This is a genomic window from Spirochaetota bacterium, assembly GCA_038043445.1.
Classification (GTDB): domain Bacteria; phylum Spirochaetota; class Brachyspiria; order Brachyspirales; family JACRPF01; genus JBBTBY01.
In genome coordinates, this window is record JBBTBY010000058.1 from 1 (window position 1) to 57,671 (window position 57,671).

Here is a 57,671-nt window from a genome sequence, read left to right on the forward strand (position 1 = left end):
TCGCCGACCGCATTGCGGTCATGAAGGACGGCAGGATCTCCGCCCTCGGCACGCCAAGCGAACTATACCGCACGCCGCCCGATCGGTTCTGCGCGGAATTCCTCGGTGAAGCGAACATACTCGATGCATCGGTAGTGACGGCGGATGCGAAGGCGATGACCGTATCCACCGGTGCGGGAACACTGTCTGCAGCGGCGCGTTCTTCTTATTCTGCGGGAGATGCCGTACACTGTCTTATTCGTCCCGAACATATACGGACGAACGACATCGGCGGTGCGAACCGCATCGACTGCGAGGTTATCGCGACGGCATTCAGCGGACCGACGATCACCGTTCATCTGCAGGCGGCAGCGCAGCGATTCAAAGCCGTGCTCATCAATCGCGATGCGTATGCCCTTACCGCAGGTATGCGCGCTTCCTTCTTCATACATCCGGACGATATTATTCTCCTCGCCGAAAAAAAAGAGCGGTGATATGAACAAGACACGCTACATCATCCTTATCCTGATAGCCGCTTTCCTCGGCGTATTCCTTTTGTGGCCGCTCGTTACCGTTTTTCAGAAAGCGTTCGTCGACGGCAAGGGATTCACGCTTTTCTACTTCGCAGAGCTTATCACGGTGTGGCCGCGCATGCGCGCCGTGTTCACGAGCGTAGAGATTGCGCTCCTCGTTACCGCATGTTCGATGCTGATATCCTTCCCGCTCGCATTCCTCGTTTCGCGGCGCTCGTTCATCGGGCGAAGCCTCGTGTCCGCTCTTGTGCTCATACCGATCATATTGCCGCCGTTCGTCGGCGCTGTGGGTATGAAGCTGATCTTCGCACGTTTCGGCGCACTCACGGCGCTCCTTATGAAGCTCAATATTGTGCAGGGGCCCATTGACTGGCTCGGCGCATTCCCGCTCTTGGGCGTTGTGCTCATGGAATCGCTGCACCTTTTCCCGATACTGTTTCTCAATATGACAGCGGCGTTCTCCACTATCGATCCTACGCTCGAGGAAAGCGCGGCGAACATGGGCGCCGGACCGCTTTCGGTGTTCCGCCGGGTCACGCTCCCGCTCGCAGCGCCGGGGCTTTTCGCGGGGACCATACTCGTCTTCATTTGGTCATTCACTGAGCTTGGGACTCCGCTCGTGTTCGGCATGCGCGGCGTTCTCCCGGTGATGATATACGACAGCGTAAGCGAGATAGGGACGAATCCGCTGGGATATGCGGAGGTCGTCGTGCTCCTCGCTGTTGCCATCGGCGGATTTTTATTGAGCAAGGCGGTCGCGGGGGGGACAGTCGATACGTTCGGGCGCATCAGCGTTTCGCGGAAGGAACAACCGCTTTCGCGCATCGGTACGGTCGCGGCATGGGCTTTTCTTGGTGTGATACTTATCATTGCGCTGCTTCCCCATATCAGCGTCGTCCTGCTGTCGATAAGTTCCCGTTGGTTCCTGACGGTAGTGCCGAGCGGGTTTACTTTTGACCATATCAGAACGGCGATGACATCACCCCTTGCCGTAAGCGCCATGAAGAACAGCTTCATGCTCTCCATCGCGGCAACGGCAGTGATCAGCATCATGGGATTTCTCATCGCGTGGCTCAATGTGCGTGCACGGGCGAAAGGCGCTGCAGTGATCGATGCGATAGCGATGATACCGCTTGCCGCGCCGGGCATTGTGCTTGCGTTCGGTTATCTCGGCAGTTTTTCCGGATGGAAGATCATCGACCCGCGGGTGAACCCGATGATACTGCTCGCGATAAGTTATGCGATACGGCGTCTGCCGTTCATGGTGCGCTCCGCGCATGCGGGGCTCTCGCAGACAAGCCGCACGTACGAGGAAGCCGCGGCCAATCTCGGTGCGCCTCCCTGGCGCGTGATACGCCGCGTGACGATACCGCTCATCTTCGCGAACCTTCTTGCGGGCGGCATACTCTGCTTCGCGTTCTCCATGCTCGAGGTGTCCGACAGCATGATACTCGCGCAATCGGAGCAGTACTATCCCATCACGAAAGCGATCTATGCGCTGAGCGACGGACTTGAGCACGGGGTGAATGTTGCTTCCGCGCTCGGCGTCTGGGCGATGGGGCTCCTCGCATCGGCGATGCTTCTGACGGCGGTGCTGCTCGGTAAGAAAATGGGACAGATGTTCCGTGCCGGTTAACGCGCGCGAAGGTATTTACTGAGAGGTTACAGCGTACAGGAAACACCCGCTATCGAATACCCGCCGGCCACCGCGGTGAGCAATATCCGCGCCCCGGGTTTGTACGAATATCCCTCCAAGTTCCCTTTGCGCAGGCGGTCGAGCGTTACGGGAATGCTCGCGCATGACATATTGCCGAGCGTGTTGATGACAGAGGGCATCTTCGTTTCGGGGATGGCCATTTTTTTCGCAAGCTCGCTCATGATGCGCCCGTTCGCCTGATGCGGTATGATGAAATCATAGTCGTTGAGCGTGCGATCTGACCGTGCTGCCGCAGCGGTAGCGGCGTCGAACATGGCGTTCACCGCATTGCGCTGTACGAGCGGACCGCCGCCCATGATAATTCGGCTTCCGCTCCGCATGGTGATATGCTCGGCTGAATATCTCGCCTGCGAGAATACGCCGTCGATGCCGGGCTTCTCCGAACGCGTGAGTATGCATGCCCCCGCTCCGTCACCGAAGAGTATCGCCGTTGTCGGATCGTCGAAGTCGAGAATGTTCGATATGAATTCCGATGACACCACGAGCACGGTGCGGTATATACCGGCGCGTATCTTCGCATACGCGTCGATGAGCGCATCAAGGAAGCCGCTGCAGGCAGTGTTGATGGTGATGCCCCCGGCCTTCGGGATGGAGAGCAGGTTCGTGAGCGTGCAGGCGGGGTTCGGTATGAGCGTACGAGCGGTGAACGTAGCGGCGATGACATAGTCGATCGCATCAGTGCCTATGACGGCATCCTTTATCGCTTCACGCGCGGCATGCGCCGCCATCGTTTCCACTTCAGCATATTCCGGGAGCGCATCGTCCGCCGTGATATGGCGGCGCGATACGATGCCGGTAACGCGCTCTACCCAGAGATCGAATAGTTCCGCTTCGCTCATTGACTCATACGGAATATCCCTTTTCTTACAGAATTCACGTATGCGTGCAATATCGACATTGCGTACGCGGGAATAGAGCTCGGCATTCGGTATGGCCTTTTTCGGAAGGAACGATCCCGTTCCGGCGATAGCGACATTGAACGTCATGCGTGCGCTTCCTTGTGAGGGTGAAGATGCCGAGATCCTGTCACCGTCAATGACTTCGTACACCGTGGCTCCTTGGTCCTGCCGTGATCTTCGGGTGCAATGGTAGCATGCGAAAGGCGATTGTACATAGTGTGAACACACTATTTTCGTGCAGCGGCAATAACTAGTTATAACATACTAGACCGTGCATGCTATGAAAGCAGGTTCATGAGGTCGACGCGGCTCTTCGCTTTCGTCTTCTGATATATGTTCGCAATGTGATTATTGACGGTGTTCGGCGAGATCGAAAGGAGATCGCTTATATTTTTGTTCGTCCGCCCCTCGATAAGGAGATCGATGATATCCTCTTCACGCTTGGTGATATGGTGCGCCTTGAGGAAATCATGGATGATGCGGCGGTTCTTCGGTTTTGAGAGATAATAGATGAGGTATATCACGAGCGTCAGATTCCACCACAGATGATAGAGCGGCATCGAGAGCATGCCGAAGGGGTAGCGCATCGTTTCAGCACCGAAGAGGTTATCGAAGAATGAATTGAGCACGATGAGCGGGAAGAACACCGCGGATAGCAGCATGAACACGCGCACCGCGTTCTTCGTCGTACGTTCCTGTATGTTCTTGAGCGAATGGAGACTGATGACGATGCAGAATATCACGTCGGCGAAGAATATGGCGTTGAGTATGCTGAAGAACACGATGTCGTAGTGCATGACAAGATAGAGCACCGTAAGCACGATATACACGGCGTCGACGGAGATAACGATGATGTTCTCACGCATGCCCCAGGGTCGATGTATCATATGGAACACGGTGAACGGGATGATGTAGATGAGGAACACCATGTTCGCGAACGATATGGCGGTGATGACCATAATGACGATATCGTTGACGTGAAAGAAGCTTATGTCGTTGTACAGGCGCAGCGCATAGAGGAACAGAAGGAATTGGATGGCCGATTGGAAAATGATGTAGTATTTGAACCAGCCGATGCGCTCGCGGATATAGAAGAGTATGGACAGGGCAATTGCGGAAAACCCGACGGCGAACGTGAGTATGTACAGAAGGAAAACGATATGTTTCATGCGCTGGACCGCGGTTTCAGGATGAATTCCATTTTCTATGAATTTAAGAATATGTCAAATCACTACCCGAGACTGTCGCGAAAATGCTATGTGCCCATAACGAAGAATAACGAACATCAAAATTTCATCAGAATCGATGAGAACAGCGGGTTGCAACCCGCTGTTCTCTATTTTCGCAGCAGCCACTACCCGCGATAGCTGCCCGGATATACCGCCTTCGGCTATTGACGATGCCGGACTATGAAATATACTGTCGCATATTCCTCTCAATGAAGGAGCATCCGTGAGTTACGAAGCGGTCATCGGACTTGAAGTACATGTGCAGCTGAACACGAAGTCAAAAATATTCTGCGGCTGCAGCACGGCATTCGGCGCCCCGCCGAACACGAACACCTGCCCTGTCTGTCAGGGGCACCCCGGCGTGCTCCCCGTCCTTAATGAAGCGGTGCTCACCAAAGCGATGAAAGCGGCGCTTGCGCTCGAGTGCGCGGTCGCGGAAGAGACGCGCTTTGACCGAAAGCATTATTTTTATCCCGACCTGCCCAAGGCGTATCAGATATCGCAGTTCGACCATCCTCTCTGCAAAAAAGGGAAAGTGCATATCAAGGTCGCCGAAGCCGACGGATCGTACGAGAAGGATATCGGCATTACGCGGATACATATGGAAGAGGATGCGGGCAAGCTTGTTCATTCGGAGGACGGCCGCCCGGTCAGTTTCGTTGACTTGAACCGTGCGGGTACACCGCTCATAGAGATCGTGAGCGAGCCGGACATGCACACGCCGGAAGAGGCGTATCACTATCTCACCGAATTGAAAAAGATACTGCTCTACATCGACGTGAGCGACTGTAATATGGAAGAAGGATCGCTGCGATGCGATGCGAACGTGTCCGTGCGCCCGAAAGGGGAAACGAAGCTCGGGACGAAAGCCGAGATAAAGAACATGAATTCATTCAAGAACGTGCGCGATGCGCTCACGTATGAGATAAAACGTCAGATAAAGGCCGTTGAAAAAGGCGAACGTATCGTACAGGAGACAAGGCTCTGGGATGCGAACAAGGGCGAGACACGTTCGATGCGCTCGAAGGAAGAAGCGCATGATTACCGCTACTTTCCCGACCCCGATCTCTCGCCGCAGACGATAACCGCATCGATGGTGGAAGCGGTGCGGACCACGCTCCCCGAGCTACCTCTGGCAAAGGCGGCGCGTTTTAAGAGCGCGTACGGTCTATCGGACGTTGATATCGGTGTGCTCACGGATGGTCGCGCCATGGCGGAATATTATGAGAACGCAGTGCACGCATACCCGAAGCAGCCGAAGAAGATCGCCAACTGGGTCATGGTGGAAGTGAACGCTATTCTCAACGAACGGGGAATAGCGGTAGGCGATCTCATCGTGAAGCCCGAGGACATCGGCGGCATCATTCGTCTCATTGATGAAGGCGTGATAAGCGGAAAAACAGCCAAGGATGTGTTCAGCGAAATGATAAAGACCGGCGAAACGCCGGGTGCCATTGTCGACCGCAAGGGACTTACGCAGGTAAGCGATACCGGCGCGCTTGAAGTCATTATTAGAAAGGTGATCACTGATAACCCGAACGTAGTCGAGGAATACAAAAGCGGAAAAGAGAAAAGTTTCGGCTTCCTTGTCGGCCAGGCGATGAAGGCGACGAAGGGACAGGGGAATCCGCAGACGATCAATGAGCTGTTGAAAAAGCTTCTCACATAGCGACCACCGCGAAAATCGAGAACAAGGGGACATGACCCCTTGTTCCCTTCGACAAAGTGCATGACATACAGATCGTATGAGTGTTGATGAAAATGACCGGTATTTTCGCGGAAATCTTCGTAAAGCAATTTGCGTTTTGATGTGAATAGCGATAGAATACCAAGCGAGTAGTAATTAATGGGCACGTTCACATTCACAGAAACTCCGCTTCCCGGGGCGTATATGATCGTTACAAAAGCGTTCGGCGATACGCGCGGAAGTTTCCGCATGACGTACGTTAAGGAAGATTTTGCGGTATGCGGAATAGCATCCGAGTATGTGCAGACGAATATCTCCGTATCAAAGCCGAAGCATACCATACGCGGCATGCATTTTCAGCTCGGCGATGCGGCACAGGATAAGCTAGTCCGCTGCCTCGTCGGATCGATACTCGATGTCATCATCGATATACGCCCGACCTCGGCTACGTACGGGAGAACGTTCTCGGTAACGCTCACCGATGCGAATGAAACGATGCTTTTTGTACCGAAGGGGTTCGCGCACGGCTTCTGCACTCTTGTCGATGATACGCAGGTGATGTATCAGGTGTCAGCGGCGTATACGCCTTCTGCCGAGGGCGGCATTCGATGGGACGATGCGGCGTTCGCCATCAACTGGCCGACGAAGACACCCATCCTGTCCGACAAGGATGCGAAATATCCCGATCACAAACTACGATAAGGAAGACGAATGGCAACAGTACTGGTCACCGGCGGCGCAGGGTTCATCGGAAGCAATTTCATACTGCATTATCTCAAAGCGCATCCCGGCGATATCGTCATCAACTATGATGCGCTTACGTATGCGGGGAATCTTGCCAACCTGAAGGCCGTTGAGCTTGAGAAGCGATACCGATTCGTAAAAGGCGATATCTGCGACGGTGCGCTCCTCACAAGGACCTTGACCGAGCACGCGGTAACGCATGTCGTTCACTTTGCGGCGGAGTCGCATGTCGATCGGAGCATAACGGGACCCGATACGTTCATACGCACGAACATCGAGGGGACGTTCCGTCTGCTCGAGGCCGTGCGCGCGTCGAAGGGCGTGGAAAAATTCCTGCATGTCTCCACGGACGAAGTATACGGCTCGCTCGGTGCGACGGGGTATTTCACGGAAACGACGCCGTATGCGCCCAACAGCCCGTACTCGGCGAGCAAGGCATCGAGCGATATGCTCGTGCGTGCGTACCATCACACCTACGGGATGAACGTGCTCACGACGAATTGCTCCAACAATTACGGGCCGTTCCAGTTCCCGGAGAAGCTCATACCGCTCATGATCATCAATGCGCTTGCCGGAAAGAAGCTCCCGGTGTACGGCGACGGGAAGAACGTGCGCGACTGGCTCTATGTGCTCGATCACTGCGAGGCGATCGATACGGTGCTCGCGAAGGGGATCATCGGCGAGACGTACAATATCGGCGGCAATAATGAGAAGATGAACATCGATATCGTGCGCACGGTGCTCTCGCTGCTCGGCAAGGGCGAGGATCTCATCGAGTACGTGAAGGACAGGCCTGGGCACGACAGACGGTATGCGATAGACGCATCGAAAATAAAGCGAGAACTCGGGTGGGCGCCGCGGTATACGTTCGATACGGGCATTCGCGAGACGGTCGAATGGTACCTTTCCAATAAAAGCTGGTGGGAAGGTATCGTGAGCGGCGAGTACCAGCGGTATTACGAACGGCAGTACACGCAACGATGATCGCTACCGGTGGGGGCAGCGCATGAATTTCACGTATCCGTTGACGATGGTGGAGATACTGGTGCCGGCGATCTGCACCGGGCTGTTATTCACCGGTATGTTCTTTTTTTCGTACATCTTCATCAATACCAGGTTCCGGCTGCAGCTGTCCTCCGCGATACTCGGTATCGTTGGGCTGGTGTTCGCGCTCGGCGAAACGACGGTGGTCGTCATGGGCGGCAAATACCATATCGCTTCCCCGGCGATGCGAATATACAGTATCGAGATACTGGCGACCATGTCGTTCCTTTTCGCTTTCCCCTATATGGCGATGCATTTTCTTACGCTGTCCAAGGCGTGGCATCGCGTCAATAAATTCATCCTGCTCATCGGAAGCATCATATTCGCCGGTTTTACCGTCATCGCCGTGTTCTTCCCGGACCTGTTCCTGTCGGTAACGAAACAGAGCAGTGAATCGGTGCAGATAGAATCCTATTTCGGGCGCGGTGTACGCGGGCCGCTCTATCAGGTGCGCGATCTTATCCTGAGCGTGCTCATGCTCTATGCGCTCGTCGTGTACATCGCCGAGATCGCCATGCATGGGATCAATCGAGCGGTTGCGGTACAGTTCTTCGGAGCGGTATTCATCATCTATTCCGCCGTGAACGATCTCTTGCAGGTGTATCTCGGCTACAATATCGACCTGTGGCCGCACATGAAATTCTCCCGTTTCGCCATCGGGGTGACGGTGTTCATCCTCACCATCATGTTAAGCAGCCTGAATCGTTTTGTGGATGCGCTCCTGAAGGCGAAGCGCGACGAGGAATCGCTCCTTACGCTCAATGGGCTTAACCAGAAGATAATCCTTTCCGCAAAAGAGAGCATCATGCTCTCCCAGAAGCAGGGAGAAACACTTACCGAAAGCATGCGATTGTCCGGATCGTCGCTCGAAGAGATGCGGCTGAACCTGTCCACCATCGAAGGGAGCGTTGCGCAGGAACTTGAGCATGTGCGCGAGAGCGACAGGCAGAACGCGACGCTCGGGCTCGGTGTGCACGGCATCATCGATGCTACGAGCGGCATACGCACGAAGAACACTGAATTCAAACGGCTCGTCGAGGAACAGGCATCGAGCATAACTGAAGTGAGCGCCGCTACCGAGGAGATATCCGCCAATACGGAGAGCGTGCGTGTCGTTGCGGAGAAAGCGAGCCGCTCCGCGCATGATCTCAATGCGCTCGCGAGCACGGGCAATTCGCTCATGGAGAACGCCGCGCTTGGCATGGAGAAGGTGAAGAGCGCCACGCAGTCGGTGCGTGAGTTCGTGAAAGTGATATCGACCATCGCGTCGCAGACGAACCTCCTCGCCATGAACGCGTCCATCGAGGCGTCGCATGCGGGGCAGTTCGGCAAGGGCTTTGCCGTTGTGGCGCAGGAGATACGAAAGCTCGCCGAGAACGCGAACGGGCAGGCGGGGCTGGCGAGAGAGGCGCTTAAGGGCATTGAGGAGAGCGTGAACGCAACGACCGGCTCGCTTGCAACGGCAACCGACCGGTTCTCCGGCATCGTCAGGGAAGCGCAGAACGTATCGACGGTGATAGCGGAAGTGTCCAACGCCATGCAGGAGCAGGCCACCGGCATCAATGAGATCATAAAATCGATGACGCTCGTTGCGAAGGTCGCCAATGATGTGACGAGCGGTTATGCGAACATCGATGAATTCATATCCGATGTGGTGAACAAGGCGACGAACGTGGAAACGGCGTCGCGGACGGTATCGACATCGCTCACGGAGCTTACGCTCCTGTCCGAATCCATAAAGAGGAGCATAGCGGAGATAACGCATGAGGCCGATGAGATAATGAACGCGATGCATGCGGTCAACGATCTCTCGGCGGAGGCGGCGCAGGGGCTTGTGAACCTGCGCGCGATAATAGACAGGACGGGACGCTAGCGCGCGGCGATTGCGATGATGCGCTCAACGATCGGTATGATGAGGATGATGACGCCGAGCACGGTGAGATTTATCGTGCAGAGGAGCACGGTGCCGGACATGATGTCCTTCACTATCTCGATGGTCTTATCGTACTGTTTTTTCACCATATGGTCGCAGATAAGTTCCATGGCGGTATTGATAAGTTCGCAGATCAGCATGAGCCCGATGGAAAAGACGAGCACTATCCATTTGCCCGGTGTAATGCCGGCGATGACGCCGAGCGCTATGGCGAGCGCCGCGATACCGAGCTCTATCTGAAGGCTGCGTTCGTTCTTCACGGCGAATAGAAGGCCCTTCATTGACCAGAAAAAGCTGTTGCTCAATTTTATGAACACCGATGTGTGCGAGCGTTTTTTCGAATAGATCTTATTTATCACGGCTTTGGTAGCCGTACCGCGGCGATTATTCACGAATTTAGTGCGCATCCGTCTCATGCGGACAGTATACTACATCGAAGAAGATTATCAATCACGGATATGAAACTGTTCGCATGCCATTTGCGAATTCGCAACAAGTTGCGCCGGCAGTAGCGAATTCGCAAGGTAACATTTTCAGATATTATGTTCAGCATCCGCAAAACCCGCATTGCATACAAATTCCTATGAATTCATATACATGTAAACGTTTACATTCTGGCATGGTAGTTGCATGCTAATAAAGGCAAAGTTTGATCTCAGGAGCTGCCATGAAATGCGAATGCTGCGGGAAACGTAAACGGCTCTTTTCAGCCAGGCGGTACACCTCAAGATTCCAATTGCTTTGCGGCAGTTGCCTCCTGGACATTATCTTCAAGTCGGCATCGAAAGACGATATCTACACCATTACCGATGATGAGGGCGTTCATGCACGTTGAAGAATGCGAGTGCTGCAAAAAGCTGACCTCGAAGCTGTACAACGTATCGCGGTACAGCGATCTGTATACCATGGTCTGCAGCGCTTGCTTCATCGAGATAATCAAACGTATCCCGAACGATCTGGAAAGAACGAGGGGGGCATAACGATGCGCGGATTATTCATGGGCATCCTCTACACGGTCTTCGGCGCCGCTGCGGTGAGCGCTTCGTTCATTCCCGACATACGCCTGCGTGTCGCCGTTATCGCCGCCATCGGCATTGCTGCCGGTGTGCCGGCAATAGCCGCTGCGGTGCATTGTGCGACACATGAAATGGCGTACCGCATGCTCATGAAAAAGAAAGAGGATATGGAAACATCGCTCAAGAAGAACATGTCCATCATCGCCGACAGCTACAGCGCCAAGATATCCGAGCTTTCCGTGCAATACACCGATGTCATCGGCGAGCATAAGGCGCGCATCGACGGGCTTACCGGGCTCATTGAACCCGTCGGCACCGTGCTTGCCGACAAGACGAAGGGATTGTCGGTGCTCATGAGCCAGCTCGATGCGGTCCGCGAACAGATTGAGACCACGGGCATGTCGCTCTCGAAGAATTTCATGGAGATAACCATGAAGGCCCGCGGGCAGGCGAAGGCCGCCGCACAGATAGCGGAGCGCTATGCGGTTTCCGGTGCGCTTGAGCAAGGCGACCTTACCGCGCTTGCCGGCGGTACCGAAGCCCTCGCGAAGGACACGAGCGCGGTGATCATCGCCATGCAGTACCACGATATCATACGCCAGCGCGTGGAGCATGTGCTCATGCCGCTCGCGGAGTTCAGCGCCGAGATCGATGCGCTCGCCGATTCCATGGGTGCGGTCGCGACCGGAAAAAGCGATCACATCGCACGATGGCTGTCGCGTTTCTATACGATGAAGGAAGAAAAAGAGATAATGCATAAGACACTTGCGTCACAGCAGGATTAAGGAGGAGCATATGGGAAAGCAGATACTGATCGTCGATGATTCGCCCTCGATGCGGCAGATGGTGACCTTCACGCTCGCCGAGGACGGATTTGAGATCGTCGAGGCGGACAGCGGGACTGCCGCGCTCGATAAACTTTCGGGCAACAATGCCAATCTTGTCATCACCGACATCAACATGCCCGGTATGAACGGCATCGATCTTATCAAGAACATCCGTTCGAACGATAAGCACAAGTTCACGCCGATCATCGTGCTTACGACGGAAAGCGAGACGGCGAAGCAGGACGAGGGCAAGAACGCGGGCGCCACCGCCTGGCTCGTAAAGCCGTTCACGCCGGAAAAGCTGAAAGAGACCGTGCACAAGGTCGTGGGATAGGGGATGCAGATGCACAGGGAATTCATACTCGGACGTGTCGGGCATATTACCGTCGCCGTCCCCGCGGAGCGGATACAGACGATAGTGCGTGATGGCGCGGCGCACGCGCTTGAGAATGCCGGCGAGCTTACGGCCATGATGGCTGTCATGAGCGGCATCGCAGTGCCGATATTCGATGCACGTACCGCCGTGGGTCTTGCGCCGCATACGAGCGGACAGAAGCAGGAGATAGCGTTCGCCGGCGATACCCATAACCTGAGGATCGGCATCGCCTTTGACGAAGTCGTCGGCGTCCATATCTGTGAACAGAATGAGCTTTCGTCGACTGAGGCAGTCAAGCTTTCGCGCTATCCCTACATCAGCGATGTATGCACGTATAACGGCGGCACGGTGCTTTTGCTCGACATCGACATGGTCATAGCGACACGGATACCGGAACTTTCGATAGCGGAGATCAATCATCAGCATGCGGTATAACCGCGAGGAGGGCGTATGTTCACCATTGAAACGGCTCGAGAAGGAACAGCGACGATCGTGCGTGTGAAGGGAGAGGCGACCATTGCGCATGCGAAGGAGATGCACGATGCATCCATCTCCGCAGTCATGGACAGCGATACCGTCATCATTGATACGGACGGGGTTACCGAGGCCGATCTCTCATTCCTGCAGTTCATCGATGCAACGCATAAGCTTCTTTTGAAGGACAAAAAGAGCATCGGCTTCTACCATGAGAGCATATCGCCTGCGGTGAAACTGGCGGCACAGAAGACGGGATATTTTACGCAGCATAGGTGCGTTGCATGCACGGGAAAGTGCCTCATGCATGCGCTCATAGCATGACGGGTACGGGGAATGACCGCCGGCAATGACGGTCATGACAAGGCGGGGAGCATGGATACATCGAAATTCGGGGACACGTATCGAGAAGAGGCCTTCGAGCTCATAGCGCTGATAGAGCAGAAGCTCATCGATCTTGAACGGGCACCCACGGACCGCGACACCATCGACAGCATATTCCGCGCGCTGCATACGATAAAGGGCTCGGGCGCCATGTTCGGTTTTACGCGCATTTCCTCGTTCACGCATGAATTCGAGGCGCTCTTCGACGGCATGCGCAAGGGTGCCGTTACCGCGAACAAGGATATCATCGACTGTACGCTTTCCGCCGTGGACCACATAAGCCGTCTTTTGCGCGATGAGGATGTCCCCGAAGCGGAGACCGGTGCCCTTATCGAGCGACTGCGGTCGCAGAGCGGCGTTGGTACGGAGAAAAAAACGGCGCCGGCAGTGAAGGTACAGGCAGAGGACGTGGCGGGCGTTTCGGCAACCTATCGCATTCAGTTCAAGCCCGCCGAGGATATTTTCAAACGCGGTGTGAACCTGGTGCCGATATTCGATGAATTGCGCCGGCTCGGCAATTGCCTCATCAGCGCGCATGCGCTCTCAGGCCCCCTCGATGAGGTCGACCCGGAAAGCTGCTACAGTGCATGGACGATGATACTCTCCACGGACAAGGGTGAGAACGCGATACGCGATGCGTTCATCTTCGTCGAGGATTATTCGGAAATAAGGATAGAGACGATAGACCGCGAGGGTTTCCTCACGGCCCCCGAGGAATACAAGAAGATAGGCGACATACTCGTCGAACGCGGCGATATAACCGTCGATGAGCTTGAGGAGATACTCGCCGAGAAGAAGCTTTTCGGGGAGATAGCGCTCGCCAAGGGGTATGTAACGAAGGCGCAGCTTGACAGCGCGCTCGTGGAGCAGAAGTATGTGCGTACCGAGCGTGAGAAGCGGCGCGACGAGGCCTCACGCGCGACGATACGGGTAAAAAGCGAGAAGCTCGATTCGCTCGTGAACCTCGTGGGCGAGCTTGTGACGCTCCAGGCGCGTATTGCGCAGACGGCGGGGAAGAAAAAGGACCCCGAGTTCCGCTCCCTTGCGGAGGCGCTCGAGCGTCTGGCCAACGAGCTTCGCGAGAATTCCATGATGCTCCGCATGGTGCCCGTCGATGAGATGTTCAAGAGCTTTCACCGCCTGGTGCGCGACCTTTCGCAGGAGCTTAACAAGGATGTGGAGCTTGTTACGAAGGGTACGGAGACCGAGCTCGATAAGAACGTCATAGAATCGCTCAAAGACCCGCTCATGCATATCATACGCAATTCCATCGATCATGGGCTTGAGACACCGGGAGAGCGTACCGCTCACGGAAAGGAAGCGAAGGGAACGGTGACACTCAGTGCATCGCATGAAGGCGCGCATGTGCTTATCTCCGTTACCGACGACGGCGCGGGGCTCAATCGCTCGAAGATACTCAAGAAAGCCATGGAACGCGGTCTCGTCAAGGAAGGTACTGACCTTACTGCCCGCGAAGTGCATGATCTCATTTTTCTTCCGGGATTCTCAACCGCAGAGAAAGCGACAAGCGTTTCCGGCCGCGGCGTGGGCATGGACGTGGTAAAGCGGAATGTCGAGAAGCTCCGGGGCGTGGTGGAAATAGACACGAAGCAGGGCGAGGGTACGACGATAAACCTCCGCATACCGTTGACGCTCGCTATCGTGGACGGGCTTCTTGCCCGCGTGGGCACGGACCATTTCATTCTTAATCTCTCGAACGTCGACGAGTGCGTGGATCTTACCGAGGAGATACTCGCCACCGGCAACGGCAGTTCGCTCGTGAACATTCGCGGCGAGCTGATACCCTACATCAATCTCCGTGAGAAATTCGAGATAGCCGGGGCGAAACCGGAGATAGAGCGCATGCTCGTTACGAAGAACGGCGAAGGGCGCGTGGGACTTGTCGTCGATGATGTGATGGGCCAGCATCAGACGGTGATAAAAACGCTCGGGAGCGCGTTCAAGGGAATAGACGAAGTGACCGGCGCGACGATATTAGGCGACGGGACGGTGGCGCTCATTCTCGATGTGAACACCATAATCAGGAAAGAGATAGTGCGCGAGGAAGCGATGCATAGGGCTGCGGTATGAGAGAACAACCCCTAACCCCCAGCCCCTTTCCCCTTAGTAAAGGGAAAGGGGGGCGTTCTTGCTCTAGCGTAAGTTTCTTTACACAAAGCACAAGGGACGTGCAGTGCAGATCAACCCCGCGTTTTCCACGTATCTTCATGTCTTGTCAGATGAAGTATCGCGACAACATAAATCGTATCCGCCCTGACCGTAAAAAATATTCCGAATGGGAATCTTCTGATCAAGGCACGCCGGACATCGAGATCAATGACGGGAAAGGCAACCGGGTTTCTTATGATCTCAGCGATCTTTGCCTCGATGCAGCCGATGAACTCGTCGCCAAGACCTGTTCGCTGTTCATCATACCACAGCGAGGATTCAAAAAGATCGGTCTCCGCTTCCGGGCGGATGATATGCCGATAGATCATCGACGTGAAAGGCGCTTCTTTACTTCTTCCCAGGTCGAGCCGGCGCTCGGGTCCGCTTTCAGTGCCGCCAAGCGTTCTTCAAGCACAGCTTTTATTCCTGCATCGAACGGGAGTGCGTTCTGTTCTTCAGCGATGGAATCCCAAATATCCTCGACCAGAAGCAGTCGTTCCGCCAGCGGCATGGCTTTTATCTCTTGTGACACCATAACAAACCCTCGATTTCAATTTGTTTCAATCATATATAAAGGAACATCAAAAGTCAACGAGGAGGCAGAGTAATGAGAAACGGCACGGCATTTCACTTCACGATCATTCTCGCAACATCGTTCATCTTCGGCATGGCGCCGGCGGCCGCGGCGAAGGATCCGGCGAAGCCCAAGGCGGCACACGGCGCGGCGGCAGCGACGCATGTAACAGCCGTCGGTATATCGCCGGACGCGGCGCTCGCGAAACTGAAGGCGGGCAATTCCCGTTTCGTCAACGGCGGGCGCATGTATGCCAATCAGACGAAGGCGCGGCTCACCGAAACGGCGGAGAAGGGGCAGAAGCCGTATGTCACCATACTCGGCTGCTCGGACTCGCGTGTGCCGCTTGAGCATATCTTCGACGCAGGCGTGGGCGAACTCTTCGTCATACGCGTGGCGGGTAATGTGGCCGACACGGACGAGATCGGTTCCATCGAGTACGGTGTCGGTCATCTCAACACGCCGGTGCTGCTCGTGCTCGGTCACAGCAAATGCGGCGCGGTGACCGCGGTGGTCAAGGGCGATACGGTGCACGGGAGCATACCCGCGCTTGTCGAGAACATAGTCCCCGCGGCGGCAAAAGCGAAGCGGGAGCTTTCCGGGAAGGATACCGGCGCCGTTGTAGCGAAGGCCATAGAGCATAATGTGTGGCAGTCCATCGAAGATACATTCAGTAAAAGCGCTGAAGTGCGCGAGCTCGTAAAGGAGGGGAAGCTCGCCGTCATCGGTGCCGAATACAATATCGCTGCCGGCACGGTAAAATGGATGGGTCGTCATCCAAAGGAAAGCATGCTTCTTGCGTCTGAGAGCGCACATGGCGCAGTGGCCGCAGGCGAAACAAGCGTTTCTCACTCTTCCTCCTCTTCCATTACATTTGCCGGTACTCCGGCAAATGTTGCGCATGCGAAAACCGAAGCGAAGCCGGCGGAGAAAAAGGGGAATACGTTCAATGTACTTCCTGTCATTCTCATACTAACCCTTATCGTAGCCGTACTGGCGATAGGATATTTCTTATTAAAACGAGGAGGATTTCAAATGAAACTGGGAATTGGAGCAAAACTTATCGCGGGCTTTTCGGCGGTGTGTGCCATCGCTATAGCCATTGGGGTGTTCGGCATTGTACAGATGCGGACCATTGATGATGCGGATACGAGACTGTTCGAGAAAATGACAAAGCCGCTCGGCGAATTAGTGTACATGGTCGAGTACTTTCAGCGAACACGTGTTAATCTGCGTGAAATGTTCCTGCAAAAGGGACGCGACGCAGTGAAGTTCAACGAGGCGGCAGAAAAGATCGATGATTTCGAAAAACAGTTCGACAAGTACGCCGTTATGTACAAAGATTCTCTTATCGATAAAGAGGATGAACGTATGTACAATGAGCTCCTTGAGTCAAAAAAACACTTTTATGACGATGCGCATGAGATAACCCGGCTTATAAGAGGCGGAGAAACTGCGGCGGCGATGGCCTTGATGCAAGGAGACGCGTTCAAGACGGCTGAGGCGATGAAAAAAGAGCTCGAAGAAATGACCGAGCTGAACATAAAAGCCGCGCATGATACTGCAGAACATAATACAGAAATTGCTAATTTCGCTTCTGCAATGATGATAGGCACCTTGGCTGGCGGCACGCTCATTGCGCTGATCATCGGCATCGTGCTCACAATATCCATCACCGGGCCGCTTACGCTCGGTGTGAAATTCGCGAACACGATAGCGGAAGGGAATCTCAAAACGCATCTTGAAGAGAAAGTACTCAAACGTTCGGATGAGATAGGCAATCTCGCCAAGGCGCTTGACGGCATGTTAAAGAAGCTCACCGAGATAGTGGCTACGGTCAAAACGGCATCCGGCAATGTGGCGAGCGGTAGCGAACAGCTTTCCACATCGAGCGAGGAGCTTTCGCAGGGTGCGAGCGAGCAGGCGGCAAGCGTGGAGGAAGTGTCTTCTTCCATAGAGGAGATGACGGCCACGATTCGCCAGAACGCGGACAATGCGAGCCAGACGGAGAAGATAGCGGCAAAGAGCGCGACCGACGCCAAGGACGGCGGCAGCGCGGTGAAGGAAACCGTCAAGGCGATGAAGGAAATCGCTAATAAGGTGACCATCATCCAGGAGATAGCACGACAGACGAATCTCCTTTCGCTCAATGCATCGATAGAAGCAGCGCGCGCTGGTGAACACGGAAAAGGATTTGCGGTTGTTGCAAGCGAAGTGCAGAAACTCGCCGAGCGGAGCCAGCTCGCGGCGGGCGAGATAGGCGATCTTTCGAAGTCCAGCGTGGAAGTTGCCGAGCGTGCGGGAACAATGCTGGAAAAACTCGTGCCGGACATTCAGAAGACGGCGGAACTGGTTGCCGAGATAAACGCAGCAAGCAACGAGCAGAACAACGGCGCACAGCAGATAAACAATGCGGTGCAGCAGCTGAACAGCGTCGTGCAGCAGAACGCATCGGGTTCGGAAGAAGTGGCCTCCACGTCCGAAGAGCTCTCATCGCAGGCCATGCAGCTCCAGGAGACGATATCGTATTTCAAGATCGATGAGGACAAGATGAAGAAGGATACGATAGCGTGGACGCATAGCGAGAAGAAGCCGGCACATGCGGCAGCTATCCATGACACGCTTCATCACGGGAACGGTCACGGCGGCAACGGGAATAAGCAGCATCAGCCTATCGTGAAAGAGCCGGTATTGGCGGGCGCAAAGCCGAAAGGCGCGACGATCGATATGACGAATGCGGGCGATGCCGAGGATAAGGAATTCCAGAAGTTTTGACACTCACCCCCTCACCCCGGCCCTCTCCCCCTCTCTCACAGGGAAGTGAGAGAGGGGGAGAGGGTGCGAAGAAAAAGGAGACAATATGGAAACAAAAAAACAGACGACGGAATCCCGGCAGTACCTGACATTCCTGCTCGACAAGGAGATGTTCGCCTTCGAGGTATTGACGGTGAAGGAAGTGCTTGAGATAGCGAAGATAACACGGGTGCCGCGCACGCCGAAATTCATGCCGGGGGTGATCAATCTCCGCGGGAATGTGGTGCCGGTGGTCGACTTGCGTCTCAAGTTCGATCTCCCGGTGATGGACAGGACGGTGGATACCGCCATCATCATCGTGGAAACGGAGTACGACGGCGAGAAGATAGTCATCGGTGCGCTCATCGATGCGGTGAAGGAAGTGATACGCCTCGATGAAACGCAGGTGGAAGCGCCGCCCAAGGTGGGGATGAACGTGAGCGGCGAATACATTCAGGCGATAGGCAAGAAAGGGAATGATTTCATCATTATCCTATCTGCCGCGCATGTGTTCTCGGAAAAAGAGCTTGAGTATGCGAAGGAAGCTTCGAGAGAGGAAGCGGTAGCGGTGTAGTTTTCAAAAGTGATCTTTGAGATCATATTTTGTTGACGGGGCGGACGTGCTACTCCCCAAAACGTCCGCTCCGGTGATGAAGTAATCAGAAAGCAAGGCGAATAGTCGCCGGGAGGAAGTGGATGGTGAAAGATGGGAATACCTCGGGGATGTTGAAGAAGCATATGTTGTAGCGGATGGCTTGAATTTTCCGCGAGATGAGAACGGAGGGTATATACATGAAAATGGGAATCGGGAAAAAATTGGGATTAGGGTTCGGCATGGTGATCGTCGTCATGGTCGTCCTTGTCGGGTACACGTTCACACAGCTGAACCGGCTTGCCGTACTGCATGACAGGAACGACGAGCTTAACAGGCAGGCGATCGATATTACCGAAGCAAGTCAGCTTGCCGATCAGCTCTATGGAGTCATCGCTGAAGCGGTGATACAGCATGATCTCGAAAAAACAAAAAAGGATTGGGATGCCGCTAAGAAGGAAGCGGCCGATGATCTCGCGAAGATAGAGAAGTACGCGATGGACGACAGCGAAAAAGCGTTCGTGAAGCAGGCGCGGGACCATATGGACGAGGTCGTATCGCTTTTCGAGAAAGAGATGATCCCCTTGCTGGAAAAGGTCTCGATCGATAAGCGGGTAAAGACCGTAGACGCGCGCATCGATGAGCCGTTAGGCGAATTCCGTGATCCACTCATGAAATTCAGGGCCTCCGGGGAAGCCGATGCCGATAAGGCCGCTAAAGAATACGATCTTGTCAATGCGCAGATCATGCTCATATCATCGATATTGACCGTACTTGCAACAATAGCGGCGATATTTATTGCTGTGTTCGTTTTGCGATCGATACTGAAGGTGGTCGATACGGTGGAAACAGGGGCGAATGTCGTGAGCACCGGGACGGAACAGATATCGACATCGTCAGAAGAACTTTCGCAGGGAACGAACGAGCAAGCGGCGAGCGTCGAACAGGTCTCATCGTCGGTAGAGGAAATGACGGCGACCATCAGGCAGAATGCTGATAATGCCAGCCAGACGGAAAAGATAGCGGCAAAATCCGCCGCCGATGCGAAAGAGGGCGGCGATACGGTACGGCTGACGGTGAAAGCGATGAAGGAGATAGCGGAGAAAGTGAGCATCATTCAGGAGATAGCGCGGCAGACGAATCTCCTTTCGCTGAATGCGTCCATCGAAGCGGCACGTGCCGGGGATCATGGACGCGGATTTGCCGTCGTTGCGAGCGAGGTTCAGAAACTTGCCGAGAGAAGCCAGGAAGCCGCCGGTGAGATCGGCGATCTGTCGAAAACGAGCGTTGAGGTCGCTGAACGCGCGGGGGCAATGCTGGACAAGCTTGTGCCGGACATACAAAAGACAGCGGAGCTGGTGGCAGAGATCAACGCGGCAAGTGCTGAGCAGTCCAACGGTGCCGAGCAGATAAACAATGCGGTGCAGCAGCTGAACAGCGTGGTACAGCAGAACGCCTCGGGGTCTGAAGAGTTGGCGTCGACGGCGGAAGAATTATCGAGCCAGGCTATTCAGATGCAGGAAGCGATAACATTCCTGAAGACCGGAGCACGGGGAGAGACTGATGCGGCTTCGGCGAAGAAGGCAACATCGAGCAAGAACAAAAAAACGGCAACGAGCGCTGCAGGGATACATGATACGCTTCATCACGGGAATGGCAACGGAAATGGATACGGCACCAACGGACATAAGCAGCATGCGCCTATCGTGAAAGAACCGGTCCTGATTGGAGCATCGAAGGCGAAGGGTGTTGCGATAGATATGACGAATGCGGGCGACGCCGAGGATAAGGAATTTCAGAAGTTCTAGAGGAGTAAGGGTATGGAAACAAAAAAACAAACGACGGAATCCCGGCAGTACCTGACATTCCTCCTCGACAAGGAGATGTTCGCCTTCGAGGTGCTGACGGTGAAGGAAGTGCTTGAGATAGCGAAGATAACACGGGTGCCGCGCACGCCGAAATTCATGCCGGGGGTGATCAATCTCCGCGGGAATGTGGTGCCGGTGGTCGACTTGCGTCTCAAGTTCGATCTCCCGGTGATGGACAGGACGGTGGATACCGCCATCATCATCGTGGAAACGGAGTACGACGGCGAGAAGATAGTCATCGGTGCGCTCATCGATGCGGTGAAGGAAGTGATACGCCTCGATGAAACGCAGGTGGAAGCGCCGCCCAAGGTGGGCATGAACGTGAGCGGCGAATACATACAGGCGATAGGGAAGAAAGGGAATGATTTCATCATCATCCTTTCGGCCGCGCATGTGTTCTCGGAGAAGGAGCTTGAGTATGCGAAGGAAGCTTTGAGAGAGGAAGCGGTAGCGGTGTAGAAGAAACAACCCCTATCCCGGCGCTGCGCGCCACCCTTTCCCCTTTATAAGGGGAAAGGGAATTTCGTACTGAAAGTTAATGCTCCCCTTTCTCCGCTCAGCGGTGCGCCAAGGACGGCGCAGCTGGCGGCGGCCACGGATGGCCAAAGCCGCCACGCGGGGAAATGGGCCGGGCGTGCGGCACGGATGCCGCAGTGCTGCGCGAGCCCGGAGGGCGACTCGCGCACGGGATAAGGGTGCGTTTTGATGTGCTTTCCCGCTCCCATCTTTTTTACGGGGCGGACGGTTTCCCCGCTGTCCGCCCCGGCGATGAGGTGTACGAGAGTGCAGATCTCAAGGAAGCTCAAGGAGTATAAATATGAAAAAACCCGTTCAACTTACCGTCTTGCTGGGTATATGCTTCATGCTCACCGACATGCCGGCGTACGGTTGTTCGTTCAGCGCCTATAACGGCATGACCGGCGAGAGGACACTGGCGATAGTTCCAACCGTATATGTACCGATGATCCCGGCGTTCGGCGCATTGTCAGATTATATCGCCGCATACGGATTTACCCAGAATATCGATCTCTTTGTCAACTTTGCCACACTTGCGTACGCACCGGTATTCGGCTATACCGGTTCATGGATCATGCCGCGATTCGATTTCGGCGGGAATAATATCGCAGCATTGCAGGTATTCCTTGACTATTCGGCCGCCGGGGGGGTAAGGTTCCGGTTCGCGCCTCAGTACCATTTCTTCATTGAGAACGATGCCTATGCCTTTGAGCTCAACGGCATAGTGATCGTACCGTTATCGACACCGGCGAACACTTCGATATCGGCCATCATCGCTCCGGTATGGAAGATGATCAAGAATGCCGTGCATCTATTCGTCGAGGTCAATCCTTGCTTTACGTTCGGAGTGAATACGTTTTCGCTTGCTGTCATTCCCGGGGCCTGTTTATGTTTTTCGGAAAATGCGCATCAGATATGCGTCGGTGTTCCCTGTAATAATGTTACGTCGGGTACGCTTTCCCTCGGTGTCAATGTCTGGTATACGGGTACGTTCAAACTCTGAGCGAAGGCGGCGTTCAGCTGTCATATGCGATACGCAGTAAGGAGGGATGCATGGAACTCGTTGCAATGAAACCGTATACATTCTCCATGAGCGAGGATGTGCTTTCGCGCTTCTCATCGTACATCGAAAGTAATTTCGGAATCAAAATGCCTCCGAGCAAACGTTCCCTGCTTGAGGGAAGGCTTTCCAGGCGCATACGGGCGCTTTCGCTCGATTCCTTCGATGAGTATTACGAATATCTCATGGGCGAGGGAATGAATGATGAGTACATCCATTTCAGCGATCTCGTATCGACGCATAAGACGGATTTCTTCCGCGAGCGCAAGCATTTCGATTATCTTACCGCTTCAGGATTACCCGTGCTCACCGCCTCCGGTGCAGGCACTTCGCGGCCGCTGACGCTCTGGAGCGCGGGCTGTTCGAGCGGCGAGGAGCCGTATACCATCGCGATGACGGTCGCCGAATATGAACGCACGAGCCGGAGCATCGACTATTCGATACTCGGTACGGACGTGTCCGCACACACGCTCGCGAAGGGCATACGCGGCGTCTATCATGGGCGGCTTATCGATCCCATACCGCCGGCACTTCGTGAGCGATATCTTTTACGCGGCCGCGGCGATAAAGAGGACCTCGTGCGTGTCGTGCCGGAGCTGCGCGCGCACATACGCTTCAAGGTGCTTAATTTCATGGACGATGTCTACGATGTGCCCGGCCCATTCGACGTGATATTCTTCCGCAATGTCCTTATCTACTTTGAGAAAGAAACGCAGAAAAGGATAATCGACAAGCTGGCATCGCTCCTCTCCGATATCGGGTATCTTTTCATTGGTCATTCGGAATCGATATTCGGCATGCATGGCAGTCTCATCCCCGTGGCACCGACGGTATATCGGAAAGGTTGAAAGCCCGCCGCCTTTTTCAGATTGCATTCCATAACTGTGCAGAGTATAATCATTCGCATGAAACTCAAGGGATTCTTCGTACGATACAGCACACCTGCCGCGTCCGTTCTCATCGCCGGCATCTCTCTCGCGGTGCTCTTGTCATGGATAATGAACGTTCCGGCTGCGTTTACGCTCATGCAGAATTCCATCCCCATGCCCCCGGTAGCGGCCGTGCTCTGCCTGCTTCTGTCGCCGGCGCTCGTGTTCATGCGTTCGAAGGACCGCGCCATGAAGAAAACGGCGGCGGTACTCGCCGTCATAGTCATTGCTGTCCTTATCGTGCAGACCGTGTTCCTCTACGGTGCAGCCGATGCGTATCGGCGAATGGTACTGCAGGGGAATTTCATGTTCGGCATCCCCATCGGACACATGTCGCCTATCGGCATTGGCATCGTTGCTCTCATAGCACTCGCTGTCCTTCTCGAGTCGCTGTCCTATCGTACCCGGCGCATTGTCGATACCGCGGCGCTCCTTGCGATGATCGCCGCCTGCATAATAACGACAGGCTACTGGTACGGTGCGCCGTTTCTCTACGGCGGCAGCATCATACCCGTGCCGTTCGTGAGCGCCTCTGTTTTCATTATGGCTGCATTTGCCGTGCTCATGGCAAAGCCCGATGCGCTCTTCGCGCGCATACTCACCGGGCAGACGGTGTTCGCTTCTCTCATACGCTATCTCGTTCCCGCGATCACCATCGTCGTTCTTTTTATCGGCTGGCATGAGTCAGCGATAACGATAAAGATGGCAAAGCAGGCAGGCGTTATTGTCAATTCGATAATGACGCTTCTCGCCATAGCACTTCTCGTATTTGTTTCCGTCGTGATATCCCGCCGTGTCGGGAGAAAGCTCGAGGAGAGCGAGAACCGCCTTGCGGCCACGCTTCGTTCCATCGGCGACGGCGTTATCTCGACGGATGATAAAGGGAATGTCATTGCGCCTAACAGCGTTGCTGAAAAGCTCACCGGCTGGGAAACACGGGAAGCATTCGAAAAACCGCTTGGCGAGGTATTCCCTATCATCAATGCGCAGACGCGGGATATCGCTGAAAACCCCGTTGCACGTGTGCTCAAAGAGGGTATTGTGGTCGGTCTTGCCAATCATACGGCGCTTATTGCGAAAGACGGCACGGAGCGTCAGATAGCCGACAGTGCGGCGCCCATTCGTGACGGTGAAGGAAAAATCATCGGCACCGTGCTTGTGTTCCGCGATGTAACAGATGAATACGCCATGCGTGAAGCGGTGGCGAAAAGCGAGGCACAGTACCGCAAACTTTTTTCCGAGATGATATCCGCGTTCGCCTACCATGAGATCATCTGCGATGCGGACGGAAAGCCGGTTGATTACCGCTTTCTCGCAGTGAACGAAGCCTTTGAGCGATTGACCGGCTTTCCGCGTGACAGCATTATCGGTAAAACCGTGCTCGAGGTCATGCCCGGCACCGAATCGGTGTGGATAGAAAATTACGGACGCGTAGCGCTTTCCGGCGAGCCGATGCAGTTTGAGAATTACGCCGCGGAAATAGGGAAATATTACGAAGTGCGGGCGTACAGTCCAAAGCGCGGTACCTTCGCCGTCATGTTCCAGGATATTACCGAGAAAAAGCGCATGGACAGCGAGCGCGAAGCGACCATAGAGATACTGCGCCTGATCAATTCGCGTAATAATTCGCATGAGCTCATACAGGCGGTGACCGGCTATCTCAAGGAATGGTCGGGGTGCGAAGCGGTCGGCATACGCCTTAAGGACGGCGATGATTATCCCTACTTTGAAACGCGCGGTTTTCCCGCCGAATTCGTCGCCATGGAGAATACGCTCTGCGAACGCGACCTCAGCGGACAGGTAAAACGCGATGACATCGGTAATCCCGTGCTCGACTGTATGTGCGGGAATATTCTTGCGGGGCGTTTCGATCCGTCAAAGCCGTTCTTTACGGAGCACGGGAGTTTTTGGAGCAATTGCACGACGGAGCTCCTTGCATCGACCACCGAGGCGGACCGACAAGCGCGTACGCGTAACCGCTGCAACGCCGAGGGCTACGAATCGGTGGCGCTCATCCCGCTCAGGTATGGGAAGGGAACGCTCGGTTTGATACAGATCAACGATCACCGACGGGACCGTTTTTCTGAAGTTTTCATCGGCATGCTCGAACGCATGGCTGATTCGTTGGCGATAGCGCTTACCCAGCGCAACGCGGAGCGATCGCTTCGCGAGAACGAGACCATGCTGCAATGCCTCTGGAAAATATCGCAGTTCCGCGCGAAAAGCGTGCAGGAGATACTCGATTTCACGCTTACCGAATCGGTAGCGCTTTCCGGCAGTACCATCGGATACATTTATCACTACGATGAGGAAAAGAAGGAGTTCACGCTCAACAGCTGGTCACGCGATGTGATGAAAGAATGCAGGATAATGGAACCGCAGACGGTGTATCAGCTCGATAAGACCGGTATTTGGGGAGAGGCGGTGCGGCAGCGAAAGGCCGTCATTGATAATGATTTTTCCAGGCCCAATCCGCTCAGGAAGGGATACCCGCAAGGGCATGTGCATCTTGATACGTTCATGAGCGTGCCGATATTTTCCGGCGAGAAGATAGTCGCGGTCGCCGGTGTGGGGAACAAGAAGAGCGGCTACAGCGATTCCGATGTGCAAATGCTGTCGCATCTCATGGACAGCGCGTGGAAGATAGTCGAACGCTTTGAGGCGATGGAGTCGGTGAAAAAGCACGAAGAGGCGCTCATGCAGGCGGATAAGCTTCAGTCCCTCGGCGTGCTCGCCACCGGCATCGTGCATGAGATCAACCAGCCGCTCATGGCCATATCGATGGCGCTCGACATCCTTGCGCTGAAGGCCGGCGACGGGGCGTACACGGCGGTCAAGGTCGCTTCCATGAAAGAATATGTATCGCGCATCACGAAGATCGTCGACGAGGTCCGCACGTTCGCTCGCGAGAAGCATGACGACACCGGTACGTTCTCCATGAACACCGCCGTGCGCAATGTACTCGGCATGATAGGCACGCAGCTCAAAGGGCATACGATACGTGTCATCGAATCGCTCGATGAAGCGATGCCGACCGTCACGGGCGATCTGTATCGCTTCGAACAGGTGGTGCTCAATATCGTAACGAACGCGCGATATGCGGTCGAGACATGCGCTGTCAAGCCGGAAGGCGCCGAGATATCGATACGTACGTATTCGAACGGCCGGAAGGCGATTATGCAGATACGCGATAATGGTGCGGGCATTCCCGAGGGAGTGAAACGCAATCTTTTTACGCCGTTCTACACGACGAAGCCCGTCGGTGACGGCACCGGACTGGGGCTTTCCATCGCCTACGGCATCATCAAGAGCATGGGCGGGGACATCGATGTGGTGAGCGAGGAGGGGCGATTCACCGAGTTCACGATAACGCTGCCGGTACGCCAGGAGTAGACTATGTTGTTCGGGGAATTGCTCGTCAGCAAGCACATCGTTACGGAAACGCAGATGCAGATGCTGCTCGAGAAGGCGCGTGCACGAAATATGATGATAGGCGAGCTCTGCGTAGCTGAGAACATCATCACGCGTGAAGAGCTTATCGAATTCCTCAAAGAGCAGGGCTATCTCAGGGACGGCGAAACGAAAAAATGATACGCAAACGGATAGCCGCCATGATGGGCGAGCGCACGGAGCTTCTTCCCGTGTACGAGCGCTTCCCCTTTTTCATACGCGACAGCCGTATTGAAAGCACTATCGATATGCATGCGCATGAATTCTTCGAGATAGATATGATCCTTGACGGGAGCGGTACGAACGAGACGCGCACAGGAAAAAACCCGGTGAGCACGGGTGATATCGTGCTCGGCAATCAGTTCGAGGGACATGCGCTCATACCGGGTCCATCGCTCGGCGTCCGCTCGATAAAATTCGGACGGTCACTGCTCGAGGATGATTTCAGCGCACGGCTCCTCCTGCCGTTCATAAGCCGCCTTCCGGAGTTCCGCGCGAAACTGCCGCTCGAGAAGAGCGTTCGTGCGGACGTGTTCGCCGTCTCCTCGGCGCTCGTGAGCGAATACGAAGGACAGAAGGCGCATTGGGAGCGTACGGTGGTATCGCTCTTTTCTGCGGTGCTGACGATGATATACCGTTCGTACGAGACGTATGCGTCGCGCCGCGGCATACGGGTAAGCGAAACGGCGCAGCCGCTCATAACCTCGATACTCGCCTATCTGGATGCGAACTATACCACGGATCTGCGCATCGCAGCAATGCTCAAGCAGTTCTCGATATCCGCTTCGCATGCGAACACGGTGTTCAAACGCGCGACCGGACGCTCGATAAAGGACTATCTTACCGTTAAGCGGCTCGCCAGGGCGCGAAAGCTCCTTGCAGAGACGACAACGCCGATATCCGACATCTGCTTTGCCGCGGGCTTCAGCGATATCAGCAATTTCAACCGTGCGTTCAAGGCATTCACCGGCAAGGCGCCGGGGGAATTCCGGAGAGATCCGCGGTGACCTAAGTATTACCCCTAACCCCGCGCTATCCCGCCCCCCCTTCCCCCTGTGTACAAGGGGAAGGGGCGGCGCGATAGCGCGGGGTTAGGGGTAAATTGCAGCAAAAAATGCAAAGCAGCAAATATATTTTACAAAGCCCCCGGCGCGATATACAATTACCTTACTGTCACACATGAAGTAAGGAGAACGCATGAACGATATAACGACCGCGCGCTGCATCGTGAGGAGCCCCTCCAATCCGGTACTGACGAGCAGGAACGTGCCCTACGAATCGGAGCTGACATACAATGTCGGCGTCATCAAATGGCAGGGAAAATATGTGATGACGTTCCGGAACGATTACGGCGCAAGCGAGAAGGATTTCGACGATCTCAATGCCGGCCGCCGCAGTACGTGGCCGTCGCTTCGGTCGAACATCGGTCTTGCGTTCAGCAATGACGGCGTAACATGGGACGTGCAGAAAAAGCCCTGCTTTGACATGCACGATGATGAAGTGATAAAAGCGTATGACCCGCGTATCACCGTTCTCGATGGGCGCGTGTACATGTGTTTCGCTACCGATACAAAACACGGACTGCGTGCGGGCATCGCCGTTACCGATGACTTTGAGAAATTCGAAGTGCTCCACCTGACAGTGCCGGACAACCGCAATATGGTGATGTTCCCCGAAAAGATCGGCGGAAAATTCGTGCGCCTTGAGCGCCCGTTCCCCGTGTACAGCCGCGGCGGGAAGGACCGATTCGATATATGGATGTCCCGTTCCCCCGACTGCCGCTACTGGGGCGATTCTGACCTTGTGCTCGCCGTCGAGGATGTGCCGTATTCGAACGACAAGATCGGCCCCGCCGCACCGCCGGTGAAGACAAAAAAAGGGTGGCTCACCGCTTTCCACGCGGTGGACCGTGACGATGAACACCGCGGCAAGAACGGCTGGGAAAAAAAATGGACGAAGCGCTACACCGCCGGCATCATGCTCCTCGATCTTGCCGATCCCTCGAAGGTGATAGGCATGTCCAAGGAGCCGCTCATCGCGCCGGAGGTGTCCTACGAGATCTCCGGCGGGCTTCGCAATAATGTCATTTTCCCCGGCGGGATGATACTGGAAGACTCGGGCGAAGTGAAGATATACTACGGTGCCGCGGACACGGTGACCTGCCTCGCCACCGCGCATGTTGACGACCTTCTGCGATTGTGCTCCGCAAAACGATAACGATAAGGATATGACCATGGTACAAAAACTCACTTCAAGCAGCATCATCAAGCGATGCGCGAAGAATCCCGTTCTTACGAAAAAGGATGTTCCCTACGATTCCGAGCTCGTATTCAATGCCGGCATCGTGAAGTATCAGGGAAAATATGTGATGGTGTTCAGGAACGATTTCGGCGCCACCGAAAAGGATGTGAACGACTTCTTCACCGGCAAGCGCAAGGATTGGCCGCCATTGCGAACGAATATCGGGCTCGCATACAGCGACAACGGCATCGATTGGAAGGTCGCACCGAAGCCCTGTTTTGCCATCGATGATCTTAAGGGAGAGATAACCCACGCCTACGATCCGCGGCTTACCGTCATCGACGGGCGTGTGTATATGTGCTTCGCCACGAACACGAAACATGGACTCCGCGCAGGCATCGCCGTTACCGACGACTTCGATAAATTCGAGATACTCCATCTCACGACGCCGGACAACCGCAATATGGTGCTCTTCCCTGAAAAGATCGGCGGGAAATATGTGCGCCTTGAGCGCCCGTTCCCCGTGTATAGCCGCGGCGGCAAGGACCGCTTCGACACCTGGCTTTCCGCATCGCCTGATATGCGCTACTGGGGCGACAGCGAACTCGTGCTTGCCGTGGAGAACGTTCCCTTCGCCGATGACAAGATAGGCCCCGCCTCCCCGCCGGTGAGAACGAACAAGGGATGGCCCACCTGCTTCCACGCCGTCGACCGCGACGATACGAACCGCGGGAAGAACGGCTGGGAGAAGACATGGACGAAGCGATACACCGCGGGCATCATGCTCCTTGATCTCAACGATCCGTCGAAGGTTATCGGTATGTCCAAACAGCCGCTCATAGCGCCGGAAGCGGCGTATGAAACGAGCGGCGGCTACCGCAATGATGTCATTTTCCCCGGCGGCATGATACTGGAAGAGAGCGGCGAGGTGAAGATATACTACGGCGCTGCCGATACGGTGGAATGCCTTGCCACCGCGAACGTGGATGACCTCATTGCGCTGTGTACCGAGAAGAAGTAACGATACCTGTTGTACGCCGATCCGTTTTGACAAATGTTGTACACTGGCCTATACTGACGGGCATGAGATCTGTTCCGGTGCATCATGGCTGCATCGTTCGATAACTATGCGAAAATAGTCGCGGAGCTCCTTGCAGCCCCCGGTGTCGAATCGATATGCGACTATCTCGGAGAGATCGTGAAGCGCGAATCCGGGGCGGATTATCTTGTCGTCGGTATCTATGACCCGGTAAGCGGGATGAACCAACCCCGTGCGGTGCTCGGCTTGGGCGATCGTATGAAGAGCATCATGGGCAGACTTCGAAGCGATCCGCTTAAGGTCCGATTCGGAAGCATTCCTGCCGATACAATGCCGGATCCGGAATTATTCCGGCGCCATATCGAAAAGGTAGAAGGCGGCATCGGCATATTGATGAAAGGGAAAGTGAACAGATCGGTATGTGCTGCAGCTGAAGCAATGCTCGGCATCACCGGCGTATGGGGAATGGGATTGTTCTCGGGTAATAATGTGTATGGCAGCGTTTCGTTCATCTTCTGCCAAGGACGAACGCCGGAAAAATCGTCATTCATCGAGTCGCTCGTGAATATGGCCGCGTTGGTGCTGGAACGCAGGATCGCGGAGTACGACAGCAGACAGGATGAGCAGAAACAGGTCGCCGATCTGCTTGAGCAAAGCCGCGAACGCTATCGCGAGCTTGTGGAAACCCTGCCCGTTACGATCTTTGAAACGGATATTCGGGGGAATGTTACGTATGCAAATCCGGCGGGGTACTCGCTCTTCGGCTACGACCCCGACGATGTGGCGAATGGGCTGTCGATATTCACGATGCTCGCACCGGAGGAGATCGAGAAAGCGAGGGAACGCGTCGGCCGTATCGTGTCGGGGGCTGTTACGGATACAACGAATGATTATTCGATAGTGCGAAAAGACGGTGCGCCCCGGCGGGTGCGGATACAGGCAACGATCGTCAGGAACGACAGCACCCCCGTCGGCATACGCGGCATAGCACTGGACATCACCGAAGTTGAATCGGCCGAACAGATGCGCCGGCAGCACGAGCAGATGCTCATACAGTCCGATAAGCTCATGTCGCTCGGCGAGATGGCCGCGGGACTTGCACATGAGATCAATCAGCCGTTGACCGTCATATCGCTCGCGTCGGCGAACGCTGAGTATGGTGCCGATGACCGTCACCCCGATCTGCCCAGGGTGCGCGAGAAGCTTATCGCCGTTCGGCATGCGGTCGCGAGGATACGCACCCTCATAGACCACGTGCGCGCGTTCTCCCGCGATGAAGAGTTACGGGGTACAACGTTCAGCGTGCATGAGGCCATAGAGAACGCCCGTGCATTGTTCTCTGCGCAGTATCGCGAGCATGAGATCGACGTCAGTACCGATCTCGGCTGCACCGTCCCGACGGCGATGGGGAACAGTTTTCGTTTTGAACAGGTCATCATCAACCTGCTCTCCAACGCGAAATATGCGATCGATGAAAAACGAGCGTCAGCAGATGCAGCATATCGCGGAACGATACAGATCAGGACCGGTGAAACGAAGAATCACATCTATGCCGAAATGAATGACAATGGATGCGGCATGAGCGCAGCGGTATTGGGAAGGATATTTGAGCCGTTCTTTACGACGAAACCGGTATCGCGCGGAACGGGGCTGGGGTTGTCCATATGCTACGCGATAATCCGCGACATGAACGGCGAGATCACCGCGACGAGCGAGGTCGGTGCAGGAACGACGTTCATCATCATTCTCCCCAAACAGGGGGCGGAGGCTGTCCATGGTTACATTGACGATACTCGTCATTGACGATGAAGCGGAGATACGGCGGGAGCTTTCCGACTTTCTGCGCACGCGCGGCCATGCGGTGCTCGATGTCGGACTTCCGTCGGAAGCGTTCGCCCTCATGCACGAGCGAAAGGTCGACGTGGTGGTCATCGACATCAAACTTCCAGAAATGAACGGCTTCGCCGTGCTCGATCGCATCAGAGAGGAATTCCCCGGCATCGAATCCATCATGATCACCGGACACGGCGACAGTACGACCGTGCTTGAGGCATTGCGTCACGGCGCATTCGATTTTTTCCACAAGCCGCTCATGAGCGAGGACATTGAAGCGGCGCTCATGCGCACACGCGCATATATTTCGGTGAAGAGCAGGGCTGAGCGCATGACGCGGGAACGGAACATGCTTGCCGCCATCTTTGACCGCACGGTGGGGGACATCGTGGGCGAAAGCGCGTCGATCCGCGCCGTCGTTGACCTGGCGGTGAAAGCGGCATCCGCCCCCGGCGCCGCGGTCATGATCACCGGCGAGAGCGGCACGGGAAAAGAACTTGTCGCGAGGGCCATGCATTCAGCGAGCGATCGCCGTGCCGGTGCGTTCCATACATTGAACTGCTCGGCGATACCATTGGGTCTTATCGAAAGCGAATTGTTCGGCCATAAGAAAGGTTCGTTCACCGGGGCTATCGAGGACAGGATCGGGTGCTTTGAGGCGGCGGACGGCGGCACACTGTTCCTTGATGAGATCGGCGATATGCCGCTCGAGGCGCAGGCAAAGCTCCTGCGTGCGCTTGAGAACCGCGTCATACGACGCGTCGGGGAACAGAAGGATATTGCAGTCGATGTTCGCGTGGTTTCCGCAACGAACAAGGATGTCCGAAAGGCTATCGCCGAGGGATCGTTCCGGCAGGACCTGTACTATCGGCTCAATGCATTCGTGATAACCGTACCGCCGCTGCGTGAACGCCCGGAAGACATCCCTTTACTGGTGGACCATTTTGCCGCACATTATGCGATGCAGCTGAAGCGCGCCGTACCCGTGATAGAGCGGTCGGCATACGATCTTCTCGCACGGTACTCATTCCCCGGGAACATTCGCGAATTGAGGAACATGGTGGAACGCGCGATGATACTCTGCGATGGAACATCGATTACCGATGCCTATTTCTCTGCCGGCGAGGGACCATCGCCTTTGCGCAATGAACACCCCGCGGACGATGTGTTTGACCTGGAAGCCGTGGAAAAGAATGCGATCATACGCGCACTGAGGAGAACGGAAGGGAATCAAGGTGGCGCGGCAAGGCTCCTTGGCCTCAGCGATTCGACGCTCAGCAGAAAGATCCATAGATACGGCATCGAATACAAATAGCAGCGCATGCCCATCTCGGGCGCCGCTCTTTTGCAAATTTGAAAAACCCTTTGCAGCAGTGCAAACTTCTCCTTGCTGCCTGATCTCCATGCATCAAATTTTGACCGAAAACGCACGTGTTCCGTGGCACGGTACTTGCACGCTCTGTACGGTTCTTTTAATGCTGATGGAGCGGCGAAATGCTGTGCAGGTATGGATGGACAACGCCGAAGGGGTTCGGAATGGACCAGGCATGTGACCGGTGCGAGAGATCGACGACACGCCTGTATGACGTGACGGCGAAAAACGATCGATTCAGGCTCGTCTGCAGCAAATGTTTCATTGAGCTTGAGCTCGGGAAAAAAGCCGCGGGGCATGATGCGAAACCCGCACGGGATGACGAGGTGAAGGAGTGATAATGTATTCCATCCATAGGCACACGAATGCTGCACTCGCAGGGAGGACACGATGAAACTTACCATTGGGAAAAAACTTGCGTCCGGTTTCGGCACCGTGCTCCTGCTCATGACGGGCATTACCACAGGGACATTCATTTCGATCCGCATGATCGTCGATGCGGATAAAAAAGCGACCGATGCGAAACAGCTGTCGAGCGAAATGCTGCAGCGCGAACGTGATCACCTGAATTGGACGCTGCAATTGAACAGGGACCTGATGGACAGGAAGCAGAAGACGATCACCGTGCAGATTGATCCGTCGCAGTGTGCGTTCGGGAAATGGTACTACAGCGAAAAGCGCACGAAAACCGAGGCCATGAGCTCTCGACTTGCGCCGCTTTTCAGAGAGATAGAATCGCCGCACACAAAACTGCATGAGACCGCACAGCGGATAGCGGAATTGCGGAAGAGCGGAGAAGAACAGGAAGCACGCGCTGTGTACCTTGCGCAGACGCAGGCGCATCTTCAGGATGTTCGGCGTATCCTCAATGATACACGGACGGCAGCCGACGAGTACGCCGCCGCGATGGAAACCGAGAAACAAGCGAAGACCTCGCTGATACAGGTCGCGGGCAACAGCGGGAGTATTCTCGCGATCCTCATCGGCATAGCCTTTGCGGTGCTCTTGACGCGCAGCATTGCAGCACCGTTACGGAAAGGGGCGGCGTTCGCACATGAGATCGCGCAAGGCAACCTGACGGTGATGGTCGACGAAGCCATGCTCCGGCGTGCGGACGAAATAGGCCTCCTGTCGATCGCGTTCAGGGATATGATCGAGAAGCTACGCACTGTTGTGGAGTCTGTTTCCGCCGCGTCCGCGAATATGGCGACCGGCAGTGAACAGCTTTCAAGTTCGTCCGTCGTGCTTTCGCAGGGGGCGGGGGGACAGGCAGCAAGCGTTGAAGAGGTATCGTCTTCAATGGAGGAGGTCGCGTCCACGATCGAGGAAATGTCATCCAGCGTGGAGGAAGTGTCGTCGTCGATCGAAGAAACGACATCGTCGATCGAGGAGATGTCATCGACGATAGCGCAGAACGCGGACAATGCCAGCCAGACCGAGTCCATCGCAAAGAAAGCCGCCGCCGATGCGAAAGCGGGCGGTGATGCGGTGAATTCCACGGTGCGCTCCATGAAGGAGATATCGGACAAGGTAAAGATAATCCAGGAGATTGCGCGTCAGACCAATCTTCTTTCGCTCAATGCATCGATAGAGGCGGCTCGTGCGGGCGAGCACGGGAAGGGGTTCGCTGTGGTCGCGAGCGAAGTGCAGAAGCTCGCAGACAGAAGTCAGCGTGCCGCCGCTGAGATCGAACAGCTGTCGAAATCAAGCGTCGAGGTTTCACAGCATGCCGGAGAACTCCTCGTGAAACTTGTTCCGGATATTCAGCGGACGGCGGAATTGGTCGCCGAGATAAGCGCGGCAAGCGCCGAGCAGAGCAATGGTGCAAAACAGATCAATATGTCCGTTCAGCAGGTGAACACGGTCGTGCAGCAGATAAGCGCATCCGCGCAGCAGATAAGCGGGGCGGTGCAGCAGGTGTCGTCGGCGGTGCAGAACGTGAGCCAGTCAGCCCAGAATACCGCCTCGAGCTCCGAAGAGGTGGCGTCAACAGCCGAGGAACTGTCCGCGCAGGCGGGGCAGCTTATGGAAGCGATAGGATATTTCCGAGTGGAGAATTCGCACGCGCAGGAGCGGCACAGTGCACAGTACGGGAAGCAGATATTGACCGGCAGGAAAGAACAAGCGGTACTGGAACATCATGCGCCGCCGCCCGCAGGGAACAGCGATGCGGTAAAGAAAATGCCCGCGCAGGTACGTGTCAGGGAAGCGGGGGCGATGCAGAAAAAAAGCGGCGGGTTCCAGATCGATATGAAGAGTGCGGACGCCGCCGAGGATGCGGAGTATAAGAAATTCTGACGAAGATCCGCGGAGGGTACATGAGCAGATTTGAATCATACCTGAGGGACCTTACGGCTACAAGGCTGAGCATTATCGCCGGCGTGCTTAAGACCCCGAAGGTCAATACGCGAAGACTCGGAAAATTCCCGGAATTGCTGTATGCCGCAAAAAAAGGAGCGCTGTCCGACGGAGTACTTGAAGAATACAAAGCGGCGTATCTTGAATATCGGAATGTGTTGAACGAGCTTCGCGCCGCGGCGATAGCGGACATGTGTATCAAACACACACGCCTCGATCTGTCAACGCTTTTCCGGTTCATCATCGGAGGGAATATCCGATCCGGAAAATTCATCGACCATGTCACGAACCGTTGTTTCTCCAATCTGATGGGGACGCTCTGCATGAACGGGAGCGCGAAGAACAATGTATGCTACGAAAATGCCGTATCGGAAAAGACGATGCTATCGGAGAACGATTTCACTGAAATATCGGTCAAGCGCTCGGAAGAGGAGTATCTTTCGGAACGTACGGCCCCCCATTTTCTCTATCTTCTGCTGGCGTTCATATTCAATACGGCCATCATGGAAGAAAGCTACGAGATATATCTGAACGAAAAGGAAGTTGAGAACAAGAAATTCTATATTTTTGCCGATATGTTCGATGACCGGAGCAATATCGTTACGCTCTGCCTGGACCGGACATCGGTCTTTTCCGATATATTTTTCCGCATTTATCTGGATGAACTGACACGGCATCTGAAAGGGACCATCGATAAGGTCGGAAAAAGCGATATACGCCTGACAGAACGCAATCGTCTTGTCCTGCACGACCCGAGCCCGCGGAGATGACAGGCGGATGCCGCGGAGCCGCATGGCAGTATGCATCCCCCGCAGCCTGAAATAATGTTGTAAACGCATTCCCATTCCTGCCGATAATGAAGGCAGAAGTCTATCGTGACCGCACGATAAAAAATGAAGGTACGCCATGATACGCATAACCGAACAATCGCTCGTGAACGGGAATGTCTCCGCCATCCGGCGCAATTTCGTCGAGATGGAACAATCGCAGCGGCGGCTTTCCACGGGGCAGCGTGTGCAGTACCCGCATCAGGACGTGTACAGCGCGGTGAACAGCATATTCTACCGTACCCGCATATCTTCGATAGACCAGTTCTCGAAGAATATCGACGATGCCAAGGGCATGCTCGATGTGGCCGACGGGGCGCTTTCCTCCATGACACAGGTGCTCCAGCGTTCGAGGGAACTCGCCGTCATGGGTGCGAACGGTACGCTCGCCAAGGAAGACCGCGTAACGATAGCGACCGAGGTGAACGAGCTCCTTGAGCGCGCTTACGAACTTTCCATGACGAAACATAAGGACGAATTCATATTCGGCGGCACCAAGTCGACGACGGACCCGTTCCGTACGTTCTATCAATGGAACGAATCGATGGGAAAACAGATAATGGTCGGCGTCAATTACGAAGGCGGCGGTTCGGGAAAGAAGCGTGAAATAGAAGAGAACCAATACATCAATGCCTCGATTCCCGGCAATTATGCGTTCTGGGGCACGAACAGCGAGCTCATCAGCGGGAAGGATGCTTCAACGTTCGTCGCCGCAGCGGATTCGAAGATAATGATCGACGATACGGTGATATCCCTCCATGCCGGAGACAACATTGATGCCGTTGTGGAGAAGATAAACGCCGCCAACACGAACGTGAAGGCCGGCATTGCCGTGCTTCGTGACGGATCGAAAGTGCTGCGTCTCGAATCGTTCGAGCCGCACAAGATAATGATACAGGACATCGAGGGCGGGCGAGTGTTCCAGGACCTGGGGCTCATACGAGAGGGTATGGCGAATTTCCCGGAGAACAATTATCATCCGTCCGCCGGTGTCGGCGGGAAATCCGTGTTCGAATCGCTCATGTACCTCCGCGACAGCCTGCTCAGGAACGATGAGGCGCAGGTGGGTAAGACTTCGCTCGGTCTCATCGATGCGGGGTTGTCGAACATTCTCCATACGCAGGCGAAGCTCTCCGCGGCGGTATCGCATATCGATAATGCATCAAAGGGGCTCGCCGATCAGAAAGTGTTCGTGAGCGAGGCGATGAGCAAGAACGAGGACGTCGATTACGCCTCCGAGATAGTGAATTTCACTATGTGGGAATATGCGCACAAGGCGTCGCTGCAGACGGCGGCGAAGCTGCTCCAGCCGACGCTCATGGATTTCCTCAGGTAGTTCACTAGCGCTTTGCCCGGCACGATATCCTTGTTTTTTCCCCGAATATTGGTATGGTAAATACCATGAAACGCCCGTTCTCCCTCCTCATAAAACCGGTATCCTACCTCTGCAATCTCCGATGCAAATACTGTTTTTACTGCTACGACAATAAAGCCGAGCTCGGGAAAGCCGAGGTCATGAGCGATGCGACGCTCGACGCGCTTATCACGAACTATGCCGCCGCGGCGCACCCGCCGTATATATTCGCGTTCCAGGGCGGCGAACCGCTCCTTGCCGGCATCGATTTTTACGAACGATTCATCGAAATGCTCAATCATCGCCTGCCGCCGCGCACATCGGTGAGCGTGGCGATACAGACGAACGGCACGCTCATCAATGAGGAATGGGCGGCGCTTTTCAAGAAAATGAACGCGCTCATCGGCGTATCCATCGACGGCGACGCGGATATACACGATGCGAACCGTGTGGATGGTTCCGGCAAGGGTTCGTTCGAACGCGCATACAACGGGTTCCGACTTCTCGTCGAGAACGGCGTGCCGGCGAATGTGCTTACGACGGTCAATGCGCTCACCGCGAAATATCCCGAGCGCATCTACGATTTCCTGCGTTCCGAAGCGAAGGTCGATTTCATGCAGTTCATCCCCATATTCGATCTTGATGAGAAGGGCGATGTTCTCCCGCATTCCGTGCGAGCCGATGATTATCATCGTTTCCTCAGCGTAATATTCGAGCGCTGGAAAATATCCGATCCGCGCCCGTCGGTACGGCTCTTCGACAATATGTACGAAGCGATACTGGGTCAGCGCCCGTCAAGCTGCCAGTTCGCACCCAACTGCGGCGGTTATTTCCTCGTCGAGGCGAACGGCAATGTATATCCCTGCGACTTCTACGCGGAGAAACGCTGGCTTCTCGGGAATGTTGCACGTGACGAGTTCTCATCGATATTCGAATCGAGCAAGAGCAGGAAGTTCAGTGAGCTGAAACAGCATTACATGAAAAAGAACTGCGAGGCATGCGAGGTGCGTCATTACTGCTACGGCGGCTGCCCGCATTATTCACGTACGGGATATTACGAATTCTGTTCGGTCAATAAACGATTTTTACCGGTGTTCAAGGAATTCGCGGACGGACTTGCCCCGAACGTCGGTGCTGGTGTTAATGCTTGAAATGCCGCATCTGCGTGCATATCATCGCTATGCCGAATTCATCGCAGGCGGCGATCACTTCCGCATCCTTGACCGACCCGCCCGGCTGAATGATGGCTTTTACGCCTTCCTTCGCGGCGGTGTCTATCGAGTCGCGGAACGGGAAGAACGCATCTGACGCCATGGCGCATCCGGCGAGCGGACGCTGGGCTTTTTCTTTCGCTATACGCGCGCTGTCAACGCGGCTCATCTGGCCCGCGCCGACGCCGAGTATGATATCCTCCGTCGCGTAGACTATGGCGTTCGATTTCACATGCTTGGCTATTTTCCACGCGAAGAGAAGCGCTTTCTTTTCCGCATCGGTGGGTGCGCGTTTTGTGACGATCTTGAACTGGCTTTCGTCGTAGAGAGGGATGTCTTTTTCCTGAAGAAGGAGACCGCCGGATATGCGCTTCACTTCCCACTGTGCCTGCTTGTCGGCAAGCGGCGACGTGAACACAAGCACGCGGAGGTTCTTTTTCTCCGCAAGTATCTTCTTCGCTTCATCGGATACCGCAGGTGCAAGCACTATCTCGGCGAAATTCTCATTGATAGCCCGTGCTGTCGCTGCATCAACTTCCTTCGTAAGTCCGATGATGCCGCCGAACGCGCTCGTCGGGTCCACGGAGAACGCTTTGCGGAACGCATCTTCGGCGTTCCTGCCGTATGATGCGCCGCAGGGATTGGTATGTTTGATGATGACCGCGAATGTCTCATTGCTGAAATCCCGGAGAATGTCGAGACATGCCTGCGCGTCGAGGATGTTGTTGTACGAAAGCTCTTTCCCCTGTACCTTTTCCGCGTTCACGATGGACGCTTCTCTGCACGGCGTGTAGTCGCTGTACCACGCCGCCTTCTGATGCGGGTTCTCGCCGTAGCGCAGCGAATATATCTTCTTGAAATTGAGATTAAGCGCGTCGGGGAAATCCTTCCCTTGTCCGGTGAAATGATTGGCGATGAGCGAATCGTAACGCGCGGTGTGTGCGAACACTTTCTTCATGAGCTCAAAGCGCGTCGCTTCATCGGTGTCGCCGCTGTCCTTGATCTGTTTGAGCACGGTGTCATAATCGTTCACATCAACGACGACGGTGACGAAGCGGTAGTTCTTCGCCGCGCTTCTGAGCATGGTGGGTCCGCCGATATCGATGTTCTCTATCGCTTCTTCATTGGAGACGTTCTTTTCAGACACCGTCTTTTCGAACGGATAGAGATTGACGCAAACGAGATCGATATATTCTATCTTGTTCTTTGCAACCTGCTCCTGATGCGACTTGCTGTCGCGTATGGCGAGAAGTCCGCCGTGCACGAGCGGGTGCAATGTTTTGACGCGTCCGTCGAGTATCTCGGGGAATCCGGTGAATTCGCTGATATCCTTCACCGGGATATTGTTCGCCATGAGCTCTTTCTTCGTGCCGCCGGTGGAGATAAGTTCCACGCCGCAAGACGAAAGTCCGCGGGCGAATTCGATGATCCCTTTTTTATCGGAAACGGACAAGAGCGCGCGTTTTATTTTCATGGAAGACTCCCTCGATGGGGGCATTATAAAAGATATGGTTCGTATGTCAACTGAATTTCGATAAGCAATGTATAGCGATCGTCATGTAAGAACAGCGGGTTGCAACCCGCTGTTCTCTGCCATACTGGCAATCAACCGATTTTGCTTTTTTCCCATCGGCATGGTATTATCCCCCTGCATGCCGCGGAAAGCGGCTATCACGCGGAGGAATGACATGGACAAGAACAAGATCATCAAATTCGGCATTATCGGTGCCGTCATACTTTTCATCATCTGGTCGATCGCAAGCCTTATCGGCACATACAATTCGCTCGTTACGCTCGATGAAAGCGTGAAAAGCTCATGGGCGCAGGTGGAGAACGTATACCAGCGCCGCCTCGATCTTATCCCGAACCTGGTAGCGACCACCAAAGGATATGCGAAGCATGAAAGCGATACGCTCATCGGTGTCATCGCGGAACGGAGCAAAGCCTCGCAGATAAAGGTGGACCCGAGCGTGGTCAACGACCCGCAGATGTTCGCGAAGTTCCAGGCGAGTCAGGGTGCGATATCAAGCGCGCTCTCACGGCTCATGGTCGTCGTCGAGCAGTATCCGAACCTCAAGGCGAACGAGAACTTCATGAATCTCCAGTCGCAGCTTGAAGGGACCGAGAACCGCATCGCCGTGGAGCGTAAGCGCTTCAACGAAGTTGCGCAGACATACAACACAAAGCGCAGAAGTTTCCCGATAATATTCTTCGCCAACATGTTCGGGTTCAAGGAAAAGGCGTATTTCACCGCAGAAGAGGGTGCGAAGACCGCGCCGAAAGTCGATTTCTCGAAATAGTGTAAAGGCATAAGCCGATGCGCCTTGCGCGCGTATTCCTCATCGCCATCTGCGCGGCGACAGCCCAGCCGTTCACGCTGCCGACATCGCCGCTCGGGCGTGTGAACGATCATGCGGGACTTCTGTCCGCGGATGCGCGCTCGCGTATCGAAGCGTCGCTTGCATCATATGATGAGCGGACAAGTACCGAGATAGTCATCGTCACGTTCAAGTCGCTCGAGGGCGAATCGCTCGAGGATGTGAGCATGCGGCTTGCCGAGAAATGGAAGATCGGCAAATCGAAAAAAGACAATGGCGTGATACTCGTGTTCTCCGTTGCCGAGCGTTCCGTGCGCATCGAGGTCGGCTACGGGCTTGAGGGAACGATAACCGATGCGGTATCATCGTCCATCATACGCACGGCGATCGTTCCGAAATTCCGTACCGGCGATTTTGACGGCGGGATGATGGACGGCGTCGAAGCGATCATGAAGGCGGCCGAGGGCGAGTATACGGCCGAGGGCGGCACGGATGATGTCTCATCGCTTCTCAATGACCCGAAGGTACGGATGATCGTGCTCATCGTGCTCGCGGTGATCGTATTCCTCTTCATCATCGATCTCGTGCGGTTCATGACGTACAAACGATCGCAGTCGGGGAACAGCGGCCGCTACGGGCTGCTCGAATGGTTCCTGCTTTTCAGTGCGCTCCTGTTCTTCATCAAACTGGTGCTGCAGATTGCCTACTATGCGCTTCTTGCGCGCGGCGGCGGCGGGGGCCGCGGCTTCTCCGGCGGCGGCGGGAGTTTCGGGGGAGGTGGCGCCAGTGGCAAATGGTAATATCGTCCGTTCATCGATTCCGTTCTTCTTCTTCTCGAAACGCGATAAGAAGCGCATCATCGATGCGATCAGATCGGCCGAGTTCGGCACATCCGGCGAGATACGGGTGCATATCGCCCGGCGCGTTGCGGAAGACATCATGGCCGAAGCGGCGGCGACATTCGAACGCATCGGCATGACGCGCACGGAAAAACGCAACGGTGTGCTCATCTATTTCGCCATTCACGACCGCGCCTTCGCCATCATCGGCGACAGCGGCATCGATGCCAAGGCCGGGCGATTGTGGGAGCCCGCGGTGAAGGCCATGCAGGAGCGGTTTTCGCGGAATGAATTCGCCGACGGCATCGCTCAGGCAGTGGCCATGGTGGGAGCCGCGCTCAAGGAGCATTTCCCGTATCAGAGCGACGATGTCAACGAGCTTTCGGACAAGATATCCTATTGACCGCGCTATCGCTGCCGGGGGAGTTGCCATGAGAAAGGTCATCACAAGCATGCTTGTCGTCAGCGTTCTGGCGCTTACGGCATATGCCGAACGGCCGGTACGCATCGCCGTGCTCACGTTCTCGGTGAAGGGACCGGTAAGCACCGCGGACGCGGCGGTCATCGAAGAGCTCATGCGCAGCGAACTCGTCGTATCGGGGAAATTCGATCTCCTTGACCGCGCGAACATGGCGGCGATACTGAAGGAACATGAATTGGCGGCCAGCGGCTGCACCGAAACGGATTGCGCGGTGAAGGCGGGGAAGCTTCTTTCCGTTGAACGGATGTGCTATGGATCGTTCATGAAACTCGGCACGAAATATTTCATATCCGCGGGCATGGTCGACGTTGAGACCTCGCGTGTCGTCGCTGCAGCGCGTGAAGAGATAGCATCGATAGAAAAAGCCGATGAAGCGGTAAAGCGCATCGTGACAGCGCTTGGCGCATCGCTCGGGTCGTCATCGGGCGTTCCCGGCAAGACCGGACGGATGTTCGACGGCAGGCAATGGAACGCCGTCTACCGCCCGGGACAGGGGCCGTTCTCCGCGCGCAGCGGTCATGCACTTACGGTGTTCAACGGACGGCTGTGGCTTACCGGCGGATATGAGCCGGCGACAACATCGACGCTTCGCGATGTCTGGCAGTCCCCTGACGGTACGAACTGGCATCTGGTCGCAGGGAGTGCGAACTATTTCGACCGCAACCGGCATGCGATGGTGCCGTTCCACAACGCGCTCTGGATAGTCGGCGGTTTTCAGGCGAACTCCGGCGGGTTCAACGGTTCGATGAACGATGTGTGGAGATCGATCGACGGTACGAACTGGACACAATCCATGAGAGCGGCCGCCTTCACGGTGCGCGAAGGACACGCTATCGTGCCGTTCGCCGATGCGCTGTGGCTCATCGGCGGGTTCTCGTTCCGAGAGAACACCAATGACGTCATTCGCTCGGTCAACGGCAGCAATTGGGTATCTATCAATTCCGGCGCCCCATTTCCAGCGCGCAATGAGCACACCGCATTCGTACTGGGTGATTCGCTGTATCTCGCTGCAGGCCGCGGGGATGATAGAAAGGCGATGAACGATGTGTGGAGAACGAAGGACGGGAAGCAATGGACGCGTGTGAGCATGGGAGCGTTCACCCCCCGCTTTGGGGCGTGTTCCGTCGTTCTCGGCTCGACGGTATACCTCATCGGCGGTTCGGACGGGAAGCGGACGATGAACGATGTGTGGACATCGTCCGACGGCGTATCATGGAAGAACGCGGGAGAGACACCGTTCCCGGCGCGGTATCTGTTCACCGCCGCTCTGTTCCGCGACCGTATCTGGATGCTCGGCGGCAGTGCGGATAATGGCAACAAGCACTGCCTGAACGATATATGGTGTTCTGAATAAATGGCAGGAGCGCTTATCGTATACACGGGCGAGGGCAAGGGGAAGACGAGCGCCGCCATCGGTGCGGTCATCCGTACGCTTTGTTCCGGCGGCCGTGCGGCGATGATACAGTTCATGAAGGGAACAATGGAAAGTGCCGAGTGCGGTATCGTTCGGAACTATCCCGATATCACCATAATTCGTGCGGGAAGCGGGTTCTTCACCGATGAAAAGCAGCGCGCGGAGCAGGCACAACCCGCCCAACAGGGACTTTTGAAAGCGCACGAGCTCCTTTCCTCCGGCATGTATCGGCTCATCGTTCTCGATGAGGTCAACAATGCGGTGCATCATGGGCTTCTCGATGAGGCAGCCGTGCTGTCATTCGCCCGCCTGCGCGGGGATACGCATGTCATACTTACCGGCCGCGGCGCTCCGTCGTCATTCATCGACAGCGCCGATATCGCGACTGAAATGCGCATGATAAAGCATCATTATGAGCAGGGCGCTCACGCCATTCCAGGTATCGATCTATGATGCGCTTTCTATACATAACGCTCGCCGTTCTCGGGATATGCTCCTGCGGAACTATCATCTCTCCGCGCGGGAGCGGTACGCGTGAAAAAGCAGAAGTCATTCCGAGCGATGCATCCATACGCGGGAATATCGCCTACGGCATGCGTTCGTTCTTCCGCATCGCCATGGACGAGGAAACGCTCCTGTCGATGACCGTTCAGGGCGAGCGCATATCGCTTGCCCTCGAGGACGAGAACGGCCGTACGCTCAAGCGCATCGCAACGATGATACCGGGGCAGGCGGAGGCGGTGCCGAACCTCTATCTCTCGAACGGGTCGTATTATCTCATCGTGGAGCGCGCCTATGGGGGCAGTACACGCGAGACCGCATACACTGCGGTACTTTCGCGCAAACGAATTTCGGTGTCAAGCGAGCGCGAGGATAATGGGGACGCGGGGCGGGCGCAAGAGCTCACGCTCCCGGCGATCGTAAGCGGATATTACGCGCCGAGCATGGACGTCGAGCGTGCAGAATCAAAACCCGCATATACGGAAGAGGACTGGTATTCCATCGACGGGAAAGAGAGCGACAGCGCCATCGATATAGAACTTTCGCCGGTACCCGGGGTGATCGGCGTGCTCTGTATCGCGGATGATAATGGCACGCTGTTCCTTGCCGACGGCGGTGAAAGCGGTGAGGGAAAATCGATCACCGGGATACTGCTCCCCGCCATGATGAGGCGATACATCGTCATCCGTACGGAGCGGCAGGTGTCGAGCAAATTCCCGTATCAGCTCAGGGTGTCGGGAAAGGCCTTGTCGCAGGGATATGCGTATGAACCGAACGACAGCAGAGCGCGTGCGATAGCCCTCGTCGAGGGCATGCTGATAAGCGGAAGGATCGACGCCCCGCGCGATGTGGAGATGTTCCGCATACCCCGATCGCCCGCGGACGCCGGCATTCGGATACGCGCGCCAATGGATATCGCCGTGACCGTTGTGCTTTTTTCCGAAGCGCATGAAGCGACAGCGACTCTGCATACGCCGGCGAATTCCGCCGACATCATCGTGAGCGCAGCGGCTCTTACGAACGCACGCATGATATCCATACGCGGCACGGTGCGCGGGAGCAGGGATGTGCGGGCGTGGAGCAGGAATCCCTACGAGATAATCTTTTCACGCGCCGTCGAGTGACCGTTCCCCGGCGGTCCGCTATCGGCCGGCGGTGATCATCGTCATAAGCGCATCCATGGCACGTCTATTCTCTGCAAGAGAGCGTTCGGTGTAGGTATGATGTACGCCGGTCAGATGGAGCACCGCATGGACGATGAGCTCTTCGATGGCGGTGCGGCGGTGCGGCGGACGTTCGCGCACGACCCATTCATACGAGATGATGATATCGCCGAGATGACCGCCTTCCCCGGGGAATGACAGTACATCGGTCGCTTTGTCCTTGCCGCGGAAGTTGCGATTGTACACGCGTATGCCTTTATTGTCGGTGAAAAGAAGACCGACGCTCTTCCGGATGCAAAGCGCCCGAAGGAGCTTCCGCAGCAGCGTTCGATACGGAGCGCACGCAATGCGGTATGCGCTCTTGTTGATTATGGTTATATCACTGGACATATTATCGAATCGGCGCCACCGGCCGAGTATAGCACCGATAGGCGCAAAGTAAAGAACGGCGCGGTCATAGCCGCATGCAACAGACCGGACGTACGATTATCACCCGCGGTCCGCGGTTCGATACAGAACTGATCAAAGCAGGTAAAAACATTCACTCCCTCCGTTTCGGTTGCGAATTTTCCATGGCGTGGTATAATCCGGCCATTCGCTGTATGACAAATGCACGCGTCAAGGACGGCATACCGTGGACGATCAGAAGGATAAGGTAGAAGAACGCATGGACGATATCCCGGAGCGGAAACGGCCGGCGTCCGTGGACAACCCGAACAGCGAGATGCTCACTGAGATAATCGAGAACAAGAGCGGGAGAACAATGGATACGAACAAAGATCCCCACCAGGAAGAGAAAAGCGATATACCGCGGGAGATACCCATCATTTCCGGTCCCGTACCCGAACGGCGATCGTACCTGAGCGTATATTTCATTCCCCTGTTCAGCACGCTCGGGCTTATCGTCATCGTCGTTTCGTTCATCCTGTTCTACGGCAAGCCGCCGTCGGGCCCGCAATGGTTCCGCGACAAGAGCGTGACGAAAAAAACGGTGATCGTGCCGACGGAAGAGACGAATACGGCCCCGGCAGCGGTGACAGCAACGAACATAACATCGGCGCCCGAGGTGGGCAATCTCATGCCGACGAACGAGGCGGTGCAGGAACGCCAGCGCGAGACGGTGAAGAAGATGAAGGCGTACGTGAACGAGATAAAGACCGGTTCGACGACGTACACCGTGCGCTATCGCGACTCTCTCTGGGACTTAGCCAAACGGAATTACGGCGGCAACGGTTTCTACTGGGTGTTCATCTACGCGCTCAATGTCGATACGATAAAGAACCCTGATGTGCTCGTTACCGGCACGAAGATAATCGTACCGACCATCCCGCGCGATCTCTTGAGCACGCGTCTTGAGCGCATACCGGCATCCGTGCGGAGCGGGCTCGCCGAATCGTACTATGAGATCTATGAGATATACATCGCCGTCAATGAGAACGAGCATGCGAAATGGATGCTCTATCTCTCCGACCGTTTCGATCCGCAGATAATCGAGATGAGCAAGGGTTCGCTCCCGCGTACGGATTATGATTTCGTGCTCCGCGCCCGCACCCGCGAAGGGAGATAGTCCCTTCGTGCATGGCATCCTTTCGCGCATCGTAGAGGATTCGAAAGCAGGACTTGCCGAACGCAAGCGTACGCGCACGATCGCAGCGATACGCGCTCTACTCCCTGTGAGGACGCATGACCGATTCCGGGACATGTTCTCCGGTACGGATATCGTGCTCATCGCCGAGGTGAAGAAAGCCTCGCCGTCAAAGGGCGTGTTCAGCGATACGTTCGACCCTGCCGCGATCGCCCGCGCGTACAGCGATGCGGGGGCGGATGCCGTGAGCGTGCTTACCGAGGAGAACCATTTTCTCGGCGGTATGGACCATTTGACCGCGGTGCGTTCAGCGGTCGCGTTGCCGATACTCCGCAAGGACTTCATCATCGATGATTATCAGATATACGAGGCATGCGCTGCCGGTGCCGATTCGTTCCTCCTTATCGCCGCAATACTCGATGATGCGGCGCTTACACGATTCATCGCCCTCGGCAGGGAACTTGCCATGACGCCGCTCGTGGAGATACATACGGAGCGTGAGCTTGACAGAGCGCTCGCTGCCGATGCCCTCATCATCGGGATAAACAACAGGGACTTGACCGACTTCAGGACGACGCTTGCCACGACGACAACGCTCGCACCGAAGGTCCCGAGCGGGCGATGCATCGTGAGCGAGAGCGGTATCGCATCGTACGACGATGTCACGCGTGTGCGCGCTGCCGGTGTGCATGGCGTGCTTGTCGGAGAGACGCTCATGCGTTCATCCGATGTGAAGGCGAAGATATGGGAACTCAAAGGACGAAAATAAAGATCTGCGGCATCACCGATCCGCGCGATGCCGAGTACTGCAGTGAGGCGGGCGTCGATATCATCGGCGTAGTGCTCGCACCGTCGAAGCGGCGCGTTACCGCGGAACGTGCGCGCGATATCGTACGCGCATCCATTGTTCCGGTCGCGGGGCTTTTCGTGAACGAGGACATCGCCGTTATGAACCGGCTCGTCCATGCCTGCGGCTTTTCATATGTACAGCTCTCCGGCGGCGAGAACGAATCGACGGCGCAGAAGATAGAGGCGCGTGTGCTCCGTGTGCTCCATATCCGCGATGAGGCTTCGTTCGGCGCACTGGCGGCATATCGACGGTATGATGAACTTATCTTCGATTCAGCGGCGGGACCGGGCGGGAGCGGTGTTCCCTTCGACTGGTCGCTTCTTGCCGGGCGGACGGAACGGTTCTTCCTTGCCGGGGGCATCACGGCGGATAACGCAGCCGAGGCCATGCGCATCGTTCACCCCTACGGCATCGATGTGTCGAGCGGTGTCGAATCAATGCCGGGGGTGAAGGACCATGGGAAGATACAGGCACTGATCGCGGCGGTACGCGAGCGTGAGTGACGAAGGAAGAAAGAAGGGACGCAACGGCATAGCCCGCGGTTTCCGTGTATTGGTCATCCTCCTGAAACGGACGCGCACGCCGCACCGGCTCGCCCTCGGGTTCGCCATCGGACTTTTCTTTTCCATTCTGCCGCTGCCGATCATCGGCATGTTCATAGCCTTGGGGCTTGCACTCCTGTTCAGGCTCAATCTCGTATCGACCTATGCCGGTACGCTTGTCGTGAATTTCGCGACAGGACTCTTTTTTTATCTCCTCGATTATAAAGCAGGGACCATTCTATTCGGTACAAAATTCATTAAGCCGATGCCCTCCGCGGATATCGCCCGGTTCGTGGCGGATAACATACGCGAGATCGCTGTTGGCGGGATCTTTGTCGCATCTGTCTTTGGCATTATCAGCTATTTGCTTGTATACGGTATCGCACGACTATTCATGCGAAGAGGAAAACCCAGGGCTTGACAAATATTGTATTATGTATTATATTATACATGGTATAAAACAATACTAGGTACAATATGATATGCGACAAAGCCGAGACATTGAAAGCCAAGGGGTTGCCGGTAACCGTACAGCGTATCGCGATACTTGAGTACATGGACGGTAATCTCGATCATCCATCGGCGGATGATATCCATGCCGCTTTGCATGAAAAATACGCAAGCATTTCCCGGGCTACTATTTACAATAATCTGGTAACGCTCGTTTCATCAGGCCTTCTCCAGGAAATAGACATCGATCCTGAAAAGGCCCATTACGACAGCAATATAAGTACGCATCATCATTTCTACTGCACGGTGTGCAAGCATCTGTACGATGTGGCCATCGCCTGCCCCCAGCTTTCGCATCGGGACGTCGACGGCCACCGTATCGAGCAGGTCCAGGGCTATTTTCTCGGGACATGCAGGACATGCCTTGCGGCGGGAACGGGGGGAGGACACCATGCCTGAATTACCGGAACTGCAGATAATCATCAATCAGCTCAAAGAGGAACTGCAATACGCGTATATCGATTCCGTCGTCGCGCGCGATGCGTCGATCAGCGAGGATATCGGTCTTATCAGCGGCCAGAAGGTGATCGAGATAGTCCGTCATGACAAGGCGATATACTTCCAGCTTTCACGCGATGCGTTCATGCTGTCACTCGGTGAGAACGCGCAGCTCATGATGAGCACGGATAATGCGCGCATTGCGCATACGCGTGTCTTGTTCAGGACAACGCGGGGCGATCTGTACCTCGTCGATAAGAGCCGCATGAGCACGGTCACCGTGGTGAGCAAGGATGAGACCTATGTCCCCTTCGCCGGCGTCGATCCCCTGACGAAGCAGTTCAACTTCAAGATGCTTTACCGCAATCTGAAAGCGTCAAAGGCGAACATCGGCGATTTCCTGCGCAAGGAAAAGGTCGTCGCGGGTCTCGGGATACGCTACACCGGGAAGATACTTCGCGCATCACGGCTGCCCGCGCGTCACCCGGCCAACCGCATCCCGCGCTCGGCTGCGGAGAAGCTCTTTTGGAACATCAAGAACATACTGCGTGATGCGATAATCAAAAAAAGCCCGAAGGCCCTCGACATGCTCGATGAATTGGACGGGCTCTACGACATGGGTATTCCGGCGGAAAAAGCGCCTCACTGATACGCCGGGTACGCGGGATCAGCGGTCCAGTACGTCCGGCGCGGGAAGCTCGCGCGGCGCTGCCGGCGGGCTTCCCAGCTCTGCACGGCGGCCGCTCTCCGCGGTACGGAACGCGGATACCAGGTCCACGAATCGCGTGAAATTCCCGGCGATCTCATCGATGGCCTTTGAAAGTTCGGCGGTGCCCTGTTTGTTCTTCATGGCAATGGCGCGAAGCTGTTCCATCGATTCGGTTATCTCACGCGCCCCCGATGAATTCTCGGATATGGATGTTGCCACCTCGGTCGTAATGCGGTCGAGGAGCGTGACCTGCGATTCGACGACGTTGCCGCTCTGCATCTGTTCGTCGACGGAGGCCTTCACCTCGTCGGTTATCTGATTGAGGTTCTTCACCGTTTCGAGTATGTCGCGTCCGCCCGTCTCAAGTTCATTGTTCGCTGCGGTTATCTCGGCGATGATGTTCGCGGTGCTCCCCGATGCATCGAGTATGGTGGTGAGCGATGTGCCGCTCTCGACGGCGAGACCGACTATCTTCTCTATGCGCGTCGATATGTCCTTGACGATGACCGTTATCGACTGCGAATTCGCCGCGGTGTTCTCCGCGAGTTTCCGTATCTCGTCGGCGACCACCGCAAAACCCTTGCCGTGTTCGCCCGCGTGCGCCGCTTCAATGGCGGCGTTCATGGCAAGGAGATTCGTCTGTTCGGCAATGGACTGAATGACCGTTATGATCTCATTGATCTGGCTCGATGATTCCTCGACCTCGCGTATCGCATCCACAAGATCGTCGACGCGGTCGCCGCCCGTTTTCGCTTCCGAAAGGAGGCGCTTGGCGAACGTGTCCGCATTGCCCACGTTCTTGGCGACCGACAGTATGTTCGATGTCATCTGCTCGATGGCCGATGACGTCTCGGAAATGGCGACGGACTGCTTCTGCATGTTCTCGCTTATCTTGAGTATCGACTTCAGAAGTTCGTCAATGGCGATGTTCACGCTCGCGAAGGCGTTCTTCTGCTGTTCGGTCGTTGTCCCCACCTGGCCGATGGAGCGCATGATCTCCTCGACGCTCGATACCGAACGCTCGATGCTCTCTATCTCGGTGGCCGATATCTTCGCCGTTTCGAGCACGGTGGCATGCATGCGCGAGAGATCGGTATTGAGGTTCGCGGTGCCGCCCTTGATATTGTTCACGATATAGTTCATCGTATCGATGAAGTGATTGAAATGGAACAGGAGCTCGCCTATCTCATCGTTCGTTTTCACGGTTATACGGCGCGTAAGGTCGCCCTTGCCCTGTGCAAGGTCCTTCGATATATCGCGTGCGCGCTCGAGCGGGCCGAGGAATACGTTGAGCGTGATGACGACGGCGGCGGCAACGGCGAATATCGATATCCAGAGCGTTATCGCCGCGAAAAGCGCAACGTCATCGATCTCTTTCGTAGCATAGAGGTCGGTCGCGGGGATGGCGAGCGCAATGGAAGTTTTCGCCGCGAAGGGCAGTATGAACACGGCATGGCGTTTCCCCTCGATGAGCATGGGCGTCCATTGTGCGTTCGTGGATGTGGCGTGGACATCGCGTACGAACGTCGGGGATGATGCATCGAGAGAGAGGAGCGTTTTCCCTGCATCGTCGACGATGTATGCGCGGTTCTTCGGGAACGACGCAACAAGCAGCGGGCGCACATCGCGGACACGTGAAAGGACGGCGCATGTCCCCGATGCAGACGATGCTATCGCGGCGAAATACTCGTTCGTGGAGATATGCATGCGCGACATCGCGGCGGTAAGATCGGACGGAATGGCGAATTCCCCGTTGGTCGCGGTGCGATGAGAAAAACCGTCCGCTCCCCGTTCCCATACATGAAGCGTGCCGTCAAGTCCGGCGATGAGCGTGAACGATACGGGTACGTGCGTGCCCCGCAGCAGGATGCTGAGTACCGGGGCGTCATTATCGATCTTTCTTTTTTTCCCGCGCACCGGCACGGTATAGATGTCGGCGATGTCCTGTGCGATGACGCGCTGTTCGGCGAGAGCGGACTCTACGGAAGCGGCGCTTTTGCTGAGCGAGGCGAAGAGCTCCCCGGATTTCTGTGCGCTGACGATGCGTATCTCGGCGCTGTAGTGGATGACGTTCACTATCGTGAGCGAAAGGAGGAACACGAAAAGTATGACCGATATGAATTTATCACGCAGCGGTATGCGCAGATCGGTGGCGAGGTCCTCGGCGGGCATATCCCGCACCTGATGGCTGAACCATATCGCGGCGATGGCGTATACCAGCGCGGTTATGGCGAGCATCCAGAAGGCGCGCATCAATATTACCTGGAAAGAAATACTCCCATCAAGGATAAGGGCGACCTGGCTCCCGATGCCGACCAGAAGGACACCGACAAGATAGACACGGGTATAGATCTTTCCGAGCGGTATGTGAGCGCCATGCCGCCATTTTCCGATGAAGAACAGTATCACGGCGAATACGGCGAGAAGGCATACCGCGTAGTAAACGAAGAGCAATGGATGGGAGCTTAATTTCCCGAACAGCAGCGGCGTGAAAATGAAATGTATGCTGAATGCGATAGCCGGCGCAAGAAGTATGCCCCGCCGCAGTTGTGATGCGGTCTTTCGGCGTATACCATTGATCTCATTCATGCCCGCACTGCTCCTCGCTACCGAACATTCAATGCAAACCACGATCCGCCGGCAGGATCACTGAGGAAATGGTCATGGATCGAACGCCCCCGTCCATCCGTACCCGCCGGGGCTGCATCGTTGGGGGCATGCATGATGCCGGGGTTCGATGGGCGCATCTCAATGCGTGCATCCGGCCCCCACAGCAACAGCGGCATACGGACCATTCCTCGTGACCTATCGTAATTCAATTTCGGATTTTGTGCAATCTGATCCAGTATGAGACTGCGTATGCAATGGCCGTAGCGATAGCAATAGGGCTCAGGATAGCGGGTGTAACGCTCATCGGCAGATGAGGTAAGATAGGCCACGCGCAGGTTCGGGAATTGCCGACGCATCGTTTCGAGCACGATCATGACACGCGCTTTGAGGATATCCTGATACCGATCATATTCCATGGCGGATCCGCTCAGGTGCACCCACGCTATCTGCACCTGGGATGCGGCGGCGCCGAACCAGGCAAGACGCGTACCAACGCCGTTCCAGAGCGATGTCTCCCCGGAAGAGGATGCCCACTCCTTCAGACCGGCTTTCGGCTGTGAACAGTCTACGATGAGGAGCGCGGGCGACATTTTCTTACCCGAGAGATAATTGATGAATATCCTGAAATCGGGCGAAGGGTCGGGAAATCCAATGCAGGCGATAACGATGCGCCCGTTCTCCATCGGAGCGCCGGCGGCATCGCGGCTCACGATGGAAAGCGCCTCAGCTTGTGCGGCACGGCTGTGGGTGTCGGGTATCTGGGAACGCCCGCTGCCGTAGCGGCCGGCATGCGTCGTTACTGAGCCAAGGGTATCGTTCGTTCCGGTGAGCGCATCAGGCGCGGACACGAGCGGTGTTGTACCGAGGATGAATGACAGCAATACTGTCAGTGCTGGGCGGTGCATGCATTCTCCATACTGTAGAGATCATACTATAGGGATTATCGGCTTTTTACGTGTCAGTATGAAGGGATATCGGTTCAACATTACGCATGCGTTTCCCGATAATATATCGTATAAAATATCATGCGGGAACGTTTCGGCTGGGTTGTCCGCCCGAAACGGTTGCGCACGCGGCTTTTCTGTGATACACTGTGAACGGTGTTCGCAGATGCCGGTATGCTTCGGTACGCAAGGAGAAAGCGATGAAAAAAGCAATGTTCCTGTTCCTGTTCGCCTGCGGAATGCTCGTTCCGTATGAGCCTGTGTATAACGGTTTCATGAACGTCTATTGGGGCCTTTCGCCGCAGGAGGTCAATGACCGGCTTGCAGCGACGAATTTCATCAAGACAAAAGGGGAAGTGGAACGTGTTGAGATATATCAGAGCACGTACCCGGACCCCGATCTGGTATGGTTCCACCCGCACCTGTACCGGTGGATGCATTTGGGTTTTACGGCACGGATGGACAAACTGATAAAAAGCGATTTTACCATGCGCCATCTGACGCAGATAGAGAGTGCGGATTTTTCACGCATTACCTTCGCCAAGGATGCGCTGACAACACCCAATTCGTGGGTGTATCGGTTCTATTTCTACAAAGACCGGCTCTTTGCAGTGACACTGCGGTTCGAGAGCGAAAAAATGGTGAACATGTTCTATGAACGCAATCCGGATAAAAAAAGCATTCACCCGGGATATCCGATGCCGTATTTCGTGTTCAAAGAGAACCGCGAACAGATGTTCAAGAAATACGGCGGCTTCACCACGACGTTCATTAAGAGCTTTGATCAGTTCTGCGCGCAGTATTACGGCTATTATTATCGCGATCAGGTCAATACGATGATGACCTCGTATTACCAGAAGTACTACGATAACTACGTGAATTATACGGTAAGTTATATTGACAATCATACATTGGGCTCGTTGTTCGGGAAGCTGCAGGACCGGTATTACGAAGGCACCGCGGAAAAATCCGATATACTCACTTTCTGATACGTTCCTTACTCGCGGGATAATCATCTCAGGACGGGCAGTTATGGCGGAGATACATCCATTCACCGGGGTTCGCTACGATGAGAAGCGTTTTCCCCTCGATCAGGTAACGGCGCCGCCGTACGATGTCATATCCCCTTCGGAGCGCGATGCGTTCGAGGTGAAGCATCCCAATAATGTCGTACGGCTCATCCTCGGGAAAGAGGCGCCCGGAGACACGGAGCGTGAGAACAAGTACACGCGCGCCCGGGGATCTCTTGATGCATGGATGCGCGAGAAGGTGCTCGTGCGTGATGCGGTGCCGAGCTACTATATCCTTTCGCAGGAATACACATCGAAGGACGGCAGGCGCCGCCGCACGCTCGGCATCATCGCCGAGCTCACGCTCTCGCCGTTCGGCCACGGTGTCGTGCTCCCGCATGAGAAGACGCTCTCAAAACCGAAAGAGGACCGATTGAAACTGTTCACCGCGACGGGCGCCAACCTCTCGCAGGTGTTCATGCTGTACCGCGATGATGGCGCGGTGCGCATCTATCTTGAGGCGGCCGTGTCGCGTCCGCCGCTCGCATCGTTCACCGATACCGCGGGTGTCGTCAATCAGCTCTGGGCCGTTCCCGCAGAAAGCGCGGATGCGGTATCGAGCGCTTTCCGCGACAAGAAGCTTTATATCGCCGACGGGCATCACCGGTATGAGACCGCCGTACAGTACCGCGATGCTCAACGCGCACTTCACGGACCGAACGGTGCGTATGACCGCGTGATGATCTATATGACCGAAGCGGACGATACCGCGCTTTCCATCTACCCCACGCATCGCATGGTATCCGGCATACCCGCGCATGCCGTCTCCGCGCTCCCGAAGGCCGTCGGCCCGCTCTTTACGGTCACGCCGCTTGCGCGCGATGCATCGCACACGAGCGCGCTCGGTCAGGAACGACATTCGTTCGTCTATGTCACGCGTGAGGGCGCGTTCCGGCTTACGCTGAAACCGAACGTGGACCTCGGATCGGAAATATCGGGCGCATCGCCGGAAGTGCGTTCGCTCGATGTCACCGTGCTCCATCGGCTCATACTCGAGCCCGTGTTCGGCATCAATGCGGAACGCCTCTCGGAGCAGACGAACATCACCTATACACGCGATGACGATGAAGCGCTTTCTGCCGTCGCATCGGGCAGCGTGCAGGCGGCGTTCATGCTGCCTGCCACCCCGCTTGCGAGCGTCCTTGCCGTCGCCGACGAGGGCTCGTTCATGCCGCAGAAATCGACGTACTTTTTCCCAAAACTCCCGAGCGGCCTCGTGTTCCGCCTCATGCGATAGGCGGACGTGGGAACACTGTCCGTGATATGCCTCGACCTCGAGGGCGTTCTCGTGCCGGAGATATGGATAAACGTTGCCGCGGCTACCGGCATTGAAAAACTGAAACTTACCACGCGAGATATCTCCGATTATGACGTGCTCATGAAAGGACGCATCGGGATACTCAAAGAGAACAAACTCACCCTTGCCGATATCCAGAACGTCATCGCCCGCATGGGACCGCTTAAGGGGGCGCTCGCGTTCCTCGACCGCCTGCGCGGGCTTTCCCAGGTCATAATACTTTCCGACACCTTCGTTGAATTCGCAACGCCGCTCATGAAGATGCTCGGCTGGCCGACGATATTCTGCAATCACCTCATCACCGAGAACGGCATGATAACCGGGTATGCGCTCAGGCAGAACGACGGAAAAAAGCATGCGGTAGAGGCGCTCAGGGGCATCGGCTTTCGCGTCGTCGCCTCCGGCGATTCGTACAACGATGTGAGCATGCTCGCCGCCGCGCACGCCGGGGTATTTTTCCGTCCGCCTGCGACGATAGCAGCGGAATATCCGCAATTCCCGATAACAGAGAACTATGATGAGCTATATGCGGCGATAGAGAAGGGGCTGGAAATTCACCCCTGACCCCTTTTTCCAATGCTGTTACGTTAGAGGGGAAAACCACAGAGGGCGCAGAGGGCACGGAGAAAGAGAGAGGAAAAGAATATTTTTGGCGCGGATGAGAGGGGACGATGCGGAAAGGGAATTGACGGAGGGATGGGAAAGAAGGGAAATCACGCGAAGAAGAGAAGATGTGCCATGCGGAGGCGCGGGGAACGCGAAGAATAACGGGAATGTATGACCGTTATTAGGAATATATGGTGCAGCGGTCATCGGAAAGAAGAAAGCACTTGTCATGCAGCGGCATTTCCATGCAATTGTCGAGGAACCACTGCAGCCGGGATACGATCCGTTGCGCGTCAGGCTGTTTAAGTGCGATGACGATAATGCCGGCATGCGGTTTATGTTCAAAATTGATCGTGTGAAAAAAATCCTTATCCGTGGTCAGGAAAACGCACTCGCGGTCCTTTGAGAGCCCGAATACGGTCTTATCATCGCATCCCTCATGACCGGTGCCGCGGATGTCAACGGTTTCATGTCCACGAGAAGCAAGAAGGGCAGCTGCATCCTTCGGTATATTCTCATCGAGAAAAAAGGTCACGCCGGTTTTCCGATGGTCACCGTTTCGAATTGCGCAAGTTCGCTGCCGAACCGGAGACAGGCGCGAATATCATCTTCCGTAATGTTCGGGTAATTTCTTATGATATCCGCCGTGCCTTTGCCGGCTGCCAGTTCCGCCAGTATATTGCTTACTAATACGCGCGTGTTACTGATGACCGGCTTTCCATGACATATTGCAGGATCTACTGTTATCCGTGCGTCCATGGTTTAC

At 55.5% G+C, this 57,671-nt stretch carries 55 protein-coding genes; 44 read left to right on the forward strand and 11 right to left on the reverse strand.

Annotation, left to right across the window (positions count from 1 at the left end; all coding sequences use genetic code 11):
• Both AABZ39_08420 and AABZ39_08425 read left to right on the forward strand, forming a co-directional pair.
• Nucleotides 1–473 (forward strand): TOBE domain-containing protein (locus tag AABZ39_08420; GenBank protein ID MEK6794785.1); only part of this gene is annotated, 473 nt, incomplete at its 5' end.
• Nucleotide 474: 1 nt separating this feature from the next.
• Complete coding sequence (locus AABZ39_08425; GenBank protein MEK6794786.1) at nucleotides 475–2,148, forward strand: iron ABC transporter permease; 1,674 nt, start codon at nucleotides 475–477, stop codon at nucleotides 2,146–2,148.
• Nucleotides 2,149–2,174: 26 nt separating this feature from the next.
• Here AABZ39_08425 and AABZ39_08430 read toward each other — a convergent pair whose 3' ends face one another.
• Nucleotides 2,175–3,278, reverse strand: coding sequence for a ketoacyl-ACP synthase III (locus AABZ39_08430; protein MEK6794787.1), 1,104 nt, complete (start codon nucleotides 3,276–3,278; stop codon nucleotides 2,175–2,177).
• Between the two features lie 128 nt (nucleotides 3,279–3,406).
• Nucleotides 3,407–4,297 (reverse strand): helix-turn-helix transcriptional regulator, encoded by an 891-nt coding sequence (locus tag AABZ39_08435; protein ID MEK6794788.1) that lies wholly within the window; start codon nucleotides 4,295–4,297, stop codon nucleotides 3,407–3,409.
• 283 nt (nucleotides 4,298–4,580) lie between these two features.
• On the opposite strand from AABZ39_08435, the gene gatB reads away from it, so the two are divergent.
• The 4 genes from gatB (at nucleotide 4,581) to AABZ39_08455 (ending at nucleotide 9,705) form a co-directional block, all read left to right on the forward strand.
• Nucleotides 4,581–6,026, forward strand: a complete 1,446-nt coding sequence (gene gatB, locus AABZ39_08440; GenBank protein ID MEK6794789.1) for an Asp-tRNA(Asn)/Glu-tRNA(Gln) amidotransferase subunit GatB — start codon at nucleotides 4,581–4,583, stop codon at nucleotides 6,024–6,026.
• Nucleotides 6,027–6,203: 177 nt separating this feature from the next.
• A complete protein-coding gene (gene rfbC / locus AABZ39_08445; protein ID MEK6794790.1) occupies nucleotides 6,204–6,746 on the forward strand; it encodes a dTDP-4-dehydrorhamnose 3,5-epimerase in 543 nt (180 codons plus the stop codon).
• A 9-nt stretch (nucleotides 6,747–6,755) separates the two neighbouring features.
• A complete protein-coding gene (gene rfbB, locus AABZ39_08450; GenBank protein MEK6794791.1) occupies nucleotides 6,756–7,772 on the forward strand; it encodes a dTDP-glucose 4,6-dehydratase in 1,017 nt (338 codons plus the stop codon).
• Nucleotides 7,773–7,794: 22 nt separating this feature from the next.
• A complete protein-coding gene (locus AABZ39_08455; protein MEK6794792.1) occupies nucleotides 7,795–9,705 on the forward strand; it encodes a methyl-accepting chemotaxis protein in 1,911 nt (636 codons plus the stop codon).
• On the opposite strand, the gene AABZ39_08460 is transcribed toward AABZ39_08455, so the two are convergent.
• The gene (locus tag AABZ39_08460) at nucleotides 9,702–10,172 is read right to left on the reverse strand and encodes a diacylglycerol kinase family protein (GenBank protein ID MEK6794793.1); all 471 of its coding nucleotides are present in this window, start codon (nucleotides 10,170–10,172) and stop codon (nucleotides 9,702–9,704) included. The two genes, AABZ39_08455 and AABZ39_08460, sit on opposite strands and share 4 nt — an antisense overlap.
• A gap of 590 nt (nucleotides 10,173–10,762) precedes the next feature.
• Between AABZ39_08460 and AABZ39_08465 the strand changes: the two genes are divergently transcribed.
• The 5 genes from AABZ39_08465 to AABZ39_08485 are packed head-to-tail and all read left to right on the forward strand — an operon-like array spanning nucleotide 10,763 to nucleotide 14,933.
• Nucleotides 10,763–11,566, forward strand: coding sequence for a hypothetical protein (locus AABZ39_08465; protein ID MEK6794794.1), 804 nt, complete (start codon nucleotides 10,763–10,765; stop codon nucleotides 11,564–11,566).
• A 10-nt stretch (nucleotides 11,567–11,576) separates the two neighbouring features.
• Nucleotides 11,577–11,942: a response regulator gene (locus AABZ39_08470; protein ID MEK6794795.1), complete on the forward strand. Its 366-nt coding sequence runs from the start codon at nucleotides 11,577–11,579 to the stop codon at nucleotides 11,940–11,942.
• Between the two features lie 3 nt (nucleotides 11,943–11,945).
• The gene (locus AABZ39_08475) at nucleotides 11,946–12,419 is read left to right on the forward strand and encodes a chemotaxis protein CheW (protein ID MEK6794796.1); all 474 of its coding nucleotides are present in this window, start codon (nucleotides 11,946–11,948) and stop codon (nucleotides 12,417–12,419) included.
• A 15-nt stretch (nucleotides 12,420–12,434) separates the two neighbouring features.
• Entirely contained in the window at nucleotides 12,435–12,782 is a 348-nt protein-coding gene (locus tag AABZ39_08480; GenBank protein ID MEK6794797.1) for an STAS domain-containing protein, read from the forward strand.
• Nucleotides 12,783–12,833: 51 nt separating this feature from the next.
• Nucleotides 12,834–14,933, forward strand: a complete 2,100-nt coding sequence (locus AABZ39_08485) for a chemotaxis protein CheA (GenBank protein MEK6794798.1) — start codon at nucleotides 12,834–12,836, stop codon at nucleotides 14,931–14,933.
• A gap of 110 nt (nucleotides 14,934–15,043) precedes the next feature.
• Here the strand turns inward: AABZ39_08485 and AABZ39_08490 are convergent, their stop codons facing one another.
• Together AABZ39_08490 and AABZ39_08495 are read right to left on the reverse strand one after the other, a co-directional pair.
• Nucleotides 15,044–15,340, reverse strand: a complete 297-nt coding sequence (locus AABZ39_08490; protein ID MEK6794799.1) for a type II toxin-antitoxin system RelE/ParE family toxin — start codon at nucleotides 15,338–15,340, stop codon at nucleotides 15,044–15,046.
• The gene (locus AABZ39_08495; GenBank protein ID MEK6794800.1) at nucleotides 15,337–15,546 is read right to left on the reverse strand and encodes an addiction module protein; all 210 of its coding nucleotides are present in this window, start codon (nucleotides 15,544–15,546) and stop codon (nucleotides 15,337–15,339) included. The genes AABZ39_08490 and AABZ39_08495 overlap by 4 nt, the downstream gene beginning before the upstream one ends.
• A 72-nt stretch (nucleotides 15,547–15,618) precedes the next feature.
• On the opposite strand from AABZ39_08495, the gene AABZ39_08500 reads away from it, so the two are divergent.
• From AABZ39_08500 to AABZ39_08585, 18 genes are all read left to right on the forward strand, one after another.
• On the forward strand, nucleotides 15,619–18,360 hold the full coding sequence (locus tag AABZ39_08500) for a carbonic anhydrase (GenBank protein ID MEK6794801.1): 2,742 nt from the start codon (nucleotides 15,619–15,621) through the stop codon (nucleotides 18,358–18,360).
• Between the two features lie 85 nt (nucleotides 18,361–18,445).
• Nucleotides 18,446–18,952, forward strand: a complete 507-nt coding sequence (locus tag AABZ39_08505) for a chemotaxis protein CheW (protein MEK6794802.1) — start codon at nucleotides 18,446–18,448, stop codon at nucleotides 18,950–18,952.
• A 218-nt stretch (nucleotides 18,953–19,170) separates the two neighbouring features.
• A complete protein-coding gene (locus AABZ39_08510; protein ID MEK6794803.1) occupies nucleotides 19,171–20,778 on the forward strand; it encodes a methyl-accepting chemotaxis protein in 1,608 nt (535 codons plus the stop codon).
• Nucleotides 20,779–20,790: 12 nt separating this feature from the next.
• On the forward strand, nucleotides 20,791–21,297 hold the full coding sequence (locus AABZ39_08515; GenBank protein ID MEK6794804.1) for a chemotaxis protein CheW: 507 nt from the start codon (nucleotides 20,791–20,793) through the stop codon (nucleotides 21,295–21,297).
• 358 nt (nucleotides 21,298–21,655) lie between these two features.
• Nucleotides 21,656–22,357: a hypothetical protein gene (locus AABZ39_08520; GenBank protein ID MEK6794805.1), complete on the forward strand. Its 702-nt coding sequence runs from the start codon at nucleotides 21,656–21,658 to the stop codon at nucleotides 22,355–22,357.
• A gap of 50 nt (nucleotides 22,358–22,407) precedes the next feature.
• The gene (locus tag AABZ39_08525; GenBank protein ID MEK6794806.1) at nucleotides 22,408–23,262 is read left to right on the forward strand and encodes a protein-glutamate O-methyltransferase; all 855 of its coding nucleotides are present in this window, start codon (nucleotides 22,408–22,410) and stop codon (nucleotides 23,260–23,262) included.
• Between the two features lie 57 nt (nucleotides 23,263–23,319).
• Nucleotides 23,320–26,736, forward strand: coding sequence for a GAF domain-containing protein (locus tag AABZ39_08530; protein ID MEK6794807.1), 3,417 nt, complete (start codon nucleotides 23,320–23,322; stop codon nucleotides 26,734–26,736).
• 3 nt (nucleotides 26,737–26,739) lie between these two features.
• Nucleotides 26,740–26,934, forward strand: coding sequence for a hypothetical protein (locus AABZ39_08535; protein ID MEK6794808.1), 195 nt, complete (start codon nucleotides 26,740–26,742; stop codon nucleotides 26,932–26,934).
• Nucleotides 26,931–27,800 (forward strand): AraC family transcriptional regulator, encoded by an 870-nt coding sequence (locus AABZ39_08540; protein MEK6794809.1) that lies wholly within the window; start codon nucleotides 26,931–26,933, stop codon nucleotides 27,798–27,800. Before AABZ39_08535 ends, AABZ39_08540 begins: the two co-directional genes overlap by 4 nt.
• Nucleotides 27,801–27,990: 190 nt before the next feature.
• Complete coding sequence (locus tag AABZ39_08545; protein MEK6794810.1) at nucleotides 27,991–29,010, forward strand: glycoside hydrolase family 130 protein; 1,020 nt, start codon at nucleotides 27,991–27,993, stop codon at nucleotides 29,008–29,010.
• Between the two features lie 10 nt (nucleotides 29,011–29,020).
• Nucleotides 29,021–30,055 carry a glycoside hydrolase family 130 protein gene (locus AABZ39_08550; GenBank protein ID MEK6794811.1) on the forward strand — a complete coding sequence of 345 codons (1,035 nt, stop codon included), beginning with the start codon at nucleotides 29,021–29,023 and terminating at the stop codon, nucleotides 30,053–30,055.
• Nucleotides 30,056–30,139: 84 nt separating this feature from the next.
• A complete protein-coding gene (locus AABZ39_08555) occupies nucleotides 30,140–31,876 on the forward strand; it encodes an ATP-binding protein (protein MEK6794812.1) in 1,737 nt (578 codons plus the stop codon).
• On the forward strand, nucleotides 31,848–33,221 hold the full coding sequence (locus AABZ39_08560; GenBank protein MEK6794813.1) for a sigma-54 dependent transcriptional regulator: 1,374 nt from the start codon (nucleotides 31,848–31,850) through the stop codon (nucleotides 33,219–33,221). Before AABZ39_08555 ends, AABZ39_08560 begins: the two co-directional genes overlap by 29 nt.
• A 221-nt stretch (nucleotides 33,222–33,442) precedes the next feature.
• Nucleotides 33,443–33,616, forward strand: a complete 174-nt coding sequence (locus AABZ39_08565; protein ID MEK6794814.1) for a hypothetical protein — start codon at nucleotides 33,443–33,445, stop codon at nucleotides 33,614–33,616.
• A gap of 52 nt (nucleotides 33,617–33,668) precedes the next feature.
• Nucleotides 33,669–35,576, forward strand: a complete 1,908-nt coding sequence (locus AABZ39_08570; GenBank protein ID MEK6794815.1) for a methyl-accepting chemotaxis protein — start codon at nucleotides 33,669–33,671, stop codon at nucleotides 35,574–35,576.
• 20 nt (nucleotides 35,577–35,596) lie between these two features.
• Nucleotides 35,597–36,406: a hypothetical protein gene (locus AABZ39_08575; GenBank protein MEK6794816.1), complete on the forward strand. Its 810-nt coding sequence runs from the start codon at nucleotides 35,597–35,599 to the stop codon at nucleotides 36,404–36,406.
• Between the two features lie 136 nt (nucleotides 36,407–36,542).
• A complete protein-coding gene (locus tag AABZ39_08580) occupies nucleotides 36,543–37,799 on the forward strand; it encodes a flagellar hook-associated protein 3 (GenBank protein MEK6794817.1) in 1,257 nt (418 codons plus the stop codon).
• A gap of 53 nt (nucleotides 37,800–37,852) precedes the next feature.
• Nucleotides 37,853–38,968 (forward strand): radical SAM protein, encoded by a 1,116-nt coding sequence (locus AABZ39_08585; protein MEK6794818.1) that lies wholly within the window; start codon nucleotides 37,853–37,855, stop codon nucleotides 38,966–38,968.
• Here AABZ39_08585 and purH read toward each other — a convergent pair.
• A complete protein-coding gene (purH, locus tag AABZ39_08590) occupies nucleotides 38,958–40,502 on the reverse strand; it encodes a bifunctional phosphoribosylaminoimidazolecarboxamide formyltransferase/IMP cyclohydrolase (GenBank protein ID MEK6794819.1) in 1,545 nt (514 codons plus the stop codon). The genes AABZ39_08585 and purH overlap by 11 nt on opposite strands.
• 214 nt (nucleotides 40,503–40,716) lie before the next feature.
• Between purH and AABZ39_08595 the strand changes: the two genes are divergently transcribed.
• Genes AABZ39_08595 through AABZ39_08620 form a run of 6 tightly spaced genes read left to right on the forward strand, consistent with a single transcriptional unit; the run spans nucleotide 40,717 to nucleotide 45,705 of the window.
• A complete protein-coding gene (locus AABZ39_08595; GenBank protein MEK6794820.1) occupies nucleotides 40,717–41,328 on the forward strand; it encodes a LemA family protein in 612 nt (203 codons plus the stop codon).
• A 17-nt stretch (nucleotides 41,329–41,345) separates the two neighbouring features.
• The gene (locus tag AABZ39_08600; GenBank protein ID MEK6794821.1) at nucleotides 41,346–42,146 is read left to right on the forward strand and encodes a TPM domain-containing protein; all 801 of its coding nucleotides are present in this window, start codon (nucleotides 41,346–41,348) and stop codon (nucleotides 42,144–42,146) included.
• Nucleotides 42,133–42,588, forward strand: a complete 456-nt coding sequence (locus AABZ39_08605) for a TPM domain-containing protein (GenBank protein MEK6794822.1) — start codon at nucleotides 42,133–42,135, stop codon at nucleotides 42,586–42,588. Before AABZ39_08600 ends, AABZ39_08605 begins: the two co-directional genes overlap by 14 nt.
• Nucleotides 42,589–42,616: 28 nt before the next feature.
• A complete protein-coding gene (locus tag AABZ39_08610) occupies nucleotides 42,617–44,020 on the forward strand; it encodes a kelch repeat-containing protein (GenBank protein MEK6794823.1) in 1,404 nt (467 codons plus the stop codon).
• Nucleotides 44,021–44,533, forward strand: a complete 513-nt coding sequence (locus AABZ39_08615; GenBank protein MEK6794824.1) for a cob(I)yrinic acid a,c-diamide adenosyltransferase — start codon at nucleotides 44,021–44,023, stop codon at nucleotides 44,531–44,533.
• The gene (locus AABZ39_08620; protein ID MEK6794825.1) at nucleotides 44,530–45,705 is read left to right on the forward strand and encodes a hypothetical protein; all 1,176 of its coding nucleotides are present in this window, start codon (nucleotides 44,530–44,532) and stop codon (nucleotides 45,703–45,705) included. The genes AABZ39_08615 and AABZ39_08620 overlap by 4 nt, the downstream gene beginning before the upstream one ends.
• Before the next feature lie 18 nt (nucleotides 45,706–45,723).
• Here the strand turns inward: AABZ39_08620 and ybeY are convergent, their stop codons facing one another.
• Complete coding sequence (gene ybeY, locus AABZ39_08625; GenBank protein ID MEK6794826.1) at nucleotides 45,724–46,134, reverse strand: rRNA maturation RNase YbeY; 411 nt, start codon at nucleotides 46,132–46,134, stop codon at nucleotides 45,724–45,726.
• Nucleotides 46,135–46,378: 244 nt separating this feature from the next.
• On the opposite strand from ybeY, the gene AABZ39_08630 reads away from it, so the two are divergent.
• Genes AABZ39_08630 through AABZ39_08655 form a run of 6 tightly spaced genes read left to right on the forward strand, consistent with a single transcriptional unit; the run spans nucleotide 46,379 to nucleotide 50,318 of the window.
• Complete coding sequence (locus AABZ39_08630; protein ID MEK6794827.1) at nucleotides 46,379–47,311, forward strand: LysM peptidoglycan-binding domain-containing protein; 933 nt, start codon at nucleotides 46,379–46,381, stop codon at nucleotides 47,309–47,311.
• 7 nt (nucleotides 47,312–47,318) lie between these two features.
• Nucleotides 47,319–48,098, forward strand: coding sequence for an indole-3-glycerol phosphate synthase TrpC (gene trpC, locus AABZ39_08635; GenBank protein ID MEK6794828.1), 780 nt, complete (start codon nucleotides 47,319–47,321; stop codon nucleotides 48,096–48,098).
• Nucleotides 48,074–48,682 (forward strand): phosphoribosylanthranilate isomerase, encoded by a 609-nt coding sequence (locus AABZ39_08640; protein MEK6794829.1) that lies wholly within the window; start codon nucleotides 48,074–48,076, stop codon nucleotides 48,680–48,682. Before trpC ends, AABZ39_08640 begins: the two co-directional genes overlap by 25 nt.
• The gene (locus tag AABZ39_08645; protein MEK6794830.1) at nucleotides 48,675–49,142 is read left to right on the forward strand and encodes a DUF2062 domain-containing protein; all 468 of its coding nucleotides are present in this window, start codon (nucleotides 48,675–48,677) and stop codon (nucleotides 49,140–49,142) included. Before AABZ39_08640 ends, AABZ39_08645 begins: the two co-directional genes overlap by 8 nt.
• Nucleotides 49,143–49,198: 56 nt before the next feature.
• Entirely contained in the window at nucleotides 49,199–49,630 is a 432-nt protein-coding gene (locus tag AABZ39_08650) for a transcriptional repressor (protein MEK6794831.1), read from the forward strand.
• Complete coding sequence (locus tag AABZ39_08655; GenBank protein ID MEK6794832.1) at nucleotides 49,623–50,318, forward strand: DNA-formamidopyrimidine glycosylase family protein; 696 nt, start codon at nucleotides 49,623–49,625, stop codon at nucleotides 50,316–50,318. Before AABZ39_08650 ends, AABZ39_08655 begins: the two co-directional genes overlap by 8 nt.
• An 18-nt stretch (nucleotides 50,319–50,336) precedes the next feature.
• Here the strand turns inward: AABZ39_08655 and AABZ39_08660 are convergent, their stop codons facing one another.
• A complete protein-coding gene (locus tag AABZ39_08660; protein ID MEK6794833.1) occupies nucleotides 50,337–52,967 on the reverse strand; it encodes a methyl-accepting chemotaxis protein in 2,631 nt (876 codons plus the stop codon).
• Between the two features lie 17 nt (nucleotides 52,968–52,984).
• Nucleotides 52,985–53,893, reverse strand: a complete 909-nt coding sequence (locus AABZ39_08665) for a hypothetical protein (GenBank protein MEK6794834.1) — start codon at nucleotides 53,891–53,893, stop codon at nucleotides 52,985–52,987.
• Between the two features lie 239 nt (nucleotides 53,894–54,132).
• Between AABZ39_08665 and AABZ39_08670 the strand changes: the two genes are divergently transcribed.
• Genes AABZ39_08670 through thrH form a run of 3 tightly spaced genes read left to right on the forward strand, consistent with a single transcriptional unit; the run spans nucleotide 54,133 to nucleotide 56,863 of the window.
• On the forward strand, nucleotides 54,133–54,921 hold the full coding sequence (locus AABZ39_08670; protein MEK6794835.1) for a hypothetical protein: 789 nt from the start codon (nucleotides 54,133–54,135) through the stop codon (nucleotides 54,919–54,921).
• Between the two features lie 43 nt (nucleotides 54,922–54,964).
• A complete protein-coding gene (locus tag AABZ39_08675; GenBank protein ID MEK6794836.1) occupies nucleotides 54,965–56,239 on the forward strand; it encodes a DUF1015 domain-containing protein in 1,275 nt (424 codons plus the stop codon).
• Between the two features lie 15 nt (nucleotides 56,240–56,254).
• Nucleotides 56,255–56,863: a bifunctional phosphoserine phosphatase/homoserine phosphotransferase ThrH gene (gene thrH / locus AABZ39_08680; GenBank protein MEK6794837.1), complete on the forward strand. Its 609-nt coding sequence runs from the start codon at nucleotides 56,255–56,257 to the stop codon at nucleotides 56,861–56,863.
• A gap of 223 nt (nucleotides 56,864–57,086) precedes the next feature.
• On the opposite strand, the gene AABZ39_08685 is transcribed toward thrH, so the two are convergent.
• On the reverse strand, nucleotides 57,087–57,440 hold the full coding sequence (locus tag AABZ39_08685; protein MEK6794838.1) for a DUF5615 family PIN-like protein: 354 nt from the start codon (nucleotides 57,438–57,440) through the stop codon (nucleotides 57,087–57,089).
• The gene (locus AABZ39_08690) at nucleotides 57,437–57,664 is read right to left on the reverse strand and encodes a DUF433 domain-containing protein (GenBank protein ID MEK6794839.1); all 228 of its coding nucleotides are present in this window, start codon (nucleotides 57,662–57,664) and stop codon (nucleotides 57,437–57,439) included. The genes AABZ39_08685 and AABZ39_08690 overlap by 4 nt, the downstream gene beginning before the upstream one ends.
• Nucleotides 57,665–57,671 lie beyond the last annotated feature (7 nt).

Bases quoted from the DNA above. Each gene is read 5' to 3' on its own strand.
- AABZ39_08675 (MEK6794836.1), top strand. From the start codon at position 54,965: ATGGCGGAGATACATCCATTCACCGGGGTTCGCTACGATGAGAAGCGT.
- AABZ39_08525 (MEK6794806.1), top strand. From the start codon at position 22,408: ATGGAACTCGTTGCAATGAAACCGTATACATTCTCCATGAGCGAGGAT.
- AABZ39_08575 (MEK6794816.1), top strand. From the start codon at position 35,597: ATGAGCAGATTTGAATCATACCTGAGGGACCTTACGGCTACAAGGCTG.
- AABZ39_08500 (MEK6794801.1), top strand. From the start codon at position 15,619: ATGAGAAACGGCACGGCATTTCACTTCACGATCATTCTCGCAACATCG.
- AABZ39_08465 (MEK6794794.1), top strand. From the start codon at position 10,763: ATGGGCATCCTCTACACGGTCTTCGGCGCCGCTGCGGTGAGCGCTTCG.
- AABZ39_08470 (MEK6794795.1), top strand. From the start codon at position 11,577: ATGGGAAAGCAGATACTGATCGTCGATGATTCGCCCTCGATGCGGCAG.
- rfbC (MEK6794790.1), top strand. From the start codon at position 6,204: ATGGGCACGTTCACATTCACAGAAACTCCGCTTCCCGGGGCGTATATG.
- AABZ39_08650 (MEK6794831.1), top strand. From the start codon at position 49,199: ATGATATGCGACAAAGCCGAGACATTGAAAGCCAAGGGGTTGCCGGTA.
- AABZ39_08530 (MEK6794807.1), top strand. From the start codon at position 23,320: ATGAAACTCAAGGGATTCTTCGTACGATACAGCACACCTGCCGCGTCC.
- AABZ39_08640 (MEK6794829.1), top strand. From the start codon at position 48,074: ATGGGAACTCAAAGGACGAAAATAAAGATCTGCGGCATCACCGATCCG.
- AABZ39_08520 (MEK6794805.1), top strand. From the start codon at position 21,656: ATGAAAAAACCCGTTCAACTTACCGTCTTGCTGGGTATATGCTTCATG.
- AABZ39_08510 (MEK6794803.1), top strand. From the start codon at position 19,171: ATGAAAATGGGAATCGGGAAAAAATTGGGATTAGGGTTCGGCATGGTG.
- AABZ39_08475 (MEK6794796.1), top strand. From the start codon at position 11,946: ATGCAGATGCACAGGGAATTCATACTCGGACGTGTCGGGCATATTACC.
- AABZ39_08485 (MEK6794798.1), top strand. From the start codon at position 12,834: ATGGATACATCGAAATTCGGGGACACGTATCGAGAAGAGGCCTTCGAG.
- purH (MEK6794819.1), bottom strand. From the start codon at position 40,502: ATGAAAATAAAACGCGCGCTCTTGTCCGTTTCCGATAAAAAAGGGATC.
- AABZ39_08540 (MEK6794809.1), top strand. From the start codon at position 26,931: ATGATACGCAAACGGATAGCCGCCATGATGGGCGAGCGCACGGAGCTT.
- AABZ39_08495 (MEK6794800.1), bottom strand. From the start codon at position 15,546: ATGGTGTCACAAGAGATAAAAGCCATGCCGCTGGCGGAACGACTGCTT.
- AABZ39_08560 (MEK6794813.1), top strand. From the start codon at position 31,848: ATGGTTACATTGACGATACTCGTCATTGACGATGAAGCGGAGATACGG.
- AABZ39_08660 (MEK6794833.1), bottom strand. From the start codon at position 52,967: ATGAATGAGATCAATGGTATACGCCGAAAGACCGCATCACAACTGCGG.
- AABZ39_08615 (MEK6794824.1), top strand. From the start codon at position 44,021: ATGGCAGGAGCGCTTATCGTATACACGGGCGAGGGCAAGGGGAAGACG.
- AABZ39_08665 (MEK6794834.1), bottom strand. From the start codon at position 53,893: ATGCACCGCCCAGCACTGACAGTATTGCTGTCATTCATCCTCGGTACA.
- AABZ39_08570 (MEK6794815.1), top strand. From the start codon at position 33,669: ATGAAACTTACCATTGGGAAAAAACTTGCGTCCGGTTTCGGCACCGTG.
- AABZ39_08580 (MEK6794817.1), top strand. From the start codon at position 36,543: ATGATACGCATAACCGAACAATCGCTCGTGAACGGGAATGTCTCCGCC.
- AABZ39_08690 (MEK6794839.1), bottom strand. From the start codon at position 57,664: ATGGACGCACGGATAACAGTAGATCCTGCAATATGTCATGGAAAGCCG.
- ybeY (MEK6794826.1), bottom strand. From the start codon at position 46,134: ATGTCCAGTGATATAACCATAATCAACAAGAGCGCATACCGCATTGCG.
- AABZ39_08555 (MEK6794812.1), top strand. From the start codon at position 30,140: ATGGCTGCATCGTTCGATAACTATGCGAAAATAGTCGCGGAGCTCCTT.
- rfbB (MEK6794791.1), top strand. From the start codon at position 6,756: ATGGCAACAGTACTGGTCACCGGCGGCGCAGGGTTCATCGGAAGCAAT.
- AABZ39_08490 (MEK6794799.1), bottom strand. From the start codon at position 15,340: ATGATCTATCGGCATATCATCCGCCCGGAAGCGGAGACCGATCTTTTT.
- AABZ39_08600 (MEK6794821.1), top strand. From the start codon at position 41,346: ATGCGCCTTGCGCGCGTATTCCTCATCGCCATCTGCGCGGCGACAGCC.
- AABZ39_08670 (MEK6794835.1), top strand. From the start codon at position 54,133: ATGAAAAAAGCAATGTTCCTGTTCCTGTTCGCCTGCGGAATGCTCGTT.
- AABZ39_08585 (MEK6794818.1), top strand. From the start codon at position 37,853: ATGGTAAATACCATGAAACGCCCGTTCTCCCTCCTCATAAAACCGGTA.
- AABZ39_08435 (MEK6794788.1), bottom strand. From the start codon at position 4,297: ATGAAACATATCGTTTTCCTTCTGTACATACTCACGTTCGCCGTCGGG.
- AABZ39_08455 (MEK6794792.1), top strand. From the start codon at position 7,795: ATGAATTTCACGTATCCGTTGACGATGGTGGAGATACTGGTGCCGGCG.
- AABZ39_08550 (MEK6794811.1), top strand. From the start codon at position 29,021: ATGACCATGGTACAAAAACTCACTTCAAGCAGCATCATCAAGCGATGC.
- AABZ39_08545 (MEK6794810.1), top strand. From the start codon at position 27,991: ATGAACGATATAACGACCGCGCGCTGCATCGTGAGGAGCCCCTCCAAT.
- AABZ39_08480 (MEK6794797.1), top strand. From the start codon at position 12,435: ATGTTCACCATTGAAACGGCTCGAGAAGGAACAGCGACGATCGTGCGT.
- AABZ39_08565 (MEK6794814.1), top strand. From the start codon at position 33,443: ATGGACCAGGCATGTGACCGGTGCGAGAGATCGACGACACGCCTGTAT.
- AABZ39_08595 (MEK6794820.1), top strand. From the start codon at position 40,717: ATGGACAAGAACAAGATCATCAAATTCGGCATTATCGGTGCCGTCATA.
- AABZ39_08460 (MEK6794793.1), bottom strand. From the start codon at position 10,172: ATGCGCACTAAATTCGTGAATAATCGCCGCGGTACGGCTACCAAAGCC.
- AABZ39_08535 (MEK6794808.1), top strand. From the start codon at position 26,740: ATGTTGTTCGGGGAATTGCTCGTCAGCAAGCACATCGTTACGGAAACG.
- AABZ39_08610 (MEK6794823.1), top strand. From the start codon at position 42,617: ATGAGAAAGGTCATCACAAGCATGCTTGTCGTCAGCGTTCTGGCGCTT.
- AABZ39_08620 (MEK6794825.1), top strand. From the start codon at position 44,530: ATGATGCGCTTTCTATACATAACGCTCGCCGTTCTCGGGATATGCTCC.
- AABZ39_08505 (MEK6794802.1), top strand. From the start codon at position 18,446: ATGGAAACAAAAAAACAGACGACGGAATCCCGGCAGTACCTGACATTC.
- AABZ39_08655 (MEK6794832.1), top strand. From the start codon at position 49,623: ATGCCTGAATTACCGGAACTGCAGATAATCATCAATCAGCTCAAAGAG.
- AABZ39_08425 (MEK6794786.1), top strand. From the start codon at position 475: ATGAACAAGACACGCTACATCATCCTTATCCTGATAGCCGCTTTCCTC.
- AABZ39_08515 (MEK6794804.1), top strand. From the start codon at position 20,791: ATGGAAACAAAAAAACAAACGACGGAATCCCGGCAGTACCTGACATTC.